This is a genomic window from Streptomyces sp. NRRL S-920 (genome assembly GCF_000717945.1).
Lineage (GTDB): Bacteria > Actinomycetota > Actinomycetes > Streptomycetales > Streptomycetaceae > Streptomyces > Streptomyces alboniger.
The window spans coordinates 1-56,362 of record NZ_JODF01000034.1; the positions used below are offsets into that span (position 1 = coordinate 1).

Below are 56,362 nucleotides of genomic sequence, written 5' to 3' on the forward strand. Positions count from 1 at the left end.
TCCCTGGGCCCCGCACCGCCCCCGGCACCCCCCGCCCACGCCGACGTCAGTGTCAGCGCCTCCCGGAAATGGGCTTCCGCCCTCGCGCGGTCGCCGCGGTCCAGTGCCGACTCCCCGGCGGCGCACGCCTGTTCGGCGCGGGTCAGGTCCGCGTCCGACGTCTCCGCGGTGCCCGCGGTCTGCGTAGTCACAGTCAGCCCCCGATCCACGGCGAACGCCCCGCCGTGCCCTCCGGCCGGCGTGTCAGCCGGCGGCCTCGTCAAGGACCGAGCGCCAGCGGCCCTGGGCGCGGTCGTAGTGCAGCGGCCCCACCGCGAACTCCGCCAGGTCGAGCCCGACCAGCGACTCGTACGCCTCGGCGGGCAGATCGGGCTCCAGCACGATGCTCAGCCCGCCCGCGGGATCCTGGAGGACCAGCGGCCTGGCCTCGGCGCCCGCGGGCGACCCCGGGCGCGCGATGTTCCGTACGACCCCCTTGAACGCGGCGTACGCGTCCTTGACCGCCTCCGCCCCGAGGCCGCTGAGGAACGCCTGCAACGGCAGGGAGGCCAGGACGATCCAGGGGATGTCGGCCGCCCCGCGGTGGACGAGGGTGCGGCGGACCCGGACCGGCGGGGCGCCGAGCCGGTCGAGCACGGCGGCCAGCTCCCGGCCGATGTCTTCGGGGACATCGCGGTCCAGAAGCAACTCCGCTCGCGGCGGCGCATCGGGCATGGAGGTGATTCCTTCCGGGGACGTGGACCGCAGCCTAGAGCCGTGAGCCCTGCGCACGCGGGCAAACCGATGATTCGGCAAAGGCGCATCAAGGCCGCCGCCCCATGCCTTCGTGCGCCCCTTATGCGCCCCGGCGCGCCTCCGATTCACGCGATGGTGCGATCATGCACGGCCGCCCGGATGGCGGGGGAGGGCCATGGGTAGGGCCGGGCCATGACGCAGCCGTTCGAACTGCCGCACTTCTATATGCCGTACCGCGCGCGGCTCAACCCCCACCTGGAGGAGGCGCGTGCGCACTCCGGCCAGTGGGCGCGCGACATGGGCATGTTGGAGGGCTCCGGCATCTGGGAGCAGAGCGACCTCGACGCGCACGACTACGGCCTGTTGTGCGCGTACACCCACCCCGACTGCGACAGCTCCGCGCTGTCGTTGATCACCGACTGGTACGTGTGGGTCTTCTTCTTCGACGACCACTTCCTGGACATATACAAACGCACCCAGGACCGCGCCGCGGGAAAGGCTCACCTGGACCGTCTCCCCCTCTTCATGCCGATGGACCTCTCGGCCTCCGTCCCCGAGCCGCGGAACCCGGTCGAGGCGGGCCTCGCCGACCTGTGGGCCCGCACGGTCCCCGCGATGTCCGCCGACTGGCGCCGCCGCTTCGCCGAGTCCACCGAGCACCTCCTGAACGAGTCGATGTGGGAGCTGTCCAACATCAACGAAGGGCGGATCGCCAATCCCGTCGAGTACATCGAGATGCGCCGCAAGGTGGGCGGCGCCCCCTGGTCGGCGGGCCTCATCGAGTACGCGACCGCAGAGGTGCCCGCGGCCGTCGCCGGGTCCAGGCCGCTGCGCGTGCTGATGGAGACGTTCTCGGACGGCGTCCATCTGCGCAACGACCTCTTCTCGTACCAGCGGGAGGTCCAGGACGAGGGCGAGCTGAGCAACGGCGTGCTCGTCCTGGAGACCTTCTTCGGCTGCACGACCCAGCAGGCCGCCGACATCGTCAACGACGTCCTGACCTCGCGCCTGCACCAGTTCGAGCACACGGCGGTCACCGAAGTGCCCGCCCTCGCCCTGGAGAAGGGCCTCACCGCACCCGAGGTCGCCGCGGTCGCCGCGTACACCCGGGGCCTCCAGGACTGGCAGTCGGGCGGCCACGAATGGCACCTGCGCTCCAGCAGGTATATGAACGAGGGCGCGACGGCCACCTCGCCGCTCGCCGGGCCCACCGGCCTCGGCACCTCCGCCGCCGACGTGGGCGCGCTGCTCGCGTCCGCCGGGGCGGAGCGGCTGCGCTCCTTCACGCACGTCCCGTTCCAGAAGGTGGGTCCCTCGATCCTGCCGGACTTCCACATGCCGTTCCCGCTGCGGCTCAATCCGCACCTGGACGCCGCCCGCCCGAGGCTCACCGCCTGGTCGCACGCGATGGGCATCCTGTCGGAGGGCGTGTGGGACGAGGACAAGCTCGACGCGTACGACCTTCCGCTGTGCGCCGCCGGAATCGGCCCCGACGGCACGGCGGAAGCCCTGGACCTCAGCTCGCAGTGGCTGGCCTGGGGCACCTACGGCGACGACTACTACCCCCTCGTCTTCGGCCACCGCCGTGACTTCGCCGCGGCGAGGCTCTGCACGGAGCGCCTCGCCGGGTGCATGCCCGTCGAGGGCGAGCCGACCACCGTGCCCGTGAACGGCATGGAGCGCGGCCTCGCCGACCTGTGGGCGCGCACGACCCGGGACATGTCCCCGGAGCAGCGCCGCACCACACGGCACACCGTGGTGGTCATGACGGAGAGCTGGCTGTGGGAGCTGGCCAACCAACTCCAGAACCGCATCCCCGACCCGGTCGACTACCTGGAGATGCGCCGTGCCACCTTCGGCTCCGAACTCACCATGAGCCTGTGCCGGATGGGCCACGGCCCCGCGGTGCCGCCGGAGGTCTACCGCAGCGGTCCCGTCCGCTCCCTGGAGAACGCCGCGATGGACTACGCGATGCTTCTCAACGACGTCTTCTCGTACCAGAAGGAGATCGAGTACGAGGGAGAGGTCCACAACGGCATCCTGGTCGTGCAGAACTTCTTCGGCTGCGACTACCCGACCGCGCTCGGCGTCATCCACGACCTGATGACCCAGCGCATGCAGCAGTTCGAGTACGTGGCCGCCCATGAGTTCCCCGTCCTGTACGAGGACTTCGGGCTGAATGCCGAGGCGCGCGCGGTCATGGACGGCTATGTCACCGATCTGGAGAACTGGCTGGCGGGCATCCTGAACTGGCACGCGGGCTGCCGGCGCTACGGCGCGGAGGATCTGGCGAGGCGGGCGCACGGCTTCGTGCCGGACCGTGCGCCCGGGGTCACCGCCGTCGCCGCCGGGCCCGTACTAGGCAGGTACTAGGCAGGTACGCGCGCGTGCCGCACGGCGGCCCGCGCCAGCGCCTGGACGACCGGGTGCGGGCGCGAGCCGTCGCCGAACAGCTCGGGCTGGAAGAGCGTGGCCAGGAAGAAGGGGTGGCCGGGGAGTTCGGCGATCCGGACCCGGCCCTCCTCGTCGTGACCCGTGAAGCGCAGGCCGTGCGCGCGCAGCGTGTCGAGGTGGGGGCCGGGTCCGTAGGAGCAGTGGTAGCGCTCGATGGACCGGTCGGCGCCGAGCACCGATTCGGCGAGCGAGCCGGGGGTGAGCGTCACCGTGCCCTCGTGGCCGACCAGCGAGCAGGCGAGCGGCTCGATGAGCAGGTCGTCGGCGTCGGGGTCGTTCTCGGCGTGCGCGACCGCGGTCAGGCCGCACACGTTGCGCGCGAACTCGAGCAGCGTGTGCTGGAAGCCGCCGCAGGTGCCGAGGAAGGGGATGCCCTCCTCGCGCGCGGTGCGGATCGCGGCCAGCGCTCCGGCCTCGCTGCGGTAGGGGCTGCCGGGCAGGACCCACACCGCGTCGAAGCCGCGTACGGCTTCCGGCTCCTCGGCGTCCTCGGTCGGGACCCAGTACGCGTCGAGGACGAGGCCGTCGTGGGCGGCGAGGGCGTCCAGGAGGAGCGGCAGCCGGTTGTGGGAGGTCACGTTCGGCGAGCGTTCGCCGATCAACGCGATACGCGCCGTGGAGGAGTTGTGCGCCGCCTCGGCGGCCAGGGCTGTGTCGACGGTCAGGGATGTGTCAGCGGTCAGGGCCGTGTCGGTCGTCATGCCGATCATCCTGGGCGCGGCCCGCCGTTCACGTCCAACGATGAAATCTGCACCCTCCATAAGCGTTCCTGATGGGGGTGCGTGATCCTTGACGCATGGATCCACACCTCCTGCGTACGTACGTGACGGTGGCCCGCCTCGCCTCCTTCTCCGCGGCCGCGCGCGAACTCGGCTACACCCAGTCCGCCGTCTCCCAGCACATCGCGGCCCTGGAACAGGACCTAGGCGCGGCCCTGCTGACCCGCCGTCCCGTGGCGCCCACCCCGGCGGGCGCACGCCTCATGGAACACGCGGGCCCTCTGCTGCTGCGTCTCGACGCCGCCCGCGCCGACGTCATGCGCATGGTGGCCGCCCCCGAGGAGGGCCTGACGCTGGCCGCCACCCCGACCGCGCTGACCCGGCGTACGGCCGAGGCACTGCCATCGGCCGGCGTCACCCTGTCCGTGCTGCCCCGCGACGAGATCCCCGCGGCCGTCGCGACCGGCGCCGTCGACCTCGGCCTCGTCGACGGCCTCGCCGCACCGAACGACCCGCTGCGCCTGCCCGACGTGGCGCCCCTCACCGCGCGGGGCGTCGGCCAGGAACCCGTCGCCGTGCTGCTCCCCGAAGGCCACCCGCTGGCCCGCCGCACCGGACTGCGCCTCGGCGACCTCGTGCACGCCCGCTGGATCGACGCGCCCGACACGGGCTTGCCGCTGGCCCAACTCCGCGCCGCGAACGGCACAGCAGGCTTCCGGCCCGCGCTGCGCTACGACGGCACGGACCTGCGCACCCTCGCCGCGCTGGCCGCCGCGGGCCACGGCCTGACCCTCCTGCCGCGTGCGGCCGCCGCCGAAGTGCCCGGCGCGGTCGCCGTGCCGCTGACCGCGCCCCGCGTCGTCCACCGCACGGAGCTGCTGTACGCGGGGACCCTGCGCGGGCCCGCCGCGGCGCTGGCGGCGCAACTGGACGGCAGAGCTGATCTCACCCGTTCGTGAGGCATCGCCGCCGGGTCGCGCCGGGTAGAGCTGTGGCCGGAGGCGAGCCATGGAACAGACCGCATTGCGTCCCAAGCCGATGCCGGGCCGAGGCCCCGGCCACAGCTCGGGCGACCATCCCGAGAAGGGCCGCGGGCCGTACGCCGTGCGGCGTCGCGGCAGGCGCCTGAGGGCCGTGCTCGGCGGCCTGCTCCTCGCGGTGCTCCTCATGCTGGCCGGGGTCGGCATCGGCACGGTGGGCGCCACAGCCCTCGGCATGGGCGGACTCGCCGAGGTCCCGAAGTCCGAGATGCCGAGGTCCGAGATCCCGAAGCCCGAACTGCCGAAGCCCCAGCTGTCGATGACCGAACGGTCGCCCGCGCCAAGGAACTCCGGAGTGCCCGACGGCCCCGCCCCCGCACCCGCCCGCGTACACCCCGCCAGGGCCTCCACCCTCGGCGTCGAGGCCGTGGACGCCCCCGACGGCCGGGGCGCGTTGCTCGTCGGCGTGCACCTCCCGGGCCCGGGCTACACCGCGGGCCTCGTACGCGGCGACACCCTGCTCGCGTTCGGCGGGGTGCGCGTCGGCTCGGCGGCCGCTCTCGCGTCGGCGGTCGCCGCCGCTCAGCCGGGCAAGGAGGTGCCCCTGACGGTCCGCCACAAGAGCGGCAACCGCCGGGTCCTCTCCGTCAGGCCGGGCGTCGTGACCTGAGCCCGCGCCCGCACCGCCCGCGACATGGCCATCGTCGACTGACCGCTGAGGGAGGCGCCGTCGAGGAGCGTCAGGCGAAGTCCGTCCGGGGCCCGCTGCGCGGCTCGCGGCCCGGGTAGTACGCCAGGACGTTGTACGGGTACGGCAGTGGCCGCGCGCTCGCCGACGTCAGCCGCTCCTGCTGCTCGGGCGTCAACTCCCAGCCCACGCAGCCGAGGTTGTCCGTCAGCTGCTCCACCGACCGCGCCCCCACGATCGGCGCGGTCACCCCCGGACGCTGGAGGAGCCACCGCAGCGCGACCTGGGCCGGTGTGCGGCCCGCTTCCTCCGCGACGTCCAGGAGCGCGTCGACGACCCGCCACGTCTCCTCGGTGTTCCGCTCCTGCCAGGCGCCCGAGCCGCGCGCGCCCTGCGGGGGTGCGGCCATGCCGCGGCGGAACTTGCCCGACAGCCAGCCGCCCTGCAAGGGGCTGTAGGGGATGACGCCCACGCCCTCCGCTTCGCTGAGCGGCAGCAGCTCCCACTCGGCCTCGCGCACCAGGAGGTTGTACGCCGGCTGGAGGCAGGAGTACGGCTCCCAGCCGCGCGCCCGCGCCACGTCGAGGGCCTTCTGCAACTGGGCCGGGGAGTGGTTGCTCGCCCCGAGGTAACGCACCTTGCCCGCCTTCACGAGGGTGTCCAGGATGGACAGGGTCTCCTCGATCGGCGTCGTCGCGTCCCATACGTGCGTCTGGTACAGGTCGATGTAGTCGGTGCCGAGGCGGCGCAGGCTCGCCTCCACCGCCGACAGGATGTGCTTGCGGCTCAGCCCGCCCGCGTTCGGGGCGTCGCTCATCGTGCTGAACACCTTGGTGGCGATGACCAGTTCGTCCCTGCGGCGGCCCTTGAGCCAGCGGCCCAGGATCTCTTCCGACACGCCGCGCCCGTACATGTCGGCCGTGTCGATGAACGTGCCGCCCGCCTCCACGAACGCGTCCAGCATGCGATGGGACGTCGCCTCGTCCGCGCCGCTGCCGAACATCATCGCGCCGAAGCACACCTCGCTGACGCGCAGCCCCGTCCGGCCGAGGAATCGCTGCTTCATGGCCTGCCTCCCCTGGGTAGGCCCTCAAGATAGGCGCTTCGGCGGGCCGCGCGGACCTGCTCTAGGCGACGCCTACGACGGCGCACGACTCGCCGGGCAGCCGCAGCACGCCGTCCGCGCCGGGCGGCTCGACCGGCTCCCAGGCGGCGAGCACGCGCGGGTGGTTGTTCCCGAGCGGGACGGCGGCGGGATCCTTGCCGAAGTTCACGGCGATCTTCAGGTCGCCGCGCCGGAACGCGAACCAGCGCGCCTGTTCGTCGTACGCGACCCGCACCGCCGCCAGGTCGGGGTCCATCAGGTCGGCGCGGGTACGCCGCAGGGCGATCAACTCGCGGTGCCAGGCGAGCACGCGCGCGTGGTGGCCCGTTTCCGGCTGCGACCAGTCGAGGCAGGACCGCTCGCGGGTGGCCGGGTCCTGCGGGTCGGGAATGTCCTCCTCCGCCCACCCGTGCGCCGCGAACTCCCGCCGCCTGCCCCGGCGCACGGCCTCGGCAAGCTCGGGATCGGTGTGGTCGGTGAAGAACTGCCAGGGCGTCGTGGCCCCCCACTCCTCGCCCATGAAGAGCATGGGTGTGAAGGGGCCCGTGAGCGTCAGCGTGGCCGCACAGGCGAGCAGGCCGGGGGAGAGGGAGGCGGAGAGCCGGTCGCCCTGCGCGCGGTTGCCGATCTGGTCGTGGGTCTGCGCGTACCCGAGGAAGCGGTGGGCGGGCGTCCGCGCGCGGTCCACGGGGCGGCCGTGGGCGCGCCCGCGGAACGTCGAGTACGTCCCGTCGTGGAAGAAGCCGCGCGTCATCGTCTTGGCGAGCGCGGCGAGCGGGGCCCGTGCGAAATCTTCGTAGTAGCCCTGCGACTCGCCGGTGAGCGCCGTGTGCAGCGCGTGGTGGAAGTCGTCGTTCCACTGCGCGTGCAGACCGAGGCCGCCACTCGCGCGCGGGGTGACGACGCGGGGGTCGCCCAGATCGGACTCGCCGATCAGGGCCAGCGGTCTGCCGAGGTCGCCCGCCAGGGAGGCGACGGCCGCGGACAGCTCCTCCAGGAAGTGGCACGCGCGCGTGTCCCGCAGCGCGTGCACCGCGTCGAGCCGCAGCCCGTCGAGCCGGTAGTCCCGCAGCCAGGCGAGCGCGCTGCCGATCAGATGGGCGCGCACCTCGTCCGAGCCCGGCGCGTCCAGATTGACCGCGGAGCCCCAGGGCGTGTGGTGCGTCTCGGTGAAGTACGGGCCGAAGGCGGGCAGGTAGTTGCCGGACGGACCGAGGTGGTTGTGGACGACGTCCAGGACCACGCCGAGGCCCTGCGCGTGCGCCGCGTCGACAAAGCGCTTCAGCGCCTCCGGGCCGCCGTAGGGCTCGTGCACGGCCCACAGGGAGACTCCCTCGTACCCCCAGCCGTGCCGGCCCGGGAAGGGGCACAGCGGCATCAGCTCCACATGGGTGACGCCGAGGTCCGCGAGGTGCCGGAGCCGCTCTGCCGCCGCGTCGAGCGTGCCCTCGCGCGTGTACGTCCCCACATGCAGCTCGTACAGGACCGCCTCCCGCACGCCGCGCCCCGCCCAGGGCGTCCGCCACGCGTACCGCTCATGGTCGACGACCGCGCTGAGGCCGTCGGGGCCGTCCGGCTGGCGGCGCGAGCGCGGGTCGGGCAGTACGGGGCCGCCGTCCAGCGAGAAGCCGTAGCGCGTCCCGTCCCCGGCCTCCGCGTCCGCCGTCCACCAGCCCGCGCGGTCCCCGTCGCGCTCCATCGCCCGCGCGCCGCCCGCGCACTCCAGAGTGACCTGCTCGGCCTGCGGCGCCCACACTTCGAACCTCACCGACGTGCCCCCTCGTCCGCTGTTCGTCTGTTCGTCACACCTGCGTCCCATGGTGCGTCAGAAGTCGCCTGCTCGTGGACGGAAGAGATCGATCGACCGCCGCCCGCGCCCATTCTGGACACCTGGGGCGAGGTTGCCCGACAATCCCTTGGTGACATCCTCTTTCGAGTTCTCCACGTACCCCGCGCGGGTGACGGACGCCGAGCGCGACCGGGCGCTGGACGCACTCAAGGAGGGCGCGGCCGTCGGCAGGCTCTCGCACGACACCTTCCTGCGGCGCATGGAACTCGTCCTCGCCGCCCGCAGGCCCGACGAACTGGCCGCCCTCACCGCCGATCTGCGGACCGAGGGCCGCTGGTCGCGGATGGTGCTCGGCAGCGTGGAAGCGGTCTCCGGGTTCACCATGAAGCTGCGCAGGGCCTGGCAGGCCGAGCGCCTGCCGAAGCTGCTGCTGCCCTCGCCCGACAGTCCCTACCCCCTGCGGATCGGCCGTGACCCGGCCAATGGCCTGCGGCTCAGTCACGACACGGTCTCGCGCGTGCACGCCGAGCTGCGCCGGCAGGGCGGCATGTGGGTGCTGCGCGACCTCGGCTCCACCAACGGCACGTCCGTGAACGGCCGCAGGGTGACCGGCGCCGCGCTCGTCCAGGACGGCGACCTGGTGAGCTTCGGCCGGATGGCCTTCCGCCTGGCCGTGAGCTGAGCACCGGCCCTGGTGGGCGGGGTCGGTCACTTCCGCGTCTGTACGCGCGCGTGGCGCGCGGCGGCCACCGCGGTCCGTGACTGGTGCTCCACCTGGTGCTCCAGCGGCACCCACCGCGCCTCGAACCGTTCGGCGAAGGCCTCGCTCCACCGTGTCACGAGCCGGTCGAGGCGGGGAGCCGCCCGGTCGCCCGCCTCCTCCAGGACCCGCAGCAGCATCGCGCCCGCCCGCAGCGGAAGGCGCCGCCCGAACGCGTCGACGCTCCCGACGTACGCCACGGTGGTGTCCGCGGGCGGCAGGCGGGCCCAGTCGTCGGCGAGGCCCGGCGCCAGCGCGAGTCCCCAGCGCGCGGCCCGCAGCAGCGGCCCGTCGTGGCCGGCCAGCCGGGGCAGCGCGTCGGCCAGGATCTCCTCGACGAGCCTGCCGTCCCTGCGCAGCCGCCGCGCGAGTGCCCGCAGGGCCGCTTTCGGCGCCGGGTGCGCCGCCGGGTCGTCGACGAGGTCGCTCGCCCACATCGGCACCTCGACGATCGCGGTACGGCCGCCGTACCGATGGGCGTGGTGCCAGGTGGTGAGCCGGGCGTCCTCGGGCAGACTCGGGTAGGCCGCCGCCGCGCCGGGCCCCGGAAGTACGTGGACGCCGGGCCCGGAGACCGGCCAGCCCGCGGCGTCCGACGCGCCCGTCTCCACCGGAATGTGCAGCTCCGCCGCCGACTTGGCGAAGGGCTCCGCGAGGCCGGGGATGTCCTCCGTCAGCTGCACCCAGCTGCCGCCCAGATCGGTGCCGTGCAGGGACACCTGCAAGTAGGGCCGCAGCTCGTCGATGACGGCGGTCAGGGCACGCGTCTCGGGCGGCAGCCGGTGAGGAGGCAGTACGGAGGGCGACCACTCGGGCTGCTCCGGACCCGCGGGGCGGAAGAAGTGCCGGTGGTAGTCGAGGAGCGAGCGCGGGGCGGGGGTGCGGTGCAGGCTCGCGCCGTCCGGGTCCGCGCAGAGCAGGAAGTGCCAGGAGGTGTCGGCGCGCAGCCGGGCGTCGCGCAGGGTCCGCTCGGCGAGGTGCAGGAGGGTCGAGCCGCCGGCGGGTTCGTTGGCGTGGGCCCCCGCGACGACGAGGACCGCGCGGGAGGCGTGCCCCACGGACAGCAGGTGCAGGGGCCTTCCCGCGCGCGAGGCGCCGATCTGGCGCAGGGCGGTCAGTTCGGGACGGTGGTCGGCCAATTGCCGGGCAGCGGCGATGAGTTCCGGAACAGTGGGATAGCGCTGCACCGCCAGTTGACTCACCCCCGTCCGGTCCGCCACCGACGCAATCCGCAGTACGCCACGCCCCCGAGCGGGTGTCAAGGACACGCGCGATAGGGGCATTTGTACGAAGCCGCCACCTCTGTCCCTGCCCCCCGCACACCCGTACGGGATCCCACGCGGGCCCCGTGACTCTCCGCGGGCGTGTGCCTTGCGGCTGGTTCGGTGCCGCTGCTCCTGTGGGCGTGGGGGCGACGCGGGTCGTGCGGCCCCCGGCGCGGTGGCCGGTCCCCGGCCCCTAGGTCGCTCTCCGTGCCACGGCTTTGGCAGCCGGGCGCCTGAGCCGCCACGGGCCGATCGTGGCGCGGCCCATGGCGCCCCCGGCGCAGTGCCCCGCCCCCAGCCCCTAGGGGTGCCACCCGGGCGGCCCGGCCGCCGCGGCCCCCTTCGGCCCTGCGGACGAGCCCGACCGCGCCGCGGGCCCCTTGCCTCCTACCGGCAGTCGCCGTCCCGATCCGCCGCTGCGGCGTTTAGGTGGCCGGCCCCCCTGAGTCGTTCGCCCGCTCCAGCAGCACCACAGGTGACTCCGCGAAAAGCTCCGCCGCGCGTGCGTGGCCCTCGAACTTCCGTCCGGGGGACAGTAGATCGGCCCACCGCCCGGCCGGGAGCGGAAGTTCCGTCTCCCGCCAGCCGCCCTCCTCCGCGAGCCGCAGCGACAGCCGCGTCACCGCGACCACCACCTCCCCCGAGCGCGTGAACGCCATACAGTGCGCGGCGCCGGGCCCCTCGGCCGTCAGGGGCTCGTACGTCGCCGCGTCCCCGAACAGCTCCGGGCGCCGTCGGCGCAGCCGCAGCGCCACCGCTGTGAGCGCCAGCTTCTCCTCCCCGAGGTCCGCTGGCTCCGGCCGTGTGTCGAGCCGCTCCAGGACGTGCGGCTGGAAGCGCGCGGGCCGCCGGTTGTCCGGGTCGACCAGCGCGCGGTACTCGCCCTCCGTGCCCTGGTAGAGGTCGGGCACCCCGGGCATGGTCAGATGCAGGAGCGCGGCACCCAAAACGTTCACCCGTACATGGGGCGCCAGTTCCCGCGCGAGGTCCGCGACGGCGTACAGCGGGGGCCCGCACGGCCCCGCCTCCACGAAGGCGCTCACGGCGTTCTCGTAGGCCTCGTCGGGCTCGGTCCAACTGGTGTGCAGCCCCGCCTCGCGCACATGCTTCAGGAGCGCGTTCTGCAACCGCGTGTCGTAGGGGAAGCCGAACCCGACCGCCGTCTGCCAGGCGGCCCACGCCAGCTGGGGATCGGGCGCGCGGACACCTCCCTCGCGGGCGGTCCGCTCCGTCACCTCGGCGAGGAGGTCGGCCCACCGGTCCGGGCACTGCGTCAGCAGGGAGATGCCCGCGCGCACGTCGGCGCTGCGCTTGGTGTCGTGGGTCGTCAGGACCGTGCCCGTCCAGGGCCAGTCGCGCTGCACGCGCGCGCAGTACGCGTGGAACTCCTCCACGGAGACCGCGGGCCGCTCGGGCGCGCCGCCCACCTCCGCCGCCGAGACGAGCGGCGCGTGCCGGTAGAACGCGGTGTCCTCGACGGCCTTGGCGCGCAGCGCGGACGCGGTCTGCGCGAACCGCGCGCGGAACGCCGGCACGGCGGCCCCACCGCTCCCGTCCGCCGCCCCGGCCCTGCCCAGCACCAGGTCCCGTACGACGTCGACCGTCTCGGCCTCCTCGGGCACGCTGAAGACGGCCCTGGCCTCCTCGGCGGCCCGCGCGGTGAGCACCGTCTCGGGGGCGGCGCCCCCGGACACGTACGGCCGGTAGACGGGAAGCCGCACCAGGAGTTCCCGCAGGGCCGTGCGCAACGCCCACGGCGCGTGGTCCCGCAGGGCGGGGTCGGCCGCGCAGATCGCGGCCGCCGCGCGCGTGAGGCGGTCCACCTCGGCGGCCAGCTCGCGCGTGACGACCCTGTACGCGGCGCGGCGCACCGTCGCGGCCCACTCGCCGCCCCGGTCGGCCGGCGGCGCGGCGAAGCGGCGGTACTGGCCGAGCAGTTCCCCCGCGCCCGCCGGGTCGGTGAGGACGCCGTCGAGATGGCGCAGCGCGTCGTAGCCGGTGGTGCCCGCCACCGGCCAGGCCGCGGGCAGGTGCTCGCCGTCGGCGAGGATCTTCTCGACGACCGTCCAGCGCCCGCCGGTCGCCTCGTGCAGCTTCTGGAGGTACGCCCCCGGGTCCGCGAGCCCGTCCGGGTGATCGATCCGCAGTCCTTCGACGACCCCCTCGCGGAGCAGCTGGAGGATCTTCCCGTGGGTCGCCTCGAAGACCTCCGGGTCCTCGACGCGGACTCCGACGAGGTCCGAGATGGTGAAGAAGCGCCGGTAGTTGAGTTCCGTACGGGCAAGTCTCCACCAGGACAGGCGGTACCACTGGGCATCCAGAAGCTCGGGCAGCGGCAGCTCTTCCGTGCCCTCGCGGATGGGGAACGCGTGTTCGTGATAGCGCAGGACGTCCCCGTCGACCCGCAGCGCCGTCAGCTCGTCCCCGAGCCGCGCCCCGAGGAAGGGCAGCAGGACGCGCCCGCCGCCCGCGTCCCAGTCGATGTCGAACCAGCGGGCGTACGGCGAACGGGTTCCCTCGCGCAGCACCTCCCAGAGCGCGCGATTGTGGCGCGGCACCGCCGCCATGTGGTTCGGCACGATGTCCACCACCAGGCCGAGACCGGCCTCGCGGGCGGTGCGTGCCAGGGACCGCAGCCCGTCCTCGCCGCCCAGTTCGTCCCTCACGCGCGCGTGGTCGACCACGTCGTAGCCGTGCGTCGACCCGGGGACGGCCTCCAGCACCGGCGACAGGTGCAGATGCGAGACACCCAGCGAGGCGAGATGGGGGACGGCGGCCTCGGCGGCCGCGAAGGGGAAGTCCGGCTGCAACTGGAGCCGGTACGTGGCGGTCGGCGAAGGAGGCACCGCGGGCCTTGAGCGCTCTGGCGTCATGCGAAGGTACGTACCCGCCCCGGCGGCTTTCGTGTCATCCGCTCATGCGCGTCCGCTCAACGGCGTCGTTAGCGTCGGACGATGGCTCGGGGCACGCGGGACGCGTATCGCACGGTGATCGGCATGACGGGGGCGCTGCTGCCCGTCGTCTCCTTCCTCGGCAGGCTGCCCGTGGCCGTGATCCAGTTCGGCAGCGTGCTCCTGGTGACGGAGACCAGCGGCTCGCTGGCCACCGGCGGCGTCGTCGCCTGCGCGCTCGCGCTCGGCCAAGTGGGCGCCGGGCCCCTCACCGGGCGCCTCGCGGACCGGCACGGCCAGCGGGCGGTGGTGCTCGTCCTCTCGCTCGTCAACGCCGCGGCGATCGCCGCGTACACCGCGGGTGCCGTCGCGGACCTGCCCACGCCCGCTCTGGTCGCCCTGGGCGTGCTCGCGGGCGCCACGGTCCCGGGGATCGGCCCGCTCGCCAGGGCGCGCGTCGTCCCGCTGGTCCGTGCGCGGGGCGGTGACGATCGGCTCGCGGGGACCGTGCTCTCGCTGGAGAGCACGATGGACGAGCTTTCCTTCGTGCTCGGCCCCGCCCTGGTGGGCCTGGCGTCCGTCGCGGGACACCCGGCGTACGCGTTCGGCGCGGCGGCGCTCCTGGTCGCCGTCTGCGGCACGGGCTTCGCACTGCACCCCACGGGGCGCACCGCCAGGAGGAGCCCGCGAGGGCCGGCACGCGCGCGTGGGGCACGCCCGCCACTGCCGCGCTCGGTGTACGTGGTGCGCGTCGGGCTCCTCTTCCTCGGGGTGCTGCTCGGCGCCTGCGGGGCGGGCATCACCGCGCTGACCGAGGAGCTGGGGCAGCCGGGGCAGGCCGGGCTCGTCTACGCGGCGATGGGCGTCATGAGCGCCGTGGCGGGGCTCTCCATGGCCGCGCTGCCCGACCGCTTCGGGCTGCTCGCGCGCTGGCGCGTGGCGACGGCGGCCGCCGCCCTCCTGTCGCTGCCCCTGGTCTGGGCCGACAGCCTGGCGGCCCTCTACGGAGTGGTCACCTTCTTCGGCGCGGTCTACGCCCCGAACCTCATCACGGGCTTCGCGCTGACCGAGCGTCGCATGCCGCCGCAGCGGCTCGCGGAGGGCATGACGTTCGCGGCGAGCGCGTTCGTCGGGGGTCAGGCGGTGACGCTGGCGGTGGCCGGACGGCTGGCCGAGGCCCACGGGGCGGGGGCGGCGTTCGCCCTCGGCAGCGCGGCCGCGGCGGCGGCGTTCGCGGTGGCACTGATCGCCCGCCACGAACCGCCCCGCCAAGACCTGCCGCCCCGCGCCTCCGTCACGCCGGACGCTGCAACACCGTAAGGCTGCGGTCGGTCAGCGTCAGCCGGTCGCCCGCCCGCACCTTCGGCCCCGACTCCGACGCCACCCCGTCCGGACGCGCCGTGTCCACCACCACCTGCCACTGGCGGCCGTGGTTGACCGGCACCACGAACTCCAGCGGTTCCGGCGACGCGTTGAACATCAGCAGGAACGAGTCGTCTGAGATCCGCTCCCCGCGCGCTCCCGGCTCCGAGATCGCGTTGCCGTTCAGGAACACGCTCAGCGCCCGCGCGTGCGAGGCCTCCCAGTCGCGCTGCTCCATCTCCGCGCCCTCCGGGGTGAACCAGGCGATGTCGGACAGCTCGTCGTGCGTGCCCTGGACCGGGCGGCCGTGGAAGAACCGGCGCCGGCGGAAGACCGGATGGTCCCGCCGCAGCATCGCCATCGCCCGCGTGAAGGCCAGTATCGGACTCTCGCCGTCGGGCCAGCGCACCCACGCCACGTCGTTGTCCTGGCAGTACGCGTTGTTGTTGCCGCCCTGCGTGCGCGCGAACTCGTCGCCGTGGCTGAGCATCGGCACGCCCTGGGAGAGCATCAGCGTGGCGATGAAGTTCCGCATCTGCCGCTCGCGCAGGGCGAGAACGCCCGGATCGTTGGTGTCGCCCTCGACGCCGCAGTTCCAGGAGCGGTTGTGGCTCTCCCCGTCGCGGTTGTTCTCGCCGTTCGCATGGTTGTGCTTCTCGTTGTACGACACGAGGTCGTGCAGCGTGAAACCGTCGTGGCAGGTGGTGAAGTTGATGGATGCCAGCGGGCGCCGCCCGTCGTCCTGGTAGAGATCGGACGAACCGGTCAGCCGGGAGGCGAATTCCGCGAGGGTGCGCTGCTCGCCCCGCCACAGATCACGCACCGTGTCGCGGTACATGCCGTTCCACTCGGTCCACAAGGGCGGGAAGTTGCCCACCTGATAGCCGCCCTCGCCGACGTCCCACGGCTCGGCGATCAGCTTCACCTGGCTGACCACCGGGTCCTGCTGTACGAGGTCGAAGAACGACGACAGGCGGTCCACCTCGTGGAACTGGCGCGCGAGCGTCGCCGCGAGATCGAAGCGGAAGCCGTCCACCCGCATCTCCGTGACCCAGTACCGCAGTGAATCCATGATCATCTGGAGTACGTGCGGCGAGCGCATCAGGAGCGAGTTGCCCGTCCCCGTGGTGTCCATGTAGTAGCGGGGATCGTCCGTCAGGCGGTAGTACGAGGCGTTGTCCAGGCCCTTGTAGGACAGGGTCGGGCCCAGGTGGTTGCCCTCGGCCGTGTGGTTGTAGACGACGTCCAGGATGACCTCGATGTTCGCCTCGTGCAGCGCCTTCACGGCCTGCTTGAACTCCAGGACCTGCTCACCGCGGTCGCCCCAGGAGGCGTACGCGTTGTGGGGGGCGAAGAAGCCGATGGTGTTGTAGCCCCAGTAGTTGTTCAGGCCCATGTCCACCAGGCGGTGGTCGTTCACGAACTGGTGGACCGGCATCAGCTCCAGGGCGGTCACACCAAGACCCGTGAGGTGCTCGATGATCGCGGGGTGGCCCAGCGCCGCGTACGACCCGCGCAGTTCGTCCGGAAGGTCCGGGTGCAGCATCGTCAGGCCCTTCACATGGGCCTCGTAGATCACCGTCTCGTGGTACGGGGTCCTGGGCGGCCGGTCGTCGCCCCAGTCGAAGTACGGATTGACCACCACCGACGTCATCATGTGCGGCGCCGAGTCCAGGTCGTTGCGCCGGCCGGGGTCCTCGAAGTGGTAGCCGTACACCTCCTCGCCCCAGTCGACGCGCCCGCTCACCGCGCGCGCGTACGGATCGAGCAGCAGCTTCGCGGAGTTGCAGCGGTGCCCCTGCTCGGGTGCGTAGGGGCCGTGCACGCGCAAGCCGTACCGCTGTCCCGGCATGATGCCGGGGAGGTAGGCATGCCGCACGAACGCGTCGGACTCACGCAGCTCGACGGCGGTCTCCGAGCCGTCGTCGTGCAGGAGACACAGCTCCATCCGCTCTGCGGCCTCGGAGAAGACCGCGAAATTCGTGCCGGCTCCGTCGTACGTGGCACCTAAGGGGTACGCCTGCCCAGGCCAGACCTGCATGCATATGACTCTTTCACTAACGCCCCCTCGGGCCGGGGCCACTTTGGCCAGAGTCTGCCCGAAAGTGGGGCAACCACCCTTGAGTTGAACCCGTCTAACCGTCCGACCACATACTCGGCATGCCCACGAATGGGGCGCCAGGGGAGTAGGGGGAGTAAGTGCGAGAGATAGTCAGACGCCACCTCGGAAAGGTGGTGGCGGGCGCGGCGGTCGCGGCGACCGCCACCGCGGTCGTGGTGGGCGTCAATCTGCCGGGTTCGGAGGCGGGCGCGTCGGGGGACCGCCAGGCCAACGCGGCAGCCGCGAAGCAGGACGCCATCGCCAAGGACGGCGTCGTCGAGGCGGCGCCCGAGGAGGGCGCCAAGGGCATCGGCAGCGATCCGCTGACCGACGAGGAGATCGAGCGCGCGCAGAAGGCGTCGGTCAGCGGCCAGATGCGCTCCAGCGGCCGGGACGTCGAGGGGGACCGCGGCCCGCAGCTGCTGTCCACGAACCTCAGCGAGCCGGACCCGACCGACGCGGGCGCCGCGGCCCCGCGCAGGGCCGAAGTCGTCTACTACGACTACAAGAAGGACGCCGTCATCACCAAGACGGTGAATCTGGAGTCCGGCAAGGTGGACGACACGACCACCGCGCAGAACGTCCAGCCGCCACCCAGCCAGGAAGAGCTGGCCGAGGGCGCCAGGCTGCTCATCGGCGACCCGCTCGGCAAGGGGCTGAAGCAGGACTTCAAGCACGCCACGGGCAAGGCGCTGACCGGCCCGCAGCAGCTTCAGCTGAGCGGCATGGTCTTCCGCAAGGAGACCGTCAAGCGGGTGCCGTCGGACCTGACCGAGTGCGGAAAGCACCGCTGCCTCCAGGTCGTCACGAAGGTCAAGAACGGCCCGTGGATCGACACCCGGTCCCTCGTCGTCGACCTGAGCACCCGCACGGTCGGCCGGCTCGGCTGATTCCGGCCGCTCGCGCAGGACACCACACATCAACTTCTCCTCGTACGAGGGAGTTCACTCCACCATGCACGTCAACAGATTTTCGCGCGCCCGCAAACGGGCCACTCTGGCCGTCGCGGTCTCCGCGCTCCTCGGCGGCGCACTGAGCGTCGCCGCTCCCGCCTCCGCCGCCCCCAAGGCGCCCAGCGCGCCCGCCGCGGCGGCCGACTGTAGCGACGCCTACAAGATCGAGCAGACCCTTGACGGCGGCACGACCTGGCGCATGTGCTGGCACTACAACACGCTCTCGGGCCTGATCCTCGACAAGATCAGCTACCAGCCCAAGGGCGAGGCGAAGCCGATACCCGTGCTGACCAGCGCCCGGCTCGCCCAGGTGCACGTCCCCTACGACGACGGTCAGGCCGAGTACGACGACGTCACCGGCACCGACTTCGGCCAGGCGCTCCAGAACCTCGCCCCCGGGGAGTGCCCCGGCGGCACCATCAAGACCGTCAAGGTCCCCAACCGGGGCGAAGTGAAGGGCCTGTGCACGACCACGCGCGCGCGTGGGCACGCGTACCGCCTCAACGACGACGCGAGCACCGGCGGTTCCGGCAAGGTCTTCACCGGTCAGGGCAAGGACCTGCTCGTCTACACCGTGAACAAGGCCTCCTGGTACGAATACATCACCGAGTGGCGCTTCTCCTCGGACGGCACGATCACCTCCAACGTGGGCGCGACCGGCAGTCTCTCGCCGTACGACTACGACGGCGGCGACGACCGCGGCTGGCCCATCGGCAAGGGCGACCAGGCCAAGGCCGAGAGCCACGCCCACAACGTCTTCTGGCGGCTCAACTTCGGCCTGGACGGTTCCCCCAAGGCCAAGGTCGAGCAGTACGACTCCAAGGTCACCCCGCCCACCGGGCAGGGCAGCCCCACCACGAAGACCACCCGCACCAAGGTCACCAAGGAACTCGCCGGTGACCGCGAGGACATGCGCTGGTGGCGCGTGGTCAGCGGGGCGGGCAAGAACACGGACGGCCACCCCAGGTCGTACGAGATCGTGCCGGGGGCCAGCAACAAGCACGCGGGGCGGCCCTTCACCAAGCACGACGTGTACTTCACGCAGTACAAGAAGTGCGAGCAGTACGCGAGCAACAACATCGGCTGCCCGGCGGGCAGCCCGGACAGCGTCGACAAGTGGGCGAACGGCGAGAGCCTCACGCACCCCATCACCTGGGTGCACATCGGCTTCCACCACATCGCCCGTGACGAGGACCAGCAGCCGATGCCGGTCCACTGGCAGGGCTTCTCGCTGGCCGCGCGCGACGTCACCGCTATGAGCCCGCTCACTCCGCAGGATCTCGCGAACCAGAACGGTCAGCCCCCGATGGGCGGTTGACGAAGACACCCGGCCCATCCGGCTGCACCGCCCGCCGCTCCCGGAGTACCCTTCCTTGATCGTTGACCGGGGGAGTGGCAGGGGGAACGGAAGGCGGTGCGCGGGTGAGCTCGGGTGGGCGGGAGCTGCCCTCTGGTGACGAGGGTCGCGAGGGGGGCTCCGCGGACGTACCCGCCGGAGCGGTGTCCCTGGCACGGCCGGTGGAGATGGGATCTCAGATCGGACCGGAACTGGACTGGGGTACCGACGCCTGGCGCGAGGTCCGTACGCGCGCCCAGCGTGCCGGGCGCGCCTACATCTGGCTGAATCTGGTGGAACAGCGGCTGCGCGCGGTCGTGGCCGCTGTTCTGCGCCCCGTCTACGAACCCGTCCACGCGGACGACTGGGTGGTCGCCGCGGCGGGCCCCGCGGGGCAGGAGTGGGTACAGCGGGCCGTCGCCGTGCGCGAAGTGAGCCGGCGCAAGGGCTACTTGCTCGACCCCGCCGACGACAACGTCCTGAGCTTCCTCACGCTGCCCCAGCTGCGCGAGCTGATGGTGCAGCACTGGCCGTGCTTCGAGCCGTACCTCGACGACCGGCGCGATGTGGAACTGGCCCTGGACGAGCTGGAGGTCACGCGCAACGTCGTCTCGCGCAACCGCGCGCTCTCCGCGGCGGTCCTGGCGCAGGCGGAGCGCGCCTCGGCCAAGCTCTTGGACATACTCGGCGCGGGTACCGACACGCCTTCCGCGCGCCGCCTTCCGGTGGACGCCGTCGAGGACCTGGTCGGCGACCGTTACGCGGACGTGGTGGCGGTGCACCCGGACCGGGTGCGCCTCCTGCGGCAGTTCCCCGCGGAGGACATCTTCGGCGGGGCCCGCCGCCTCGACGCGATCGGCATCGGCCTCAACCTGCTCGTGCAGAACTTCTCCGGGCGCCGGCTGGTCCGGCTCGCGGAGTCCGGCTGCCGGGTGCGGCTGCTCTTCCTCAACCCCGCGAGCAGCGCGGTCAAGCGCAGGGAGCGGGAACTGGGCATCAAGAAGGGTGAGTTGAGCCGCTCCGTCGAGATGAACATCCTGCACACGCGCCGGGTGCGGGCGCGCCTGCGGGATCCGGGGGCCTTCGAGATCCAGGTCTTCGACGAGACGCCGCGCTTCACCGCGTATCTGGTCGACGGGGACGGCGCGGACGGCATCGCCGTCGTCCAGTCGTACCTGCGCGGGACCCGCGGCATGGAGGCGCCGGTGCTCGTGCTGCGCGGCGGCGGTCGGGTGGTGAAATCGGGTGATACGGACGAGGGTGGTCTTTTCCCGACATATCGCGAGGAGTTCGAGCTGGCGTGGGCGGACTCGCGCCCGGTGTCCTGACCCCTCCCGCCCCGGCGCTTCGGCGCGCTCGGGCCGGGTAAGCGGAACGCGGACCTCGGATTGTCTGTGGCGCATGCGATCGTGGTGGCCACTGGGGGAAAGCACGACGAAGAAGGGGGCGGCCGTGGGCTGGCACCAGGAGCTGCTGATCGGTTTCGACCTGGAGACGACAGGGACGGATCCGGACGAAGCGCGCATCGTGACCGCCGCGGTGGTCGAGGTCAAGGCGGGCGAGACGCTGGGCCGTCGCACCTGGCTGGCGGATCCGGGAGTTCCGATCCCGGCCGACGCGGTGGCCGTGCACGGCGTCTCGAACGAACGGGCGGCGGCCGAGGGCCGCCCCGCCACCGAGGTGGCGGACGCGCTCGCCGACGTCCTCGTCTCGTACTGGCAGTCGGGCGTCCCGGTCGTCGCGTACAACGCGGTCTTCGACCTGAGCCTGCTCTCCGCCGAGCTGCGGCGGCACGGCCTCGCGTCCCTGAGCGAGCGGCTCGGCGGCGCGGAGCCCGGCCCGGTCATCGATCCGTACACGATCGACCGCTCCGTGGATCGCTACCGCAGGGGCAAGCGGAATCTGGAGGCGGTCTGCACGGAGTACGGCGTGGTCCTGGAATCCGCCCACGACGCGGCGGCCGACGCCCAGGCCGCGGCCCGCCTCGCCTGCGCGATAGCCGACCGCCACCCCAAGGTCGCCACCCTCGGCCCGGCGGACCTGCACCGCCGCCAGATCGAGTGGTACGCGGAATGGGCGGCGGACTTCCAGACCTTCCTCAGGAAGAAGGGGAACGAGGACGCGGTGGTGGACGGGGTGTGGCCCTTCAAGGAGCCCGCGCCCGCGGCGAGCTGAGTCAGAAGGGGTACCAGCGCACCTCGGTGTCCCCGTCCCGCAGGGAGGCCACCCTGCGGCGGAACTCCGTCAGCGCCTTCGGGTTGGCCGGTGAGTGCTGTGCGACCCATGCGCAGCTGGCCGTCTCCCTGGCGCCCCGCAGGATCGCGCACCCCTCCCACTCCCGCACATCCCACCCGTAGACCGAGACGAACCCGTCGTACGCCTCGGGCGAGAGTCCGTACCGGTCGCGGGAGAGCGCCATGACGACCAGATCGTGCTCCCGCAGGTCGCTGGAGAAGGTCTCCAGGTCCACGAGGACGGGGCCGTCGGGTCCCACCAGGACGTTGCGCGGCAGCGCGTCGCCGTGGATCGGTCCCGGCGGCAGGTGCGGGGTGAGCGCGGCGGCCGCCGAGGCGAATCCGTCCCTGCGCTCACGCAGATAGTCCGCGTCGGCCGGATCGATGGCGTCACCCGCGAGCCGCAGCCAGCGCTCGACGCCGCCGAGCAGTTCACGGCGCGGCAGTTCGAAGGAGGGGGAGGGCAGTTCGTGTACGAGACGGATCAGCGCGGCGAGGTCACGCGGCTCGGCGGGGCGCACGGCCTCCGGGAGCCGGTGCCAGAGCGTCACCGCGTGGCCGTCCACGACCCGGGGTTCGGCCTCCACGGCCCGTACGGCGGGGACGCCCGCCTGTTCGAGCCACCGGGCGACGCCCAGTTCGCGCCGCGCCCGGTCGAGGAGCCCGGGGGCGTTCCGGCCGATCTTGACGACCAGGTCGCCGACGCCGAACACCGCGTTCTCGCCGAGGGCGAGCAGATGGGCCCCGCTCACCGGAACCGAAAGTTCCGCCGCGTCCAGTACGTCCCGCGCCCGTGCCTCGTCCACTCGTGCCTCCCGCACCCGTTGCCCCGTTCGCCCGACAGTCTCGCATTCGCACAGGCCAACAGGCGTGCGCGGGCTGCGCAGCTGCTTGACGTATCAAGATCACATCAGCACGATGACGGGGGCCGCCAGGGCGGCCAGACCCGTATGAGCCGCCCGAAGGAGCCGATTCCGTGACATTAGGGACCGCGACGAAGCGGTCAGCGAGAGGCGCGCCGAACCGCGGAGGCGCGGACCACGGCGCGTGGTTCCTCGTGCTGCCCGCCCTGACCCCGATCCTCGTCCTCAGCGTCGGCCCCCTCCTCTACGGCATCGCGCTGGCCTTCACCGACTCCCAGTCGGGCCGCACCGAGCCCACGCAGTGGATCGGCACCCTCAACTTCCAGGACCTGCTGCACGACACGCTCTTCTGGGACTCGTTCCGGATCGGCCTCCTCTGGGCGTTCGGCGTCACCGTGCCGCAGTTCCTGCTCGCGCTCGGCCTCGCGCTGCTGCTCAACCAGAACCTGCGCTTCCGCTGGCTGGCGCGGGCGCTCGCGATCATTCCCTGGGCGATGCCCGAGGTGGTCGTCGGCATCATGTGGCGCCTCGTCTACCACCCGGACGCGGGCGTGCTCAACGAAACGCTCTCCACCTTCGGGCTCGGCGCGGGCAAGGACTGGCTGACCGGCACGGCCACCGCGCTCTTCGCCGTGATCGTCGTCGGCGTCTGGGCGGGCATGCCGCAGACCACCGTCGCCCTGCTCGCCGGGTTGCAGAACACCCCGCGCGAGCTGCACGAAGCGGCCGCGATGGACGGCGCGGGCGCCTGGCGGCGCTTTCGGACCGTCACCTGGCCCGCCATCAAGCCGATCGCCCTCGCCATCACGGCGCTCAACTTCATCTGGAACTTCAACTCCTTCGCCCTCGTCTATGTCCTGACCCAGGGCGGCCCCGGCGGCCGCACCCGCCTGCCCATGCTCTTCGCCTACGAACAGGCGTTCCGCTACGGCCAGTTCGGCTACGCCGCGGCCATGGGCTGTGTGATGGTCGCCGTGATCTCCGTGCTCCTCGCCGTCTACCTCGTGGGCCGCCTGAAGGGAGGCGACGAGGCATGATGCGTACGAAGAAGTCCACGCGCGCCGCGCAGTACGTGGCGCTCGCCGCCTACCTCGTCTTCCTCGCCTTCCCGTTCCTCTGGCTGATCTCCACGGCCTTCAAGCCCGCGCGGGAGCTGGGCAGCCTCAACCCCACCTGGATCCCGAAGGACCCGACCCTGGAGAACTTCCGGCAGGCCTTCGACGAACAGCCGCTCCTCCAGGCCGCCGGCAACTCCCTGGTCGCCGCGGTCAGCGCGGCCCTGATCGCGGTCGTCATCGCGACACCGATGGCGTACGTCATGGCCAGGCACCGCACGCGTCTGGCGAAGGCGGCCACGGGCTGGGTGGTGGTCAGTCAGGCGTTCCCGTTCGTCCTCATCATCATCCCGCTCTTCCTGATCCTGAAGAACCTCCACCTGATCAACTCGCTGCTCGGACTGATCATGGTGTACGTGGTGTGGTCGCTGCCCTTCGCGCTGTGGATGCTCGTCGGGTACGTCCGCGCGGTGCCGACCGAGCTGGAGGAGGCGGCCGCGGTGGACGGCGCGAGCAGGGTGCGGACGTTCGTCTCGGTCGTCGCGCCGCTGCTCGCACCCGGCATCGTGGCCACGGCGATGTTCGCCTTCATCACCGCGTGGAACGAGTTCTTCTTCGCGCTCGTCCTGCTCAAGACCCCGGAGAAGCAGACGTTGCCGGTCATCCTCAACCGTTTCATCGGCGCGGAGGGCGTCGCGGACCTCGGCCCCCTCGCGGCAGCGGCGTTCCTCGCGACCATCCCCTCGCTCGTCATCTTCGCGATCATCCAGAAGCGGATCACGGGCGGCATGCTGGCGGGGGCGGTGAAGGCCTGATGCGTACTGCACCACGGCTGCTGACCGCCGCGGCCACCGCGCTCGCCCTGCTGCTCACCGGATGCAGCGGCGACTCCGGCGACGACGACGGGAAGATCACGCTCCAGTTCCAGTCCCTGGCCTGGCAGAAGGAGTCCGTCGACGCCAACAAGGTCCTCGTCGAGGAGTGGAACGCCACCCACCCCGACGTCAAGGTCGAGTACGTCCAGGGAAGCTGGGACAGCGTCCACGACCAGCTGCTCACCTCCTTCGAGGGCGGCGAGGCGCCCGACATCATCCACGACGCCTCGGACGACCTCGCCGACTTCGCCTACGGCGGGTACCTCGCGGACCTCGGCGAGCTGCTCCCCGAGCGGCTGAAGGCCGATATCCCGAAGCGCAGCTGGCAGACGACGACCTTCGGGGGCAAGGTCTACGGCGTGCCGTTCCTCCAGGAGCCGCGCGTCCTGATCGCCAACGCGAAGTGGCTGAAGAGGTCGGGCGTCCGCGTCCCCACCCCCGAGAAGCCGTGGAGCTGGGAGGAGTTCAGGGACGTCACCAAGGAACTCGGCGACGGCGAGGACGGTAAGTACGGCGTCGCCTGGCCCTTGAAGGAGCCGGTCTCCGCGACGCTCAACCTCTCCCTGTCTGCGGGCGGCCGGATGTTCCACCGCGGTGCGGACGGCAAGGTCGACGTCCGCTTCGACAAGGCCGACGAGATCATGCCTCGCACGGTCCACGACCAGGTCAACAACGACAAGAGCGCTTCCGGCACGACCCTCGGCATGGGCGGGTCCGACACGCTGCCCGGCTTCTTCGGCGGGAAGTACGCGATGGTCCCGCTCGGCTTCTCCTACCGCCAGCAGATCGTCCAGCAGGCCCCGAAGGGCTTCGACTGGCAGGTGCTTCCCGCGCCCGCCGGATCCGAGGGGCTCGCACAGGGCGTCAGCCCGCAGACCCTGTCCGTCGCCGAGGACAGCCCGCACAAGAAGGAAGCGGCTCAGTTCATCGACTTCTTCCTCCAGCCGGACAACATGGTGAAGCTGGCGCGCGGCGACTGGATGCTGCCGACCGGCAAGGAGGCGCTGAAGGACCCCGCGCTGCGCACCGGCAAGCACGACTGGGCGGCGGGCACGGCCCTTGCCGAGGATCTGCGCTCGGCGCCCGCCCAGTCGGTGCGGGGCTATCCGGAGTGGAAGGACAAGGTCGCCACCCCGGCCTTCCAGGAGTACTACAGCGGGGCGATCGACCTGGACGAGCTGCGCGAACGCCTGGTGGAGGACGGCAATCTGGTCCTGGCGAGATATCAGCGCTAGGTCTGCGCTGTACGAGCCCGGGGCGCGGTCTCAGTCGGCGTCCGGCTTCTCCGCCGAGAAGAGCCAGTTGTCGAACAGCTCAGTGAGGTCCTGCCCCGACTTCTTCTCGCACAGCGCGATGAACTGCTCGGTGTCGGCGTTCCCGTGCCGGTGCTCACGCGTCCAGGTGCGCAGGATGCCGAAGAAGGTGCGGTCGCCCACGGTCTCGCGCAGCTGGTGCAGCGTCATGGCGCCCCTGCCGTACACCGGCCTGTCGGAGACCCGGGCGGCGCTCGGCGGGTCGGCGGCCGGGAAGTCCCAGATGCCGTCGCTCTCCGAATGCGTGCCGTCGTAGAAGGAGTCGAAGGTCTCCTGCGCGCTGCGGTGGCCGTGCTCCTCGTCCCACAGCCACTCGGCGTAGGTGGCGAAGCCCTCGTTCAGCCACATGTCCTGCCAGGCGCGGGGCGTGACGGAGTTGCCGAACCACTGGTGGGCCAGTTCGTGGACGACCAGGCGGGTGTCGGGTGCCTCCTGGAAGTACGGCTTGGTCTGCGTCTCCAGGGCGTAGCCGAGGTCGGGGAGGTGGTCGACGACGGCGCCGGTCGAGGAGAAGGGGTAGGGGCCGAAGCGGTCACTGGCCCAGTCGACGACCTCGGGCACCAGGTCGTGGACGTCGACGGGCCCGTCCGCCTCGTCGGGGTCGACGGCGGTGTAGACGGGCAGGCCGTCGTCCGTCGTCGTGGTGGAGACGTCGAAGACGCCGGTGACGACGCTCGCGACGTAGCTCGCCGTGGGCTCGGGGTTGTGCCAGCGGAAGGTGGTGCGCTTGCCGCGCTGCCGCGTCTCGCGCAGTGTTCCGTTGCTGACCGCGGTGTAGTCGGACGGGACGGTGACGTCGATGTCGTACGTCGCCTTGTCCGACGGGTGGTGGTTGCCGGGGAACCAGGTCATGGAACCGGTGGGTTCGCCCAGCGCCGCCACGCCGTCGTCCGTCTCGATCCAGCCCTCGTCGCCGCCGTCGCTCGCCGTGAGCATCCGGGGCGTCCCGTCGTACCGGACGGTGGTCCTGAAGGTCTCGCCCTTGCCGATGGGCCGGGCGGGGGAGAGCGTCAGCTTGTTCTTCTTCCTGCTGAAGCGGGCGTCGGAGCCGTCGACGGCGGCGTGGCGCACGCGCAGGCCCGCGAGGTCCAGGCTGAAGCGGGACAGGTCCTGTGTCGCCCGCGCGGTGATCACGGCGGTGCCTTCGAGGGCGTTGTCGTCGGGGACGTAATCCAGTTCCAGGGCGTAGTGGGCGACGTCGTAACCGCCGTTGCCGAGGGCCGGGAACAGATGGTCGTCGACGCCGGTGGCACCGGCGCGCGGCGCCCCGTCGGCGCGGTCCGACGTCGACGAGGTCGTGCAGGCGGTCGTCACCGTGAGGAATAGGGCGGCCAGGAGGAGGGTGGAGCGGCGGGGGCGGATGGTGAACTCCTGACGGGGGCGGGGCGTGGGCGGACGGGCGCGGTCACAGGCGGTTGTGGGCGAGGCGGTTCCCACGTACGTCGAGCAGTACGAGATCTCTGGCGGTGCCGTCGCCGTCGTCGCCGTCCCACCAGGTACGGAAGAGGCCCCCGAGTTCCTTGGCGGTGGCCGGCCGCGCGGAGAGGTCGGTCTTCACTTCGACGTCGTAGTCGTCCGCCTCGTCGGTGCCGGTGAGTTCGACCGTCGTCAGGGCCCGCGCGTGGCGGGCGGTGCGGGACTCACCGGAGTCGCGGGCCCAGGAGCGGAACTGCTCCAGGAGGCGGTGATCGGACTTCCGTACGGAGTCGTCCGGGGCCTGCGCGCCGCCGCCCGTGCTCTTCGCGCCGCACGCCGACAGGGCGAGGCAGAGGACGGCCGCGCACGCGAGCGCTGCGGGGCGTCCCGCGTGCACGTGGTTCATGAGGTGGTCTTCCGGCCGCTCGGAGGGAGGTCTGCTCGTTCGCCAGGTAAGAGGGCCAGAGACTCCGTCAGGTTGCCGCCGCGCGTCGGGCTCCTTGATTCATCGGCCCAGCGGGGCGGCGGGGTCGGACTTCCCGGCGCTCATGGTGCTGGGCCTGCGGGGGCGTCCCGCAGGCCCAGCAGGGCGCGGCTTTCGAGGTGACGTCCACCGCGCTGCGGATCGGCAGCGGCTCGGCCCCGCGGTCCTCGCGGGGTGGCGTCCGTGGCCGGGGGCGCCGGCGTCCACGCGCTCAGCCACGACGCGGTGCTGACGGGGCAGCACCTCGCCTTCGCGGTCGCGGTCGCGGTCGCGGTGACGGTGACGGTCGTGAGTGGGCTTGCCCTCGCCGTACGGAGGCGTTCCCGCGACCGCTCCACGGAGGCCACCGCGACCGCGCTGTGCGGCGGGGGCGTCGCGCCCGCGCCGCACGGCGAGGACACCGCCACCGCGCCACAGGGCGAAGGCGCCACCGCGCCCCGGCAAAGACACCGCCACCGCACCTCACGGGCGGAATCACACCGCGACCGACTCCTCCATCTCCTCTTCCTCCGCTTCCCGCTCCTGAGCCTCCCGCCCCCGGGCGGGAACCGCCGCCGTCCGCCCGCGTCGCTCCCACAGGCCCGCGATGGCGACGATCGCCAGGCCGAGCAGCAGCCAGCCGGCCAGCGTCCACACGTGCCCGCCCAGGCCGTGGCCGCCGAAGTAGAGGTGGCTGCGGATGCCCTCGACGAAGCCCGCGCCGTTCCAGAAGGCGTGCAGCGAGCCGAAGAAGCCGTTCTGGAGTTCGGGCCGGAAGAGACCGCCGGACGTCGTGAAGTTGAGCATCACGAAGAGCACCATCATCGCCAGCGTCGTCCAGCGCTTGAGGAACGTGTGCAGTCCTACGCCGATGAGGAGGACCCCCGCCGAGTAGAGCCAGGCCATCGCCCATACGCCCCACAGGCCGTGGTGCACGAGGTGGAAGATGGGCCCGGCGAGCGCGGCGCCGATCAGGCTGACGGCGAGGGCGACCCCCACCGCGAGGCCCGCGCGGGCCCGCATCCGCAGCCCCGCGCCCGCCGCGCCGAGGACCGCCACCGACGCGTACGAGCCGATGCTGACCGCGACGAGCAGGAAGAACAGGCCCTGGCCCGTGGGGTCGTCGGCGACCGGCGCCGCGACATCGGTGACCTTGAGCGGTACGCCCTGCTCCGCCGCGACCGGCGTGAAGATCTTCTGCGCCGCCAGTGAACTCATGTCGGACCCGGCGGAGGCCACGATCAGCTCGGGCGCCTTGGCGTCGGGGACGTAGGCCCCGGCTATGTCCAGGGACTTGAGCGCGTCGACGGCCTGCGCGCGGTCGGCGAGGGTGCGAACGTCGAGGGCGTCGCCCGCCTTGTCCTTGACGGTCTGCGCGAGGACCCGCGCCTGCGGGCCCGAGCCGACGACGGCGATCGGCATGTCGTTCGGCTCGGGCGTGACGAACGCGCCCATGTAGGCGAGGCCCATGCCGAGGCACATCAGCAGGGGCGTCACCAGATGGAGGAGGACGTGGCGCAGCGCGTCGCGCAGGCGGGGCGCGGGTTCCGCGGTGACGGACATGGGGGTTTCTCCGGAGACTCGACAGGTGGATGGAGTAGGTGGAGTAGGTGGCGTAGATCGCGTGGTGGGCGTGGAGGGGGCGGCATAGTTGCTATATGCAACCCTTCCGATGTTGTACTGTACAACCATCCTGGGAGAGGGAGAAATCGTGACCGGTCGCGACGAGGCCATCGAGATCATTCAGCGGGAGATGACCGCCTTCGCCCGCCGCGCGCGGGCCACCGCCGCGCGGATGCACCCTGAGCTGTCGCTCGTGTCCTTCACGCTGCTCAGCCACCTCGAACACCAGGGCGGCTGCCGGGCCACGGATCTGGCCGTGCACTACACCCTCGACAAGTCGACGATCAGCAGGCAGGTCGGCGCCCTGGAGAAGGCGGGACTCGTCGAGCGGCGACTCGATCCGACCGATCACCGGGTGCACGTGCTGCACCTCACCGACCGGGGCAATGAAGTCCTCGCGCAGGTGGGCGAGGCTCGCCGGGTCGCGTTCCAGGGGCGGCTCGCGGGGTGGAGCGGGGCGGACCTGGAGCGGTTCGCCGGTTATCTGCTCCGCTACAACGAGGCCGCCGACGACGACGGAGGATCCGTATAGCTTGCACGAGACGTATCGTCTCGCTTAGGGTCCCGGGTATGACCTCACCCGGGCCCGCCCACATCGCCATGTTCTCGATCGCCGCCCACGGGCACGTCAACCCGAGCCTCGAAGTGGTCCGGGAACTCGTCGCCCGCGGCCACCGCGTGACCTATGCCATCCCGCACGCCTTCGCGGGGAAGGTCGCGGAGACCGGCGCCGAGCCCCGCCCCTACACCACGACGCTGCCGGGCCCCGACGACGACCCGGAGGCCTGGGGCACCGAGCTGATCGACAACATCGAGCCGTTCCTGCACGACGCGATCACGGTCCTCCCGGAGCTGGCCCGCGCCTACGAGGGCGACGAACCCGACCTTGTCCTGTACGACATCACCTCCTACCCGGCGCGCGTCCTCGCCCGCCGCTGGGGCGTCCCCGAGATCTCGCTCTCGCCGAACCTCGTCGCCTGGGACGGCTACGAGGAGGAGGTGGCCGAACCGATGTACGCGCAGTTGAAGGGGACCGAGCGCGGCCAGGCGTACTACGCGCGCTTCCATGCCTGGCTCACGGAGAACGGCATCACCCAGCACTGCGACCCCTTCGTCGGGCGTCCGCCGCGCTCGCTCGTACTGATCCCCAAGGCGCTCCAGCCGCACGCCGACCGGGTCGACGAGAGCGTGCACACCTTCGTCGGCGCCTGTCAGGGCGACCGGGCGGAGCAGGGTGACTGGGAGCGGCCCGCCGGCGCCGAGAAGGTGCTGCTGGTCTCGCTCGGCTCGGCCTTCACCAAGCAGCCCGAGTTCTACCGCGAGTGCGTCAAGGCATTCGGAGGGCTGCCGGGCTGGCATGTGGTGCTCCAGGTCGGTAAGTACGTCGACGCGAGCGAACTCGGCGAGGTGCCCGGGAACGTGGAAGTGCGTGACTGGGTGCCGCAGCTGGCGATCCTGAAGAAGGCGGACGCGTTCATCACGCACGCCGGTGCGGGCGGCAGTCAGGAGGGGCTCGCCACGGCGACGCCGATGGTGGCCGTGCCGCTCGCCACCGACCAGTTCGGCAACGCCGACATGCTCCAGGGACTTGGCGTCGCCCGGCACCTGCCGATGGCGGAGGCGACCGCCGAAGCCCTGCGCGAGGCGGTTCTCGCGCTGGTCGACGACCCCGAAGTCGCCCGCAGGCTGGGGGAGATCCAGAGGTCGATGGCGGGGGAGGGGGGCACGAGTAGGGCGGCCGACCTCATCGAGGAGGAGCTGGAGAAGGGGCGGGCCCGAAGGCTCTGACGTAACGCTGCGTGACGCGGTTCCCTGAGCGGCCCAGTTGTTCGGTAACGCTCTGATAACGCGCCACCGTGCTGGAAGGCCCATTGACTCGTCCTGAAAGGTTGACCGTTACCCCCGGGTAAAGGTTGCACAGCGTAGATCTTGTTCCTTGTGCGAACCACTCCCTAGCGTGAGATGAACTTTCGTCGAACGCCAGGAAGTTGACCCCCATGCGTCGAGACATACCGCCCCTCGCCGAGGTGCGCCGCATCACTCAGAAGAAGCGCGACGCGTGGTGGACCGTGTTGCTTGTCGACCCGGTCGCCACGCCGCTCGTGCGCATCACCGCGATGCGTACGAGGATCACGCCCAACCAGATCACATGGGGCGCGTTCCTTCTCGGTCTCGGCTCCGCCGCGTGCTTCGCGCTCGGTGACTGGAAGTGGCTCGCTCTCGGCGCCGTCATCTACCACCTGAGCTTCATCCTCGACTGCATGGACGGCAAGGTCGCCCGACTCACCGGGCAGGGCTCGGTCTTCGGCGCCTGGCTCGACTTCGTCTTCGACCGGATCCGCGTCATGGTGTGCGGCGTCGCCCTGATGGGCGGCCAGTACGAGCGCACCGGGGACACCCTCTACATCTGGCTCGCCCTCGTCGTCGTGGCGCTCGACACCCTGCGGTACATCAACTCGCTGGAGATCTTCAAGATCCGCCACTCCATGCGCAAGCAGATCAAGTCGCGCATGCGGGCCGCGCGGCGCGCGCAGAACGAGGCGGAGCTGGCCTTCATGGAGGACCTGCTGCGCGACAACCCCTCGGCGGACATCGAGCAGGACCTCCAGCGGGCGGCGGGCGAGGCCGCGTACGACCCTCAGACGGCCGAGGGGACCGGTGTCGACGGGGAGGCGGCACCGGTCGCCCCCAAGCCTCAGGTGATCGACCTGCACCAGGAGTTCCGGCGGAAGTTCCCCGCCTATCTGCGGGCCCGCTCCTTCCTGCTGCGCCACCGCATACGCGCGCACCTGGTGAGCGGCATCGAGTTCCAGATGGGCGTCTTCATGATCGGCCCGCTCTTCGACGTGGTGGTGCCCGCGACGATCGTCTCCGGCGCGCTTCTCCTCGTCTTCGAACTCGCCATCATTTACAAGCTGTTGCTCTCGACGAGGGACTTCACGCGGACCATCGACTCCTTCGAGGAGCAGAAGGAGCCCGCGGTGGCATAGCCGCGCGCAGTGCACGCGACGCCGGGCGGGCTGGGATCTCCAGCCCGCCCGGCGTCGCGTGGGGGGCGCAAAAGGTCTGCTGTTACCTGGAGTTGGGGCGTTTGCGCGGCGAGATGTCCGTTCCGATGCGTCAGGTCCCGTTTGTTATTACGAAAGCTTGTTGAACAAGTCACAGCTGTATGTAGGTATTGATCTGCGCGCGTCAATCGGTCAGGGTTTCGTCCCAACACCCGGAGATCTTCCGGGCGTCAGGGCGTGCCGCGACGAACTTGTCGCCACGGCACACCCCTGGCAAGACAACCGAATACCCCCCACATCCCCCCACACAGCACTGAGGAGACCCCTCTTCATGGCAACTCACAAGCGTGCCCGCACGATGAAGCTCACCGCCGCGATAGCCACCGCCGCCACCGCGGCCGGCGTGACGGTCTTCGCCACCTCCTTCGCCGGTGCGGCCACTCCCGCCGAGGGCAAGATCTACGGCGCGGACGCCAAGGGCGCCGTCGCCGGCAGCTACATCGTGATGATGGACGAGAAGGCCGACAAGGGCACCAAGTCCGACCTCGCCGAGGAGTACGGCGGCGAGCTGAAGCGGAACTACTCCTCCGCCATCAACGGCTTCTCCGCCAAGGGCCTGAGCGAGACCGAGGCCAAGCGCCTGGCCGCCGACCCGGCCGTCGGCAAGGTCGTCCAGTCGAAGAAGTTCACCATCGACGCCACCCAGGACAACCCGCCGTCGTGGGGCCTGGACCGCATCGACCAGGCGGACACCGCGGCCGACAGCAAGTACACCTACCCGGACGCCGCCGGCGAGGGCGTCACCGCGTACGTCATCGACACCGGTGTCCGCGTCAGCCACAAGGACTTCGGCGGCCGCGCCACCTCCGGCTTCGACGCCATCGACAACGACGACAACGCCGACGACGGCAACGGCCACGGCACGCACGTCGCCGGGACCATCGCCGGTGAGTCGCACGGCGTCGCCAAGAAGGCGAAGATCGTCGCGGTCCGGGTCCTGGACGACCAGGGCTCGGGCACCACCGAGCAGGTCGTCGCGGGTATCGACTGGGTCACCAAGAACCACCAGGGCCCCTCCGTCGCCAACATGAGCCTCGGCGGCGGCGCGGACGAGGCGCTCGACGCGGCCGTCCAGAAGGCGATCGCCTCGGGCGTCACCTTCGCGGTGGCCGCCGGCAACGAGTCGGCCGACGCCTCCCAGGGCTCCCCCTCCCGCGTGAAGGAGGCCATCACGGTCGCCTCCTCCACCAAGGACGACCAGCAGTCGGACTTCTCCAACTTCGGCTCCGTCGTGGACATCTACGCCCCGGGCTCGGACATCACGTCCTCCTGGAACACCGGTGACGACGCCACCAAGACCATCTCCGGTACGTCGATGGCCACCCCGCACGTCGTGGGCGCCGCCGCCGTCTACGTCGCCGCCCACCCGGACGCCAAGCCCGCGGACGTCGCCAAGGCCCTGACCGACGGCGCCACCCCGGACAAGATCTCCAACCCGAGCGAGGGCACGCCCAACAAGCTCCTGAAGATCGTCGAGTAACCCTCCCCGTCCGCCGAGCCGCGGCCGCCGTGCCCACCCCCACGGGGCACGGCGGCCGCTCTATGGTGTGCGCATGGTGACCAAGAGATACGCGGCACTCCTGCGCGGCATCAACGTGAGCGGCCACAAGAAGGTACCGATGGCGCAGCTGCGCGCGCTCCTGGAGGGGCTCGGGCACGGCGGCGTACAGACGTACCTCCAGAGCGGCAACGCGGTCTTCACCGCGGAGCGGGGCGACGAGGAGTCACTCGCCGCCCAGCTGCGGACGGCGATCGAGGAGCACTTCGGCTTCGCCGTCGAGGTGCTGGTGCGCGACGGCGCGTATCTGCGGGCGGTGGCCGACGCCTGCCCGTTCCCGGCGGCCGAGCTGGAGGCCAAGCAGCTCCACGTCACCTACTTCTCCGCGCCCGTCGACGCGGAACGCTTCGCCACCATCGACCGAACCGCCTTCCTCCCGGAGGAGTTCGGGCTCGGCGACCGCGCCCTCTACCTGTACGCACCCGAAGGACTCGGCCGCTCCAGACTCGGCGAGCAGCTGTCGAGACCCGCCCTGAACAAGGGCCTCATCGCCACCAGCCGCAACTGGAACACCGTCACCCGGCTCGTGGAGATGACCCATGACTGAACGCACCCCCGCCGTCGAAGCCGCCATCGAGGGCGAACTGCGCCTCCTGGACCCCGAGGTGCGCACCTCACCCGAACTCTTCGGAGCCTTGCTGCACCCGGAGTTCACCGAGTTCGGAGCGTCCGGCACGCGCTGGGACCGGGAGTCGATCGTACGGCTCCTCACGGATCGCCCCGACCCCGCGAGCCGCCCCACCACGACCTCGCACATGCGCGGCGTCCAGCTCGCCGACGACGTGGTCCACCTGACCTTCGACACGGACAGCAACGGCCGCCGTGCGCACCGCAGTTCGCTGTGGCGGCGTACGGAGGACGGATGGCGGCTCTTTTTCCACCAGGGGACGCCCTTCAGTGACGCCAGTGACATCAGAGAGGCGGGGCCTGAAGTCGGGAGGTGAGCAGCAGGGTGGTCCTGCCGTTCTCCTCGGGGACCTCGCGGCCCTGGGTGTAGCCGAGGCGCTTGAGGACGGCGAGGGAGGCGGTGTTCTCCGAGTCCACGGTGGCGTGCACCTCGGCCAGACCGAGGGTCTCGTGCCCGTACGAGGTCAGCAGCCGCGCCAGCTCGGTCCCGAGCCCGAGGCCCCAGGTCTCCCTGGTCAGGCCGTAGACGATCTCGTGCCCGTCGAGCCAGGTCTCGGGCGAGGGCTTCAGCTCCGCGTGCCCGACGTAGCGCCCCTCGTACCGGACCGCCCACACGGGGAAACGTTCCTCCGCGTAGATGAGGCTGAATATCCGCCCGAACAGCGCCCGGTCCTCCGCCGCGCTCTGCATGCCGTCCCCGAACCAGCGGCCGACGGCCTCGTCCTGGAAGAGCGCGACGAAGTGCGCCTCGTCGGCGGAGGCATAGGCGCAGAGCGAGAGGCGTTCGGACCGCAGTTCGGGTGTCATCCGCGAGACAGTAGGGGGCCGGCCCGGGTGGGGCAAGCGGTTTGCGCCGGTCACGGCCCTGCGGAGGAGTCCCCCGGGGGTCCGTCACCCCGCCGTACGCGGCAGTCCGATCGGGTTCGGGTAGGGCAGGATGCCCGAACTCTGGATGGCCCGGGACGCCGGGTGGAGGGCGGCCAGGAGTGCGTCCACGGTGGGGGAGGGCAAGGGGTGCAGCAGGCGGTCGGTGAGGCGGTCCGTGTCGTCCTCGATCAACTCGCGTTCCGTCAGGCCCTGTTCGGTCACCCGGCCCGTCGGATCGATCAGTCCGCGGCCGCGCAGGCGGTCCACGGCTACCTCCCACTCCTCCTCGCTCCAGCCGCGGTCCTGGCGGATGCGGGACGCGTCCACCCTGCCCGTGGCGGCGGCCAGGACGAGGGCCTCGCGCGCGTCCAGCCCGTGATCGGCGAGCACCGCGACATGCGCGTCGCCCCGGAATTCCCGTACGCACGTGACCAGTTGCCATAGACGCTCCACCGGGTCCGCCCGGTCCGTCAGGTCGCGGTTGGCGGCGAACAGGGGGCGGGCCAGCGGCGGGGCGTCCTCGACCAGGGCCTTCAGTGGCGGGTTGGCCGAAGTCGTCAAGATGGCGATGTCCGGGACCAGTTGGCGCAGGGCGCGGGCCGCGAGGCGGGCCCGCTCCTCGACGACCCGGTCCGGCGAGGCGTACTCCCAGGCCGAGGGGAGGGCGCGCGCCACCATGCCCGGCGCGAAGACACCGAGGGCCGCCGACGCGACGCCGGGCCCCACGCGGCCCATCGGGGCGGCGCGGGCGGCGAAGTACCCCATCCAGAAGCCCTTGAGGCCCACCGCCCGGCCGAGGCCGCGGCAGCGCTCCTCGAAATAGATCACCGCGTGCAGGGGTTCGGTCCGCAGCCACAGCGTGCGGGAACGGCTCGGGGTCATGAACCCACAAGCTAGGCCAGTGCGGGAATCCGCGCCAGAGGAGCAACAGAGCAGGTGTCCGGCGCGTACGTCTCTTCGTAGCGCCGCACCAGCAGCCGCGCCACCGCCGGCGCCGGGCCGAGGACGTCGGCCAGTACGTCGGCCCCGGCGGCGCCCCGCGCGATGCGGTCCGGTAGGAAGCCGGGCGCGAGGACGTAGGGGGCGACCGCCACCTGACGTACCCCGGGCACGGCACGCAGTGCGCGCACGGCGTCCTCCGTGCGCGGCAGAGATGCGGAGGCGAACGCAGGCCGCACGGCACACCAACCGGTGAGCCGCCACTCCCGCGCGATTTCAGCGATCACTGCGATCGCCTCCGGGTCCGATGACCCCGCCGAGGCCAGCACGACCCCGGTCGAGGACCTGTCGGCGGGGTCGAGCCCCGCCTCGTACAACCGCTGCTCCAGGGCGTGCAGGAGGAGAGGCGACGGGCCGAGGACCGGCGCCCGGCGGACGCGCAGGGCCGCGGGGGCCTCGCGCAGCACCGCCGGGATGTCCGCCTTGGCGTGGAACGCGCGCGTCAGCAGCAGGGGCAGCGCCACGACGTCCCGTACGCCTTCGGCCGCGAGCCTCTCCAGCACGGCCGGCACGGAAGGCGCGTCGAAGTCCAGGAAGCCGACCTCCACCCGCAGTCCCGGGCGCAGCGACCGCACCCGGCGCACCAGCGCGCGCACGGTCGCGGCGTGCCGCGGGTCGCGGCTGCCGTGGGCGATGACGAGGAGCACGGGTCGGTACACGGCGCCTCAGCTCTTCACGAGGAGACCGCGGCCGCGCAGCACGCGCCGCTCCAACGGGCTGAAGATGAGCAGGTCGATGGCGATGCCGACGATGAGGATGAGGAAGATGGCCAGGAAGATCATGGGCATGGAGCTGGCGTTGCGGCCGTTCTCCAGGAGCTGGCCGAGGCCCACCCCCAGCTCCGGCGAGGACGCGATGATCTCCGCGGCCATGAGGGACCGCCAGGAGAACGCCCAGCCCTGCTTGAGCCCCGCGAGGTAGCCGGGCAGCGCGGCTGGGAGCACGATGTGCCAGGTGTGCCGCAGGCCCGACGCGCCGAGCGTGCGGCCCGCGCGCAGGAACAGCGGCGGCACCTGGTCGACGCCCGACACCAGGCCGTTGGCGATGGAGGGCACGGCGCCGAGCAGGATCACCGCGTACATCATCTTGTTCTCCAGGCCCAGCCAGAGCACGGCCGGCGGCACCCACGCCACCGAGGGCAGCGACTGGAGCCCGGAGAGGATGGGGCCGATCGCGGCCCTGATGAACCGCACCCGGGCGACGATCAGGCCGAGCGGCGTGCCGATCGCCAGGGCGAACAGGAAGCCGAGCAGCCCGCGCGAGACGGACGTCCAGATGTAGTCGAGGAGCGTGCCCTGGAGCCAGGCCTCGCGCACCTCGTTCCAGACCGCGGACGGCGAGGGCAGCTTGCTCGGGTCGTCGACGACCTTGAAGGAGACCAGCGCCTGCCAGACCACGAGGACGAGCAGCACCGCGGTGAGCGGCGGCAGCACCTTCTGCACCAGGACCTGGCGCACGGGCGTGCGCACGGGACCCGCGGTCGTCTCCAGCGCGTCGAGCCCCGCCTCGAGACCGGCGAGATCCTGACTGTCCCCGGCCTCCTTCGTCTCAGTGCTGGCCATGGCGGCGGATCTCCCCACGCAGTTGTTCGGTGATCTCGACGGACAGTTCCGCAACTGCGGAGTCCTCGATGCGGCGCGGGTGCGGGATGTCGACCCGCCACTCGTGCGCCACCCGGCCGGGACGCGACGAGAGGAGCACGACGCGCTGGGCGAGGCGCACGGCCTCGCGGACGTTGTGCGTGACGAAGAGGACGGAGACGTTCGTCTCGCGCCAGATGCGGGTCAGCTCGTCGTGCAGCACATCGCGCGTGATCGCGTCCAGCGCGGCGAACGGCTCGTCCATCAGCAGGAGCCTGCTGTCCTGCGCGAGCGCGCGGGCCAGCGCCACGCGCTGGCGCATGCCGCCGGACAGCTCGTGCACGCGCTTGCCGTACGCGCCGTGCAGCCGGACGAGTTCCAGCAGCTCCTCGGCCTTCGGGCGGCGCTCCGCCTTCGGTACGCCGCGCAGCTTCAGGGCGAGTTCGATGTTCTTGCCCGCGGTCAGCCACGGGAAGAGCGCATGCTCCTGGAACATCAGGGCCGGGCGGCCGTCCGTCGCGATGGTGCCCGCCGACGGCTTGTCGAGCCCGGCCACCAGGTTGAGCAGCGTCGACTTCCCGCAGCCCGACGCGCCCAGGAGGGTGACGAACTCACCCGGAGCGACATCGAGCGTGATGTCGTCGAGGACGAGCTGGGACCCGGCGGGGCCGGTGAAGGACTTCGATACGTGCTCGATCCGGGCGGCGTGCGTTGTCTCGGCGCGGATCTCCTCCGCGGCCTTGGCGAGGGTGGTCGCCATGGTCGTCACCTCCTGGGAACTGGTCGTCTGCCGGGCTTACTTGACGCCGAGACCGGCGTCGTCGACCGGGGAGCCGCCCTCGGCCCGAAGGACCTTGTTCAGCGGACCGAGGTCGTAGATGCCCTTGAGGTCGGGCTCTTCCAGGAGGCCGGCCTTGACCGCGTGGTCCGCCTCCGCTTCGAGGGTGGCGGCCAGCGGGTCGTTGGTCGTCCGGATCGACTTCCACGCCGGGTCGAGCACCTCGGCGGGGAGCGCCTTGCCGGAGTCCGCCTTGAGCTGGGCATTCGCGGCGGCCTTCGCCTTGTCCGGGTTCTTCTCGATCCAGGCGTTGGTCCGTACGGCGCCGCGCAGCACGGCCTCGACGACCTTGGGGTGCTCCTTCAGGAAGCTCTGCTTCACGATGATGTTCGTGATTACGAACTTCTTGTCCGGCCAGAGGTCGGCCTCGTCGAGGAGCACCTTGCCGCCCTCGGCCACCAGCTTGGACGCGGTCGGCTCGGGCACCCAGGCACCGTCGATGGAACCGGACTTGTAGGCGTCCGGGGTGATCTTGTTGTCGGTGCGGACCACCGACACGTCGCCCTTGCCGCTCTGCGCGTCGACGTCCCAGCCCTGCTCCGCGATCCAGTTGAGGAAGGCCACGTCCTGGGTGTTGCCGAGCTGCGGCGTCGCGATCTTCTTGCCCTTGACGTCGTCCAGGGACTTGATCTTCTTGGGGTTCACCACGAGCTTCACGCCACCGGAGGCCGAGCCGCCGATGATCCGCAGGTTCTTGCCCTGGGACTTGGTGTAGCCGTTGATGGCGGGCGAGGGGCCGATCCAGCCGATGTCGATCGAGCCCGCGTTCAGCGCCTCGATCTCCGAGGGCCCCGCGTTGAACTGCGAGTACTTCGCCTCCGTACCGCCCAGTTCCTTCTGGAACAGCCCCTCGCGGTTGCCGACGAGGGCGGTGGCGTGGGTCAGGTTCGGGAAGTAGCCGATCCGCACGCTGTCCAGGCCGTCGATCTTCTTCGCGCCCGCGGCGACCTTGGACTTGCCGTCCTGGTCCGTCTTATGGGAGCCGTATCCGCAGGCGCCGAGCGCCAGGGCCAGCAGGGGCAGGGCCGCCAGGGCGGTGAGTCGGGTACGTGGTGCAGGCACGGGAGGTGGCCTCTCGTCGGCCCGGGCGCACGCCGTCAGGTCGTGGCCGGGAGGTCGGCAGGTCTTCGTCTTCGCGTACGTCGTAGGGGTGCGCCCCGCAGGACGGGGCGGCGGTGGGCGCGCAGGCGGTGCGCGTACGTCATCGCACACATCGCGCGACGCCGCCCTGCCCGCTGCCGAGGGCGCCGCTGCCGATGCGGCCGCCCTCCTTCGCGAAGGTCGAGAACACGTCGAGTCGGGGCATGTCAGAAGTCCCAGCCCTCGTCGTCCGGGGCCAAAGCGGCCTCTTCGGCGGCGGTGGCGAACGCCTCGCCCGCCATGCCGGCCGCCAGCGTCGTGCCGTCGGCCGGGTCGATCAGCAGGAACGACCCGGTGCGCCGCGAGTCCGCGTACGAGTCGAGCGCGAGGGGCTCGGCGGTACGGACCTTCACGCGCCCGATGTCGTTGGCGACGAGCCGCCCGGGCTCCGGGTGCTGGGACAGGTCGTCGAGGGTCAGCCGCGAGGGGATCTCCTTGACGATCGCCTTGACCGTGCGAGTGGTGTGCTTGAGCAGCACCCGCTGGCCGACGTCCAGAGGAGTGTCCGCGACATGGCAGACCGTCGCCTCGATGTCCTGGGTGGCCCGTGGCACGTCACCGCTCGGCACGATGAGGTCGCCGCGCGCGATGTCGATGTCGTCCTCCAGGAGGAGGGTGATGGACTGCGGTGTCCAGGCCACGTCCACCGCCTTGCCCAGCAGGTCGATCCCGGAGATCGTCGAGGTGCGGCCCGAGGGCAGGACCGTCACGGACTCGCCGACGCGGAAGGTGCCGGCCGCGATCTGGCCCGCGTAGCCGCGGTAGTCGGGGTGCTCGGCGGTCTGCGGGCGGATCACGTACTGCACCGGAAGGCGCGCGTGGCAGGAGGTCAGGTCGTGGCTGACCGGGACCGTCTCCAGGTGTTCCAGGACGGTGGGACCGCCGTACCAGTCCATGTTCGACGACGGCTCGACGACATTGTCACCGGCCAGCGCGGAGATGGGGATGGCGGTGATCTCCGGGACGCCCAACTCACGGGCGTAGGCGGTGAATTCCTCGGCGATCTCGGCGAAGACCCGCTCCTCGTAGGAGACGAGGTCCATCTTGTTGACGGCCAGGACGACGTGCGGGACGCGCAGCAGGGCGGCGACGGCGGCGTGGCGGCGGGTCTGCTCGATGACGCCGTTGCGGGCGTCGACCAGGACCACGGCCAGATCGGCCGTGGACGCGCCGGTGACCATGTTCCGCGTGTACTGCACGTGGCCGGGCGTGTCGGCGAGGATGAACCGGCGCCGGGCGGTGGCGAAGTAGCGGTAGGCCACGTCGATGGTGATGCCCTGCTCGCGCTCGGCGCGCAGGCCGTCGGTGAGCAGTGCCAGGTCGGGGGTGTCGGCGCCGCGGCTGGCCGATACGCGCTCCACGGCCTCCAGCTGGTCGGTCAGGACCGACTTGGAGTCGTGCAGGAGGCGGCCCACCAGGGTGGACTTGCCGTCGTCGACGGATCCGGCGGTGGCGAACCGCAGCAGGGTGGTGGCCGACAGGTCGGCCAACTGCTCGGTGGTGGCGGTGGTGTTGCTCATGGTTAGAAGTACCCCTCGCGCTTGCGGTCTTCCATCGCGGCCTCGGAGAGCTTGTCGTCCGCCCGGGTCGCCCCGCGCTCGGTCAGCCGGGACGCGGCGATCTCGGCGATGACGGCGTCCAGCGTCGTGGCGTCCGAGTCGACGGCGCCGGTGCAGGACATGTCGCCGACCGTGCGGTAGCGGACGAGTCGGGTCTCGACCCGCTCGTCGCCCTTGGGGCCGCCCCACTCGCCCGCGGTCAGCCACATCCCCGAGCGCTTGAACACCTCCCGCTCGTGCGCGAAGTAGATCTGCGGCAGCTCGATGTCCTCGCGGGCGATGTACTGCCACACGTCCAGCTCGGTCCAGTTGGACAGCGGGAAGACCCGGACGTGCTCGCCCGGCGCGTGGCGGCCGTTGTAGAGCTGCCACAGTTCGGGCCGCTGACGGCGCGGATCCCACTGCGAGAACTCGTCGCGAAGGCTGAACACCCGCTCCTTGGCGCGGGCCTTCTCCTCGTCGCGCCGCCCGCCGCCGAAGACCGCGTCGAACCGCTCGCTCTGGATCTTCTCGGTGAGCGGCACGGTCTGGAGCGGGTTGCGCGTCCCGTCGGGGCGCTCGCGCAGCTTCCCGGCGTCGATGTACTCCTGCACCGAGGCCACGTGCAGCCGCAGCCCGTGCTCGGCCACCGCCCGGTCGCGGTACTCGATGACCTCGGGGAAGTTGTGCCCCGTGTCGACGTGCAGCAGGGAGAAGGGCACCGCGGCGGGGGCGAACGCCTTCAGCGCCAGATGCAGCATGACGATCGAGTCCTTGCCACCGGAGAAGAGGATCACCGGCCGCTCGAACTCGCCCGCCACCTCGCGGAAGATGTGCACCGCCTCGGACTCCAGGGCGTCCAGATGGCTGAGCGCGTACGGGCTGTCGGTGCCCTCGCCGGTCACAGCGGCAACGGTGGTCATGCCAGGCCCCTTTCGGTGAGCAGCGCGTGCAGGGCCGCGGCGGACTCCCGCACCGTCTGGTCCTGCGACTCGATGCGCAGATCGGGAGACTCGGGCTCCTCGTACGGGTCGTCGACCCCGGTGAGCCCGGATATCTCGCCGGCCGCCTGCTTGGCGTACAGGCCCTTCACATCGCGTACGGAGCAGACCTCGACCGGCGTGGCGACGTGCACCTCCACATACCCGGTGCCGGCCGCCTGGTGGCGCTTGCGCACCGCCTCACGGCTGTCCGCGTACGGCGCGATCACCGGCACGAGGACCAACACGCCGTTACGGGCGAGGAGTTCGGACACGAAGCCGATGCGCTGCACATTAGTGTGCCGGTCCGCACGGCTGAAGCCGAGGCCCGCGGAGAGGAATTCGCGGATCTCGTCCCCGTCGAGCACCTCGACCCGGCGGCCCTGCGCACGCAGGCGGCCCGCCAGTTCGTACGCGATGGTCGTCTTGCCGGCGCTCGGCAGGCCGGTGAGCCAGACGGTGGCTCCGCTCACGTGGTTCTCCTGAGTCTCTCGCTGTGCACGCTCTTGCCGTGCGCTCTCTCGCTGTGCCGCGGTCATCCGTGGATCCCGCACTCGGTCTTGGTGTTCCCGGCCCAGCGGCCGGCCCGCGCGTCCTCGCCCTCCACCAGGCGGCGGGTGCAGGGAGCGCAGCCGACCGAGCCGTAACCGTCCATCAGCAGAGGGTTGGTGAGGACGCCGTGCTCGGCGACGTACGCGTCGACGTCGTCCTGCGTCCAGCGGGCGATCGGCGAGATCTTGACCTTCCGCCGCTTCTCGTCCCAGCCGACGACCGGGGTGTTCGCCCGGGTCGGCGACTCGTCACGGCGCAGGCCGGTGGCCCAGGCCGCGTACGACGTCAGGCCTTCCTCAAGAGGCTTGACCTTGCGCAGCTTGCAGCACAGGTCCGGGTCGCGGTCGTGCAGCCGGGGCCCGTACGCGGCGTCCTGCTCGGCCACCGACTGACGCGGCGTCAGGGTGATGACGTTGACGTCCATCACGGCCTCGACGGCGTCGCGGGTGCCGATGGTCTCCGGGAAGTGGTAGCCCGTGTCGAGGAAGACGACATCCACGCCGGGCGCGGCCCGCGAGGCGAGGTGGGCGACGACCGCGTCCTCCATCGAGGAGGTCACGCAGAACTCCCCGCCGAAGGTGGCGGCCGCCCACTGGAGGATCTCCAGCGCGGACGCGTCCTCCAGGTCGCGCCCGGCCTGCTCGGCGAGCGCCTTCAACTCCGCGTCGGTACGCGCCGTGTGAGTGGTCGTCATATACGCTCGCCTCCGCCGTCGGTGTGCTGAACTCCCCGGGCGAGCAACCCGAGGAACTTCAACTGGAAGGCCCGGTTGCACGCCGCGCATTCCCACGCGCCGTGACCGGTCTCGTTCGGACGCAGATCCTCGTCGCCGCAGTAGGGGCAGTGGAAGGGGGCGGCTCGCTCGCTCACTTCAGGGCCTCCTCGCCGGCTCGGGCGGCCCACGTGGCGAACCGCTCGCCGTCCGTGCGCTCCTCCTGGAACCGCTTGAGGACCCGCTCGACGTAGTCGGGCAGCTCGTCCGCGGTGACCTTCAGGCCGCGGACCTTGCGGCCGAACCCGGCGTCGAGGCCGAGCGCGCCGCCCAGGTGTACCTGGTAGCCCTCGACCTGGTTGCCGTCGTCGTCGAGGACCAGCTGGCCCTTGAGTCCGATGTCGGCCACCTGGATGCGGGCGCAGGCGTTCGGGCAGCCGTTGATGTTGATGGTGATCGGCTCGTCGAACTCCGGGATGCGGCGCTCCAGTTCGTCGATGAGCGAGGCGCCGCGCGCCTTGGTCTCGACGATGGCGAGCTTGCAGAACTCGATGCCGGTGCAGGCCATGGTGCCGCGCCGGAACGGCGAGGCGTTGACCTTCAGGTCGAGGGACTCCAGGGCGGAGACGAGCGAGTCGACCTGCTCCTGCTCGATGTCGAGCACGATCATCTTCTGCTCGGCGGTGGTGCGCAGCCGTCCCGAGCCGTGTGCCTCGGCGACCTCGGCGATCTTCGTGAGGGTGGCGCCGTCCACCCGGCCGACCCGGGGGGCGAAGCCGACGTAGAAGCGGCCGTCCTTTTGCCGGTGCACGCCGAGGTGGTCGCGCCAGGTGCCGGCGGGCTGCTCGGGCGCGGGGCCGTCGGCCAGCTTCCGCCCCAGGTACTCCTCCTCCAGGATCCGGCGGAACTTCTCCGGGCCCCAGTCGGCGACGAGGAACTTCAGACGGGCGCGGTTGCGCAGCCGCCGGTAGCCGTAGTCGCGGAAGATGCCGATGACGCCGCCGTACACGTCCGGCACGTCGTCGAGGGGCACCCAGGCGCCGAGGCGCACACCCAGCTTGGGGTTGGTGGACAGGCCGCCGCCGACCCAGAGGTCGAAGCCGGGGCCGTGCTCGGGGTGGTGGACGCCGACGAACGCGACGTCGTTGATCTCGTGCGCGACGTCCAGCTGCGGTGAGCCGGAAATGGCGGACTTGAACTTGCGCGGCAGGTTCGAGAAGTCGGGGTTGCCGATGAAGCGGCGCTGGATCTCGTCGATGGCGGGGGAGCCGTCGATGATCTCGTTCTCCGCGATGCCGGCGACGGGCGAGCCGAGGATGACGCGGGGCGTGTCGCCGCAGGCCTCGGTGGTGGAGAGCCCCACGGCCTCCAGCCGCCGCCAGATCTCGGGGACGTCCTCGACGCGGATCCAGTGGTACTGGACGTTCTGCCGGTCGGTGAGGTCGGCGGTCCCGCGCGCGAACTCCTCGGAGATCTCACCGATGACGCGCAGCTGCTCGGTGGTCAGCCGGCCGCCGTCGATGCGGACGCGCAGCATGAAGTACTCGTCGTCCAGCTCCTCCGGCTCCAGGATCGCCGTCTTGCCGCCGTCGATCCCGGGCTTGCGCTGGGTGTAGAGGCCCCACCAGCGCATCCGGCCGCGCAGGTCGTTGGGGTCGATGGAGTCGAAGCCCCGCTTCGAGTAGATCGTCTCAATACGTGTCCGCACATTGAGACCGTCGTCGTCCTTCTTGAACTGCTCGTTCCCATTGAGCGGCGTGAAGTGACCCACGGCCCACTGGCCCTCGCCGCGGTGACGGCTCGCCTTGCGGCGGGGCGTGGCTGGGGCGGGCTTCTCTGGCGTGGCGGGCATGGGGTTACGTCCTTCGGGGCAGCGGGAAAGCGGCTCTCTGACCTGCGGGTATGGGCACATGCGGAAATGTGCGCGCGGCGCTGCGCAGGGAGGGGAAGCTGGGGGGATCGGTGATCAGTTGTGCGGCAGTGCTGACTCGCTCAGCAAGGCGGACACATGGCGCTGGACATGCGGCCGAGGTCGACGTGACGCCGACTCACCAAGGCAGTTCCAGTGCGATCCATGACGGAAGCGTGTCACGGGACTTTCGACCCAGTCCAGCATTATCCAGAATGTGGACACCCCTGTCCCGCATCGTGGACAGGGGTGTTGTCGATCACACGGATCACACAGGAAAAGGGGGGCGGGCGAGGCGGTGTCAGTCGCGCCGCGCGCCCGGCCACGGGCCCGGGGTGGCGACCTCCGGTTCCTGCTCCACCTTGGTGTCGAAGAGCTTGAAGCCACGCCGCAGGTAGTTGTCCATGGCGTGCTCGCCGTCCTTGGTGCAGGTGTGCAGCCACACCCGCTCGGTCGGCGCGAGCCCCGGCCACCGTTCGGCCAGGTCCCACGCGCGCGCCGTCCCGTACGAGAGGAGGTGCCCGCCGATCCGACGGCCCCGGAAAGCGGGGAGCAGCCCGAAGTAGACGATCTCCACGACGCCCGGTGCCTCGTCCCCCTTCTCGCCCCGCGCCGCCAGCTCCATGTACCCGGCGGGCGTCCCCCTGTCGTACGCGACCCACGTCTCCACGCCCGGCCGGTCCAGCAGCTTGTGCCACTCGGCGTAGGTAAGGGACAGCCGGTCGGTCCAGCGGAGGTCCCCGCCGACCGACGCGTACAGGAACCGGCTGAACTCGGGCGACGGTACGTCGGCGCGCATGATCCGCACATCGCCGTCGGGCGCGGGGGCGGGAAGCAGCTCGCCGGGCGACGTCTGCTCCAGCGACCACGTGGTGACAGTGAGACTCATGGGGCTCAGCGAATCACGGGTCCGCCGGGATCCGGAAGCCCGCCCGACGGCCGGTGCCGCGCCGCGAACGCGCCGCCCGCAGGCTCAGGGCTCGGCCACGCTCCGCGCGTCCCGTATCGCCGGTGCGACCGAGTGCGGCAGGAGGCGGGCCGGGCTGTCCGGTGTCACCACCTCCACCTCGACGTCCTCGTGGAAGCGGTACGGGCGGTGGGCGAGCACGCCGCCGCCCAGGTATCTGCGCACCCGGGACAGCTCGGCGCGTACCGTCACCGTGCGGGCCGGGTCGCCGAACATGTCCTGCGCGAGGCCCGACGCGCTGCGTCCCTTGCGGTGCGTGGCGAGCAGATAGAGCAACTCCGCGTGGCGCGGGCTCAGTTCGTGCGTCCAGTCGCGGGCCCCGCCGAACACGGACAGGGTCCATCGGCGCGGCTCGCTCACGTCCAGGACCAGCCGGGTCGCGGGCAGCGGCTCGGGCGGGCCGCCCGGCGCCTCCGGGCGCAGCAGCCAGCCGCCGGGCAGCGGCTCCACCCGGCACGACCCCAGCGAGGGCAGCCAAGTACGGCCCGCCGCGAGGGACGTGGGCAGGGCGAGGCGGTCCGCGGGGGGCATGCCCGTCACCGCGGCGGTCCAGCCGTGCGTGTCCACGGCGATCGCCCGCCCCTCCAGGCGCGCGAGGACCGGCGCCGCCACCGCGCGCAGCCGCTCCAGCGCCGTCACATGCCGCTCGCGCAGCCGGGCCTCGGCGAGCTTGGCCACCGAGCCGACCAGGGCCAGCGTCGCCGGGTGCATGGTCCGCAGCGGCCCGCTGACGTCGACGACGCCGAGCAGCCTGCCGTCGCGCGGATCGGTCACCGGGGCGCCCGCGCACGTCCAGGAGTGCTGGGTGCGCACGAAGTGCTCGGCGGAGAAGACCTGCACCGGGCGGCGCACGACCAGCGGCGTGCCCAGACCGTTCGTACCGACGACGCTCTCGGCCCAGTCCGCGCCCGGTTCGAAGCCCAGCGAGTCCGCCTTGCGCAGCACCGCGGCGCTGCCCTCGCGCCACAGCACCCGCCCCTGCGCATCGCAGACGACCATGATGTGCTGCGCGGCGTCCGCCACCGAGACCAGGGCGTCGCCCAGGACCGGCAGGACCTCCCGGAGCGGTGAGGCGCGGCGGCGCTCCTCCAGTTCCTCCTCGCCGAGCAGCGGGGACCTGGAGCCGTGATCGGGGTCGACCCCGTCGGCGAGCATCCGCTCCCAGGACTCGCGGATGACCGGGCGCGGCACGAGGCGCGGCCGCTGCCCGGAGAGCGTCGCGTCGTGCACCCCCTTCAGCAGCCGCGCGGCGTGCGCGAGGTCCATGGCGGAGATCCGCGCGAGATCGATCGTCGAAGGGGCGTTCATCACCACGGGGTCCTTTCCGGCCAGACCGGTGCGTAGCGGCATCCCTTCATCCTGCCGTGGGATCTCGGGCCCGGGTGATGGTTCGACAATGAACAATTGGGCGCGGGAGGGCGTTGCAACCTCATGCAACCCTCGCGAACGCCTGTGCGGTGGCCGAATCTGGACGCATCACCGCCCGTGCGGTGTTCATGCTCCTCAAGGGGCCTGAAGGGCGGGGGTGGTGCCGTGTCGGCGCAGCACCACCCCCGTGTCGTACCCGTCGGCGGCTACGGCCGCGGCGCGGCCCGCTCCACCACCGAGGCCAGATCGAGACTGTGCGGCAGCGTGCCGAACGCCGCGCCCCAGTCCCCGCCTAGCCGTGAGGCACAGAACGCGTCGGAGACCTCCGGAGGCGCGTAGCGCACGAGCAGGGAGCCCTGGAGCACCAGGGCCATGCGCTCCACGAGGCGCCGCGCCCGCGCCTCGATGCCCTCCAGATCGGCGAGTTCGGTCAGCAGGCCCTTGATCGCCCCGTCCAGCCGGTGATCGGCGCCACGGGCCCTGCCGACCTCCTGGAGGAAGGCGTTCAGAGCCAGCGGCTCGCGCTGCAACGCCCGCAGCACGTCCAGCGCCTGGACGTTGCCCGACCCCTCCCAGATGGAGTTGAGCGGCGCCTCGCGCAGCAGCCGCGGCATGCCCGACTCCTCGACGTAGCCGTTGCCGCCGAGACACTCCAGGGCCTCGCCGACCATCGGCGTGCACCGCTTGGTCACCCAGTACTTGGCGGCCGGCACCGCGAGCCGCAGGAACGCCTGCTCCTGCTCGCTCCCGTCGTCGTACGCCGCCGCGAGCCGCAGCGCCAGCGTCGTGGCCGCCTCCGATTCGAGGGCCAGGTCCGCCAGGACGTTGCGCATGAGCGGCTTGTCGACCAGCTTGCCGCCGAAGGCCTCCCGGTACGTGGCGTGGTGCACCGCCTGAGCGACGGCCTGCCGCATCAGCGCGGCCGAACCGATCACGCAGTCCAGCCGGGTCGCGGCGACCATCTCGATGATGGTGCGCACCCCTCGCCCCTCGTCCCCGACCCGGCGCGCCCACGTACCGTCGAACTCGACCTCGATGGAGGCGTTGGAGCGGTTGCCCAGTTTGTCCTTGAGCCGCTGGATGGCGAACGGGTTGCGCGTGCCGTCCTGAAGGACGCGCGGTACGAGGAAGCAGGTCAGCCCCTGCTCCGCCTGCGCGAGCACCAGGAACCCGTCGGACATGGGCGCGGAGCAGAACCACTTGTGGCCCGTCAGCTCGTACGCGCCCTCCTCCGAGAGGGCCGCCGCCCGCGTCGTGTTGGCCCGCACATCACTGCCGCCCTGCTTCTCCGTCATGCCCATCCCGAAGAGGACGCCCGCCTTCTGCGACGCCGGGCGCAGCCCCTGGTCGTAGACGGTCGAGGTGAGGCGCGGCTCCCACTCGGCGGCGAGCGCGGGGTCGGCGCGCAGCGCGGGCACCGCGGCGTGCGTCATCGACACCGGGCAGCCGTGCCCGCCCTCCGTCTGCGTCCACACCAGGAACCCCGCGGCCCGCCGCACATGTCCGCCGGGCCGCGACCAGGCCGCGGTCAGCCCCGCCCCGACCGCCTTGCCGAGCAGCCGGTGCCAGGACGGATGGAAGTCGACCTCGTCGACGCGGTTGCCGTACCGGTCGTGGGTGCGCAGCACGGGAGGGTTGGCGTTGGCCAGTGCTCCCCACTCCTGTGCCTGGGCGGAACCGGCGCTGCGGCCGAGCAGCGAGAGGTCCTCGCGGGCGGAATCGAGGAGCGCCGGGTCCAGATGCCGCTCGACGCCCTCCACGAGAGCCCGGTCGGAAGCGAATACGTCATATCCCACCAGGGGCGGAGCCTGGTTGGTCACTGTGTGGGTGGTGGCTGCCATGCCGCTACGGTAAGGAGGTGCACCAGGCAAATGAAACACCCGGGCGGCCCTCGGGACGCTGGAAACGGGCCCGCGCTCTGTACCGCAACGTCTCCAAGCGCAGGACCGCCTGGCTGCTGCTCAAGGACACCGTCAACTCGTGCATCGAGTACCGCATCCTGGGGCTCGCGGCCGAGGCGGCGTTCTTCACGCTGCTCTCCGTGCCGCCGCTGCTGCTGAGCCTCATCGGGCTGCTCGCCTACGTCGACCGGTGGACCGGCGCGAACACCATCGCCAGCGTCGAGAACAACATCCTGGAGGCGTCCCGCACGATCCTGTCCGACCGGGGAGTCAGCCAGATCGCGCAGCCGATACTGGAAGACGTCATGAAGGTCAGCCGGCCCGACATCATCTCCATCGGCTTCCTCTTCGCCCTGTGGTCCGGCTCGCGCGCCGTGAACGTCTTCATCGACACGATCACCGTGATGTACGGCCTCGACGGCGTGCGCGGCATCGTCAAGACGCGCCTGCTCGCCTTCGGCCTCTTCATCGTGGCGCTGCTCATCGGCTCGGTCGCGCTGCCGCTGATGGTGGCGGGGCCGGACGCGGTGGTGAAGCTCCTGCCCGGCTCGACGACGGTCGTCCAGATCCTCTACTGGCCGGTCGTCGTCATCCTCTCCGTGGTCTTCCTGACGACGCTCTACCACGTGTCGGTGCCGGTGCGTTCGCCGTGGGTCGAGGACATGCCGGGCGCGCTGATCGCCCTGGCCATGTGGGTGCTCGGCAGCTTCCTCCTGCGTATCTACCTCACCTCCACGGTCGAGGGCCCCACGATCTACGGCTCCCTCGCCGCGCCGGTCGCCGTGCTCCTGTGGATCGGTGTGTCCGCCTTCGCGGTCCTGGTCGGCGCCGCGGTGAACGCGGCGATCGACCGCGTCTGGCCGTCCGTCGCCACGGCCGCCGCGCGCGCCGCCAACGACCGCATAAGGGAGGCGCAGGCCGCCGAGGTCGTCGCCCGAGCGGCCGCCGCCCGCGAGGGCCTCATCGACCCGGACGACCCCGAGATGCCCTCGGAGTTCCCCGAGCGGTGGTCCCGCTTCCTGCCCCCGGACGATGTGACGTCACGTCTGCGGACGCATGTGCGACGCAACGGCACGGACGACCACACGCCCGGGAAGGACAGCCCCTCCGGCGATTGAGGAACGGGGTCCGGGGCGGAGCCCCGTGGCGTCACGCCGACCAGACGTCCGCCTGCGCGCACTCCTTGGCGAAGTCCGAGAAGTCCCTGGGCTCCCGGCCCAGGACTTCCCGCACCCCCGCGGAGAGCACCGCGTTGCGTCCGTCGAGGTTCGTCTCGAACAGCTCCACCAGGAACTCCGCCTCCTCCGGCGGCACCCCGAACTCCGTGAGGGCGGCCCCGTACTCGCGCGCCGACACCGGTACGTACGTCATCTCCCGCCCCGCGGCCGCCGCGATCTCCGCCACCGCCTGCCGGAACGACAGCAGACGGGGCCCGGTGAGGTCGAGGGTCTGCTCCGCGAACCGGTCGCCGCCGGTCAGCGCGGCCACCACGACGTCCCCGATGTCCCGCGTATCGATGAACGGTTCGAGCACCTCCCCGGCGGGGAAGACCAGCTGCCCGCCCCGCATCTCCTCCAGGAGCGGCCCCTCACTGAGGTTCTGCGCGAACCAGCTGGCCCGTACGACCGTCCACCGCGCGCCCGACTCCCGTACGGCCTGCTCGGTGGCGTGCGCCTGGTGCTCGCCCCGCGCCGAGAGCAGCGTGAGCCGCCCTACGCCCAGTTCGACCGCGAGCCGGGCGAACGCGCCGACCGCCTCCGCCGCCCCGGGCGCGCCGACGTCCGGCAGATACGCGAGATGCGCCGCGTCGGCACCCCGCAGGGCGTCCGCCCAGGTCGACCGGTCCGCCCAGTCGAAGCGCACCGCTCCGCCCCGCGAGGCGGCCCGTACCGTGAGCCCCGCCGCCTCGGCGGACTCCACCACTCTGCGCCCCACCCGCCCGGTCGCGCCGGTCACCAGGACCGTCATGCCCGTCGTGTCCATCGTGTTCGCCTCGTACGCCTTGTTCGTTGTCATGGCTTCAGTGAACCGTCCCGGCAGCAGCGGGAACCATCGCCGAGGCGCTCACGGCCATACGCCTGCGTCTACGCTGCCGCCCATGGACGTACTCGCAGGCTTGCTGGAGGGTCCCCGCGCCCGGGGGGCCTTCATGATCCGCGCGCTGTTCGACCCGCCCTGGTCCGTGCGCATCGCCGACGAGGCACCCCTGTCCGTCATGGTCATGGTGCGCGGCACCGCGTGGATCGTCCCCGAGGACGGGACGCCCCCGCAGCGCATCCGCCCCGGCGACCTCGCCATCGCCCGCGGACCCGACCACTACACCTGCGCCGGCGACCCCGCCACGAAGGCGCTCGCCGAGATCCAGCCCGGTGAGCGCTGCGTGCCGCTGGGCGACGCCCCGCCCGGGAAGTACGGTCCCCTCGGACTGCGCGCCTGGGGAGAGTCGCACGACAGCTCCGTGGAGATGCTGATCGGCACCTACCAGATGCGGGGCGAGATCACCGGACGGCTCCTCGACGCGCTGCCGCCGCTCCTCGTCCTGCCCACCGAGGTGTGGGACTGCCCCCTCACCCCCCTGCTCGCCGACGAGATCAGCAAGGACGAACCGGGCCAGGACGTGGTCCTCGACCGGCTCCTCGACCTCCTCCTGATCGCCGCCCTGCGCGCCTGGTTCTCCCGCCCCGAGGCGGCGGCCCCCGCCTGGTACCGGGCGATGGGCGACTCCGTCGTGGGCCGCGCCCTGCGCCTGCTCCAGGACGATCCCGCGCACCCCTGGACGATCGCGGACCTCGCGGCGAAGGCGGGCGTCTCGCGGGCCGCGCTGGCGCGGCGGTTCGCCGAGCTGGTGGGGGAGCCCCCGATGACGTATCTGACGAACTGGCGGCTCGCGCTCGCCGCGGACCTGCTGCGCGACAGTGAGCTGACGATCGCCTCGATCGCCCGCAAGGTCGGCTACGGCAGCGCGTTCGCACTGTCCGGCGCCTTCAAACGGGTCTACGGAATCAGCCCGCAGGAGCACCGCACCCGGGCGGCGTAACCGTCGGCCGCGCGATGAGGTCGAGGGCGTACGCGCCTACGGATGACCGGTCTTGAAGGAATCGGACACAGCCTGCACGACTGTCCGGGGCCCCGAATCCCCGCTACGGTGGAAGGCATGGACTATCCCGGCGAGAACCGGCTCGCGGCGGCCGTCGTGGCCCATCGCGGCCGTGTCCTGCTCGTACGCCGCAGTGAGACCGAGCGGTTCCTGCCCCGGGTCTGGGGCGTGCCGTGCGGAAAGCTCGAACCGGGCGAGAGTCCGCGCGACGGCGTCCTGAGGGAGCTGAAGGAAGAGACCGGTCTGCTCGGCCAAGTGCTGCGCAAGGTCGGCGAATCCTCCTTCCTCAGTACGTACCACGGCCACGAGGTGAAGAACTGGCAGGACAACTTCCTGGTCAGGCCGCTCACCTTCGACGTGGCGCTCCCCCTGCCCGACCAGGAGCACCGCTGGCTGGCCCCCGCCGACCTCGGCTCGGTCGAGATCGACGACTACAACCGCGACATCGTCCGCCAGGCCTTCAGCACTCGTCCCGGCCGATGAGCCGCGCGAGGTTTTCCAGCCCCGCCAAGTAATCCCCCACCTCCAGCGACTTCTTCGCCACCGCCCGCGTCGGCACGTCCGCCGCGCCGGGGTCGGTGAACACGTCCGTGTAGCGCCGCCGCCCCGCCCCGGTCTCCAGGAACAGCGTCACCGTCGGCCCGGCCGTCGCGCACCACGCCCGGTGCAGGGCGAACGACGGCAGCGCGTACCCGCTCCCCGCCGTGTACAGCGCGCTCTGCGTCAGCCGCAGCCGCGCCCGCCCGGCCGGCTCCAGAAGCCAGTCGCCGTCATCGCCCGCGAGGGACTCCCGGTACCGCGCGGCCTCCAGACCGCCCGCGCCCTCCTCGCCGCCGGGTACGGGTTCGTACAGCTCCATGCCGAGCGCACCCCGCACCACGTGGGAGGCCAGCGGTGAACGGTGGTTGTGGATGTCCTCGCGGGCACTCGCCCCGGGGTGCCACACATGCGCGCGCAGCATGTGCCGGGGACCGCCGTCGACCAGGAGCAGCTTGTCGAAGCCGAGGACGTGGCGGTACGAGAGCAGGGCGCACCCCGACGGGTCGCCCGCCCCCGCCGCCAACTCCGTCACCAGCGGCAACAGACGCGCGGGCGAGCCCAGTTCGGCGACGACCGTGCGGGCCGCCCGCACCAGGTCGTCCTCCGTCGGCCCGGCCGGCGCCCCTTCGAGCAGCCGCCTGGCCCCGTGCACGTGCCGAGCACCCACAGCACTCTCCCCCTCGTCCGCGCGCGGACGCGCCGGTCCCGGGGTTCAGGCACCCGGCTGATACATCCATACGGCATGTGCCCGCAGCGCCGAAAGGCCCTGATAGGTCATCCACAGAGGGCGGCCGAGATCATGCCCGTCCCAGTTCCATATCCCGTCGTCCTGCTGGCGCCACACCGAGCCGACGGCTGTCGTGAGCAGCGCGTGCCACTGCTCCTCGCGGCCCTCGTCGACGGCGACCCGCCAGGCGCCCGGCGTGAGCAGCGCACGCACCATCCAGGCGGCCGTGAAGTGCCGTACGAACAGGACCTCTTGGCGCCAGGAATCCACGGGGTGCGGGCGGCGCACCTCCTCCTGCGTGTTGGTCAGGTCCACGCAGGCGTCGTGCAGCGGCTGCGGGCAGGACAGCAGCCAGCGCACGCCGTCCTCGCGGGCGGCGCGGGTGTTCGTGTCCTCGTCCAGCAGGCGGGCCGCCCGGTCGAGGGCGACCACGGCCTGCGCGGTGTGCACGGGGGACGGGCGGGCGGCCGGGGTGCGCAGCGTGGGGCCCCAGCAGCGGCGGTGCTCCCTGGCGGGGTCCGTGATCGTGCGGTCGACCAGCTCGTCCCGCAGCCGCGCCACGTCGGGTGAGTGCGGCGCCGCGCGCAGCAGGCCGCGCAGCATCGTGGTCACCACGTGGGTCCTGCCGAAGCCGGACGGCTCCAGCTGCGCGGTGAAGCCGGCGGCGCAGCGGGCCGCCTCGGCGGCGACCCGCTCGGGGTCCGCGCCCGCCCGGGCCAGGGCGCCGAGCGCGAGCGCGGTCACCTCGGGCCGCGGCATGACGCCCTGGGAGCGCGCCGCCCAGCCGCCGTCCCGCAGCCGCAGCCGCCACAGCGTGTCCGTGAGGTCGCTGACGCTCAACCGGCCGTCGGGGGCGGAGAGTTCGAGGACGATGTGCAGGCCGTAGGCGGTGCCGGTCGGGGTGGGCCGCACCGGCCTCGTCGGCTCGTCCAGCGAGTGCGGCCAGCCGGTGAGCCTGCCCCGGTCGGGGTCGTCGAGGACGGCCAGCTCCGCGGCGAGCGTGGCGTGCGAGGCGGCCAGGAGCGCCGGGAGGGGGCGGGGCGGCGCGGCGGGACCGTCCGGGGCGGGACCGGGGCGCGTCCCGCGTGGAAGGGGGACCCCCGCCAGGCCCGGTCGGCCCGCGAGACCCCACTGGCCCGCGTGGCCGGGGCGGACGCCGCCGGACCCGTCCGCTCCCGTGCCGCCGCTGTCGCCGTCCTCGCCATCGGCCCGCGCTTTGATCAGCGCGGCCGAGAGCCAGGCGGCGAGGCCCACGCCGAGGCCGCTCACCGCCGCGATGCCGTAGCGCGCGGCGTCCGCCGAGATCGCGTCCGGCAACACGCCCACCAGCGACTGGAACACCGCGTATCCGGCCGCGGCGCAGCCGAAGCCGCCGAGCCAGCCCACGAAGCGTCCCGGGGGCGCGTCGGGCCGCGGGTCCGGGGTGGGTTCCGGCCTCGACGGGCCCCGGCCGAGCCGCTGCTGTGACATGCGGTGCTCCCTCCCTCCAGGGCGGCGCGTGGGGTCGGTGTTCAACACACCAGTCTAGTGCCGGGCGGTTCCGTTTCCCCGGGTCACGGCGGTGCGGAAGGTGGCGTCCAACCTCGCGGGCCGGGCGTGCAGTTGGTACTGCGGCAGGGCGCCGGGGCCGCAGGACTGCGAGCCGATGCCCTGCTGGCCGATGTCCAGGTTGACCCACACGGTGTCGCCCGGGACGAGGTCGGTGCGGTGCCGGGCGGCATCGAGCTGTTCGGTGGTCCAGCGGCGCGCGGTGAACCACGGCCCGTCGCCGGTGTCGACGCGCAGCCCGCCGATCTCCGCCCAGCGCAGCCCGGGACGCGCGCCGTTCTCCTGCGGGCGCACGTATGGGGTCTGCATCGCGTCGACGTCCGACTCCCAGAGGCCAGTCATCGAGGCCGCACAGGTGTCGGGGTAGGCCTCGCCGGGCCCGCCGCCGAACCAGCGCACCCGCCCGGACGCGCCGGGCAGCCCGAAGCGGATGCCGACGCGGGGCAGCGGCACCGTCCACTCGCCCTCGGGCGCCACCTCCAGCGTCAGCAGCAGGCGGGGCCCGTCGGACCGCCAGCGGTACTCCACGCGCAGCCCCAGATCGCTCGCCGCGGGCGCCACCCGTGTACGTACGGTCAGGGCGTCGTCGCTCAACTCGACCGCGTCCACGCGGTGTTGCATCCGGTCGAGGCCGAGCCGCCGCCACCGTGTGCTCAGGGAGGGCTCGGGGCGCCAGGGCATGCCGTTGTCGTTGTCGGTAGGCGCCCGCCACACGTCCAGGCGCAGGTCCTTGATCTCCAGGTCGCCGAGGGAGAGGAGCGTGCCGTGGGCGTCGAAGGCGGCGTCGCCGAGCAGGATGCGGCGGCCGTCGCGTACCGGAGCCGTCGCGCCCAGCTGCACGCCGGGTTCCGTGCCGCCGGGCGCCG

52 protein-coding genes and 1 pseudogene (1 of these 53 cut by a window edge) are annotated in these 56,362 nt (G+C 71.8%); 21 read left to right on the forward strand and 32 right to left on the reverse strand.

All coding sequences use genetic code 11. The features are described from left to right. Together IG54_RS38195 and IG54_RS0123495 are read right to left on the reverse strand one after the other, a co-directional pair. A pseudogene (locus IG54_RS38195) lies at window positions 1-191 on the reverse strand (hypothetical protein); the annotation flags it as partial. Window positions 192-243: 52 nt separating this feature from the next. Beyond that, the gene (locus IG54_RS0123495) at window positions 244-714 is read right to left on the reverse strand and encodes a hypothetical protein (RefSeq protein WP_030787830.1); all 471 of its coding nucleotides are present in this window, start codon (window positions 712-714) and stop codon (window positions 244-246) included. A gap of 213 nt (window positions 715-927) precedes the next feature. Between IG54_RS0123495 and cyc2 the strand changes: the two genes are divergently transcribed. Continuing rightward, entirely contained in the window at window positions 928-3,108 is a 2,181-nt protein-coding gene (gene cyc2 / locus IG54_RS0123500; protein WP_037897596.1) for a germacradienol/geosmin synthase Cyc2, read from the forward strand. On the opposite strand, the gene IG54_RS0123505 is transcribed toward cyc2, so the two are convergent. After that, a complete protein-coding gene (locus tag IG54_RS0123505; protein ID WP_078594409.1) occupies window positions 3,105-3,890 on the reverse strand; it encodes a glutamine amidotransferase-related protein in 786 nt (261 codons plus the stop codon). The genes cyc2 and IG54_RS0123505 overlap by 4 nt on opposite strands. 95 nt (window positions 3,891-3,985) lie before the next feature. Here IG54_RS0123505 and IG54_RS0123510 point away from each other — a divergent pair, with 95 nt between their 5' ends. Next, window positions 3,986-4,867, forward strand: a complete 882-nt coding sequence (locus IG54_RS0123510; protein ID WP_030787836.1) for a LysR family transcriptional regulator — start codon at window positions 3,986-3,988, stop codon at window positions 4,865-4,867. 49 nt (window positions 4,868-4,916) lie between these two features. Continuing rightward, window positions 4,917-5,558, forward strand: a complete 642-nt coding sequence (locus IG54_RS0123515; RefSeq protein ID WP_030787838.1) for a PDZ domain-containing protein — start codon at window positions 4,917-4,919, stop codon at window positions 5,556-5,558. A 70-nt stretch (window positions 5,559-5,628) separates the two neighbouring features. On the opposite strand, the gene IG54_RS0123520 is transcribed toward IG54_RS0123515, so the two are convergent. Then, window positions 5,629-6,642, reverse strand: coding sequence for an aldo/keto reductase (locus IG54_RS0123520; RefSeq protein WP_030787840.1), 1,014 nt, complete (start codon window positions 6,640-6,642; stop codon window positions 5,629-5,631). Between the two features lie 61 nt (window positions 6,643-6,703). Then, window positions 6,704-8,449, reverse strand: a complete 1,746-nt coding sequence (treZ, locus tag IG54_RS0123525; protein WP_030787842.1) for a malto-oligosyltrehalose trehalohydrolase — start codon at window positions 8,447-8,449, stop codon at window positions 6,704-6,706. Window positions 8,450-8,600: 151 nt separating this feature from the next. On the opposite strand from treZ, the gene IG54_RS0123530 reads away from it, so the two are divergent. Beyond that, window positions 8,601-9,152: a DUF1707 and FHA domain-containing protein gene (locus IG54_RS0123530; protein WP_030787844.1), complete on the forward strand. Its 552-nt coding sequence runs from the start codon at window positions 8,601-8,603 to the stop codon at window positions 9,150-9,152. 26 nt (window positions 9,153-9,178) lie between these two features. Here the strand turns inward: IG54_RS0123530 and IG54_RS0123535 are convergent, their stop codons facing one another. Together IG54_RS0123535 and treY are read right to left on the reverse strand one after the other, a co-directional pair. Continuing rightward, window positions 9,179-10,459 (reverse strand): M14 family zinc carboxypeptidase, encoded by a 1,281-nt coding sequence (locus tag IG54_RS0123535; RefSeq protein ID WP_234336317.1) that lies wholly within the window; start codon window positions 10,457-10,459, stop codon window positions 9,179-9,181. A 461-nt stretch (window positions 10,460-10,920) separates the two neighbouring features. Beyond that, complete coding sequence (gene treY, locus IG54_RS0123540) at window positions 10,921-13,368, reverse strand: malto-oligosyltrehalose synthase (protein ID WP_030787848.1); 2,448 nt, start codon at window positions 13,366-13,368, stop codon at window positions 10,921-10,923. Between the two features lie 81 nt (window positions 13,369-13,449). Between treY and IG54_RS0123545 the strand changes: the two genes are divergently transcribed. Continuing rightward, the gene (locus IG54_RS0123545) at window positions 13,450-14,706 is read left to right on the forward strand and encodes an MFS transporter (protein ID WP_037897598.1); all 1,257 of its coding nucleotides are present in this window, start codon (window positions 13,450-13,452) and stop codon (window positions 14,704-14,706) included. Here the strand turns inward: IG54_RS0123545 and glgX are convergent. Beyond that, on the reverse strand, window positions 14,681-16,789 hold the full coding sequence (gene glgX / locus IG54_RS0123550; protein ID WP_030787853.1) for a glycogen debranching protein GlgX: 2,109 nt from the start codon (window positions 16,787-16,789) through the stop codon (window positions 14,681-14,683). The genes IG54_RS0123545 and glgX overlap by 26 nt on opposite strands. Before the next feature lie 158 nt (window positions 16,790-16,947). On the opposite strand from glgX, the gene IG54_RS0123555 reads away from it, so the two are divergent. The 4 genes from IG54_RS0123555 to IG54_RS0123570 all read left to right on the forward strand — a co-directional run bounded on the left by IG54_RS0123555 (window position 16,948) and on the right by IG54_RS0123570 (window position 21,313). After that, window positions 16,948-17,739 (forward strand): hypothetical protein, encoded by a 792-nt coding sequence (locus IG54_RS0123555; RefSeq protein WP_030787856.1) that lies wholly within the window; start codon window positions 16,948-16,950, stop codon window positions 17,737-17,739. A gap of 64 nt (window positions 17,740-17,803) precedes the next feature. Continuing rightward, on the forward strand, window positions 17,804-19,120 hold the full coding sequence (locus IG54_RS0123560) for a copper amine oxidase (RefSeq protein ID WP_030787859.1): 1,317 nt from the start codon (window positions 17,804-17,806) through the stop codon (window positions 19,118-19,120). A 104-nt stretch (window positions 19,121-19,224) separates the two neighbouring features. Beyond that, entirely contained in the window at window positions 19,225-20,466 is a 1,242-nt protein-coding gene (locus tag IG54_RS0123565) for an SAV2148 family HEPN domain-containing protein (protein WP_078594403.1), read from the forward strand. A 124-nt stretch (window positions 20,467-20,590) separates the two neighbouring features. Next, window positions 20,591-21,313 (forward strand): 3'-5' exonuclease, encoded by a 723-nt coding sequence (locus IG54_RS0123570; protein WP_030787865.1) that lies wholly within the window; start codon window positions 20,591-20,593, stop codon window positions 21,311-21,313. Between the two features lies 1 nt (window position 21,314). On the opposite strand, the gene IG54_RS0123575 is transcribed toward IG54_RS0123570, so the two are convergent. Beyond that, window positions 21,315-22,178 carry a phosphotransferase enzyme family protein gene (locus tag IG54_RS0123575; protein ID WP_030787868.1) on the reverse strand — a complete coding sequence of 288 codons (864 nt, stop codon included), beginning with the start codon at window positions 22,176-22,178 and terminating at the stop codon, window positions 21,315-21,317. Window positions 22,179-22,348: 170 nt separating this feature from the next. On the opposite strand from IG54_RS0123575, the gene IG54_RS0123580 reads away from it, so the two are divergent. From IG54_RS0123580 to IG54_RS0123590, 3 genes are read left to right on the forward strand one after another with little or no spacing between them, the layout of a single operon-like run. After that, window positions 22,349-23,272, forward strand: a complete 924-nt coding sequence (locus tag IG54_RS0123580) for a carbohydrate ABC transporter permease (protein ID WP_030787871.1) — start codon at window positions 22,349-22,351, stop codon at window positions 23,270-23,272. Next, entirely contained in the window at window positions 23,269-24,105 is an 837-nt protein-coding gene (locus tag IG54_RS0123585; RefSeq protein ID WP_030787874.1) for an ABC transporter permease subunit, read from the forward strand. Before IG54_RS0123580 ends, IG54_RS0123585 begins: the two co-directional genes overlap by 4 nt. Further along, window positions 24,105-25,400 carry an ABC transporter substrate-binding protein gene (locus IG54_RS0123590; protein ID WP_030787877.1) on the forward strand — a complete coding sequence of 432 codons (1,296 nt, stop codon included), beginning with the start codon at window positions 24,105-24,107 and terminating at the stop codon, window positions 25,398-25,400. The genes IG54_RS0123585 and IG54_RS0123590 overlap by 1 nt, the downstream gene beginning before the upstream one ends. 30 nt (window positions 25,401-25,430) lie before the next feature. On the opposite strand, the gene IG54_RS0123595 is transcribed toward IG54_RS0123590, so the two are convergent. The 3 genes from IG54_RS0123595 to IG54_RS0123605 all read right to left on the reverse strand — a co-directional run bounded on the left by IG54_RS0123595 (window position 25,431) and on the right by IG54_RS0123605 (window position 28,920). Beyond that, window positions 25,431-26,792 carry a M1 family metallopeptidase gene (locus tag IG54_RS0123595; protein WP_234336314.1) on the reverse strand — a complete coding sequence of 454 codons (1,362 nt, stop codon included), beginning with the start codon at window positions 26,790-26,792 and terminating at the stop codon, window positions 25,431-25,433. 91 nt (window positions 26,793-26,883) lie between these two features. After that, a complete protein-coding gene (locus IG54_RS38200) occupies window positions 26,884-27,300 on the reverse strand; it encodes a hypothetical protein (RefSeq protein ID WP_030787884.1) in 417 nt (138 codons plus the stop codon). 552 nt (window positions 27,301-27,852) lie between these two features. Continuing rightward, window positions 27,853-28,920, reverse strand: a complete 1,068-nt coding sequence (locus IG54_RS0123605; protein WP_030787887.1) for a membrane protein — start codon at window positions 28,918-28,920, stop codon at window positions 27,853-27,855. A gap of 190 nt (window positions 28,921-29,110) precedes the next feature. Between IG54_RS0123605 and IG54_RS0123610 the strand changes: the two genes are divergently transcribed. The 6 genes from IG54_RS0123610 (at window position 29,111) to IG54_RS0123635 (ending at window position 34,550) form a co-directional block, all read left to right on the forward strand. Beyond that, the gene (locus IG54_RS0123610) at window positions 29,111-29,512 is read left to right on the forward strand and encodes a MarR family transcriptional regulator (protein ID WP_234336318.1); all 402 of its coding nucleotides are present in this window, start codon (window positions 29,111-29,113) and stop codon (window positions 29,510-29,512) included. A gap of 38 nt (window positions 29,513-29,550) precedes the next feature. Next, the gene (mgt, locus tag IG54_RS0123615) at window positions 29,551-30,768 is read left to right on the forward strand and encodes a macrolide-inactivating glycosyltransferase (RefSeq protein ID WP_030787893.1); all 1,218 of its coding nucleotides are present in this window, start codon (window positions 29,551-29,553) and stop codon (window positions 30,766-30,768) included. A gap of 209 nt (window positions 30,769-30,977) precedes the next feature. Beyond that, on the forward strand, window positions 30,978-31,970 hold the full coding sequence (locus IG54_RS0123620) for a CDP-alcohol phosphatidyltransferase family protein (RefSeq protein WP_030787896.1): 993 nt from the start codon (window positions 30,978-30,980) through the stop codon (window positions 31,968-31,970). A gap of 349 nt (window positions 31,971-32,319) precedes the next feature. Continuing rightward, window positions 32,320-33,528, forward strand: a complete 1,209-nt coding sequence (locus IG54_RS0123625; protein WP_030787900.1) for a S8 family peptidase — start codon at window positions 32,320-32,322, stop codon at window positions 33,526-33,528. Window positions 33,529-33,604: 76 nt separating this feature from the next. Further along, a complete protein-coding gene (locus IG54_RS0123630; RefSeq protein ID WP_420712276.1) occupies window positions 33,605-34,153 on the forward strand; it encodes a DUF1697 domain-containing protein in 549 nt (182 codons plus the stop codon). Further along, window positions 34,146-34,550: a DUF4440 domain-containing protein gene (locus tag IG54_RS0123635; protein ID WP_030787905.1), complete on the forward strand. Its 405-nt coding sequence runs from the start codon at window positions 34,146-34,148 to the stop codon at window positions 34,548-34,550. Before IG54_RS0123630 ends, IG54_RS0123635 begins: the two co-directional genes overlap by 8 nt. Here IG54_RS0123635 and IG54_RS0123640 read toward each other — a convergent pair. The 16 genes from IG54_RS0123640 to IG54_RS0123715 form a co-directional block, all read right to left on the reverse strand. Next, a complete protein-coding gene (locus tag IG54_RS0123640) occupies window positions 34,519-35,040 on the reverse strand; it encodes a GNAT family N-acetyltransferase (RefSeq protein WP_030787908.1) in 522 nt (173 codons plus the stop codon). The two genes, IG54_RS0123635 and IG54_RS0123640, sit on opposite strands and share 32 nt — an antisense overlap. Window positions 35,041-35,124: 84 nt before the next feature. Beyond that, on the reverse strand, window positions 35,125-35,982 hold the full coding sequence (locus IG54_RS0123645) for an SCO6745 family protein (protein ID WP_030787911.1): 858 nt from the start codon (window positions 35,980-35,982) through the stop codon (window positions 35,125-35,127). 11 nt (window positions 35,983-35,993) lie between these two features. Then, the gene (locus IG54_RS0123650; protein WP_030787914.1) at window positions 35,994-36,758 is read right to left on the reverse strand and encodes a sirohydrochlorin chelatase; all 765 of its coding nucleotides are present in this window, start codon (window positions 36,756-36,758) and stop codon (window positions 35,994-35,996) included. A 6-nt stretch (window positions 36,759-36,764) separates the two neighbouring features. Beyond that, complete coding sequence (locus IG54_RS0123655) at window positions 36,765-37,661, reverse strand: ABC transporter permease (RefSeq protein ID WP_030787916.1); 897 nt, start codon at window positions 37,659-37,661, stop codon at window positions 36,765-36,767. Continuing rightward, window positions 37,648-38,439, reverse strand: a complete 792-nt coding sequence (locus IG54_RS0123660) for an ABC transporter ATP-binding protein (protein WP_030787918.1) — start codon at window positions 38,437-38,439, stop codon at window positions 37,648-37,650. Before IG54_RS0123660 ends, IG54_RS0123655 begins: the two co-directional genes overlap by 14 nt. 36 nt (window positions 38,440-38,475) lie before the next feature. Continuing rightward, window positions 38,476-39,579 (reverse strand): aliphatic sulfonate ABC transporter substrate-binding protein, encoded by a 1,104-nt coding sequence (locus IG54_RS0123665; RefSeq protein WP_030787920.1) that lies wholly within the window; start codon window positions 39,577-39,579, stop codon window positions 38,476-38,478. Between the two features lie 245 nt (window positions 39,580-39,824). Further along, complete coding sequence (locus tag IG54_RS0123675; protein ID WP_030787925.1) at window positions 39,825-41,177, reverse strand: sulfate adenylyltransferase subunit 1; 1,353 nt, start codon at window positions 41,175-41,177, stop codon at window positions 39,825-39,827. 2 nt (window positions 41,178-41,179) lie between these two features. Next, window positions 41,180-42,118: a sulfate adenylyltransferase subunit CysD gene (cysD, locus tag IG54_RS0123680; RefSeq protein WP_030787928.1), complete on the reverse strand. Its 939-nt coding sequence runs from the start codon at window positions 42,116-42,118 to the stop codon at window positions 41,180-41,182. Further along, a complete protein-coding gene (cysC, locus tag IG54_RS0123685; RefSeq protein WP_051819828.1) occupies window positions 42,115-42,714 on the reverse strand; it encodes an adenylyl-sulfate kinase in 600 nt (199 codons plus the stop codon). The genes cysD and cysC overlap by 4 nt, the downstream gene beginning before the upstream one ends. Continuing rightward, entirely contained in the window at window positions 42,711-43,421 is a 711-nt protein-coding gene (locus IG54_RS0123690) for a phosphoadenylyl-sulfate reductase (protein ID WP_030787934.1), read from the reverse strand. Before IG54_RS0123690 ends, cysC begins: the two co-directional genes overlap by 4 nt. After that, window positions 43,418-43,597 (reverse strand): hypothetical protein, encoded by a 180-nt coding sequence (locus tag IG54_RS0123695; RefSeq protein ID WP_030787937.1) that lies wholly within the window; start codon window positions 43,595-43,597, stop codon window positions 43,418-43,420. The genes IG54_RS0123690 and IG54_RS0123695 overlap by 4 nt, the downstream gene beginning before the upstream one ends. After that, window positions 43,594-45,291, reverse strand: coding sequence for a nitrite/sulfite reductase (locus IG54_RS0123700; protein WP_030787939.1), 1,698 nt, complete (start codon window positions 45,289-45,291; stop codon window positions 43,594-43,596). The genes IG54_RS0123695 and IG54_RS0123700 overlap by 4 nt, the downstream gene beginning before the upstream one ends. A gap of 140 nt (window positions 45,292-45,431) precedes the next feature. After that, window positions 45,432-45,515, reverse strand: a complete 84-nt coding sequence (locus IG54_RS43615) for a putative leader peptide (protein ID WP_324615426.1) — start codon at window positions 45,513-45,515, stop codon at window positions 45,432-45,434. Window positions 45,516-45,649: 134 nt separating this feature from the next. Continuing rightward, a complete protein-coding gene (locus IG54_RS0123705; protein ID WP_030787942.1) occupies window positions 45,650-46,237 on the reverse strand; it encodes a GNAT family N-acetyltransferase in 588 nt (195 codons plus the stop codon). 84 nt (window positions 46,238-46,321) lie between these two features. Beyond that, entirely contained in the window at window positions 46,322-47,665 is a 1,344-nt protein-coding gene (locus tag IG54_RS0123710) for a GAF domain-containing protein (protein ID WP_420712274.1), read from the reverse strand. 224 nt (window positions 47,666-47,889) lie between these two features. Beyond that, entirely contained in the window at window positions 47,890-49,524 is a 1,635-nt protein-coding gene (locus IG54_RS0123715) for an acyl-CoA dehydrogenase family protein (RefSeq protein ID WP_030787949.1), read from the reverse strand. 17 nt (window positions 49,525-49,541) lie between these two features. On the opposite strand from IG54_RS0123715, the gene IG54_RS0123720 reads away from it, so the two are divergent. Next, on the forward strand, window positions 49,542-50,702 hold the full coding sequence (locus IG54_RS0123720) for a YihY/virulence factor BrkB family protein (RefSeq protein ID WP_030787951.1): 1,161 nt from the start codon (window positions 49,542-49,544) through the stop codon (window positions 50,700-50,702). 31 nt (window positions 50,703-50,733) lie between these two features. Here IG54_RS0123720 and IG54_RS0123725 read toward each other — a convergent pair whose 3' ends face one another. Further along, window positions 50,734-51,600, reverse strand: coding sequence for an NAD(P)H-binding protein (locus tag IG54_RS0123725; RefSeq protein ID WP_051819830.1), 867 nt, complete (start codon window positions 51,598-51,600; stop codon window positions 50,734-50,736). An 82-nt stretch (window positions 51,601-51,682) separates the two neighbouring features. Here IG54_RS0123725 and IG54_RS0123730 point away from each other — a divergent pair, with 82 nt between their 5' ends. Beyond that, complete coding sequence (locus tag IG54_RS0123730) at window positions 51,683-52,621, forward strand: AraC family transcriptional regulator (protein WP_030787955.1); 939 nt, start codon at window positions 51,683-51,685, stop codon at window positions 52,619-52,621. A gap of 117 nt (window positions 52,622-52,738) precedes the next feature. After that, window positions 52,739-53,164 (forward strand): NUDIX hydrolase, encoded by a 426-nt coding sequence (locus IG54_RS0123735; RefSeq protein ID WP_030787957.1) that lies wholly within the window; start codon window positions 52,739-52,741, stop codon window positions 53,162-53,164. Here the strand turns inward: IG54_RS0123735 and IG54_RS0123740 are convergent. The 3 genes in view from IG54_RS0123740 to IG54_RS0123750 are tightly spaced (at most 54 nt apart) and all read right to left on the reverse strand, a layout consistent with a single transcriptional unit that may run on beyond the window. Then, the gene (locus IG54_RS0123740; protein WP_030787958.1) at window positions 53,142-53,888 is read right to left on the reverse strand and encodes a hypothetical protein; all 747 of its coding nucleotides are present in this window, start codon (window positions 53,886-53,888) and stop codon (window positions 53,142-53,144) included. The two genes, IG54_RS0123735 and IG54_RS0123740, sit on opposite strands and share 23 nt — an antisense overlap. 45 nt (window positions 53,889-53,933) lie before the next feature. Next, entirely contained in the window at window positions 53,934-55,418 is a 1,485-nt protein-coding gene (locus IG54_RS43015) for a hypothetical protein (protein WP_030787960.1), read from the reverse strand. 54 nt (window positions 55,419-55,472) lie between these two features. Continuing rightward, a protein-coding gene (locus IG54_RS0123750) for a glycoside hydrolase family 2 TIM barrel-domain containing protein (protein WP_051819832.1) crosses the window boundary here: on the reverse strand, window positions 55,473-56,362 show its 3' end. Its footprint extends 2,056 nt past the window's final position; the window shows 890 of its 2,946 coding nt (coding positions 2,057-2,946); the start codon falls outside the window, past its right edge — the gene reads right to left on this strand; its stop codon occupies window positions 55,473-55,475.

Excerpts from the sequence above, each read along its gene's own strand:
- IG54_RS0123495 (WP_030787830.1), bottom strand. The coding sequence starts at position 714 with ATGCCCGATGCGCCGCCGCGAGCGGAGTTGCTTCTGGACCGCGATGTC.
- cyc2 (WP_037897596.1), top strand. The coding sequence starts at position 928 with ATGACGCAGCCGTTCGAACTGCCGCACTTCTATATGCCGTACCGCGCG.
- IG54_RS0123505 (WP_078594409.1), bottom strand. The coding sequence starts at position 3,890 with ATGACGACCGACACGGCCCTGACCGCTGACACATCCCTGACCGTCGAC.
- IG54_RS0123510 (WP_030787836.1), top strand. The coding sequence starts at position 3,986 with ATGGATCCACACCTCCTGCGTACGTACGTGACGGTGGCCCGCCTCGCC.
- IG54_RS0123515 (WP_030787838.1), top strand. The coding sequence starts at position 4,917 with ATGGAACAGACCGCATTGCGTCCCAAGCCGATGCCGGGCCGAGGCCCC.
- IG54_RS0123520 (WP_030787840.1), bottom strand. The coding sequence starts at position 6,642 with ATGAAGCAGCGATTCCTCGGCCGGACGGGGCTGCGCGTCAGCGAGGTG.
- treY (WP_030787848.1), bottom strand. The coding sequence starts at position 13,368 with ATGACGCCAGAGCGCTCAAGGCCCGCGGTGCCTCCTTCGCCGACCGCC.
- IG54_RS0123545 (WP_037897598.1), top strand. The coding sequence starts at position 13,450 with ATGGCTCGGGGCACGCGGGACGCGTATCGCACGGTGATCGGCATGACG.
- glgX (WP_030787853.1), bottom strand. The coding sequence starts at position 16,789 with ATGCAGGTCTGGCCTGGGCAGGCGTACCCCTTAGGTGCCACGTACGAC.
- IG54_RS0123560 (WP_030787859.1), top strand. The coding sequence starts at position 17,804 with ATGCACGTCAACAGATTTTCGCGCGCCCGCAAACGGGCCACTCTGGCC.
- IG54_RS0123585 (WP_030787874.1), top strand. The coding sequence starts at position 23,269 with ATGATGCGTACGAAGAAGTCCACGCGCGCCGCGCAGTACGTGGCGCTC.
- IG54_RS0123590 (WP_030787877.1), top strand. The coding sequence starts at position 24,105 with ATGCGTACTGCACCACGGCTGCTGACCGCCGCGGCCACCGCGCTCGCC.
- IG54_RS38200 (WP_030787884.1), bottom strand. The coding sequence starts at position 27,300 with ATGAACCACGTGCACGCGGGACGCCCCGCAGCGCTCGCGTGCGCGGCC.
- IG54_RS0123605 (WP_030787887.1), bottom strand. The coding sequence starts at position 28,920 with ATGTCCGTCACCGCGGAACCCGCGCCCCGCCTGCGCGACGCGCTGCGC.
- IG54_RS0123610 (WP_234336318.1), top strand. The coding sequence starts at position 29,111 with ATGACCGCCTTCGCCCGCCGCGCGCGGGCCACCGCCGCGCGGATGCAC.
- mgt (WP_030787893.1), top strand. The coding sequence starts at position 29,551 with ATGACCTCACCCGGGCCCGCCCACATCGCCATGTTCTCGATCGCCGCC.
- IG54_RS0123620 (WP_030787896.1), top strand. The coding sequence starts at position 30,978 with ATGCGTCGAGACATACCGCCCCTCGCCGAGGTGCGCCGCATCACTCAG.
- IG54_RS0123625 (WP_030787900.1), top strand. The coding sequence starts at position 32,320 with ATGGCAACTCACAAGCGTGCCCGCACGATGAAGCTCACCGCCGCGATA.
- IG54_RS0123635 (WP_030787905.1), top strand. The coding sequence starts at position 34,146 with ATGACTGAACGCACCCCCGCCGTCGAAGCCGCCATCGAGGGCGAACTG.
- IG54_RS0123640 (WP_030787908.1), bottom strand. The coding sequence starts at position 35,040 with ATGACACCCGAACTGCGGTCCGAACGCCTCTCGCTCTGCGCCTATGCC.
- IG54_RS0123645 (WP_030787911.1), bottom strand. The coding sequence starts at position 35,982 with ATGACCCCGAGCCGTTCCCGCACGCTGTGGCTGCGGACCGAACCCCTG.
- IG54_RS0123655 (WP_030787916.1), bottom strand. The coding sequence starts at position 37,661 with ATGGCCAGCACTGAGACGAAGGAGGCCGGGGACAGTCAGGATCTCGCC.
- IG54_RS0123660 (WP_030787918.1), bottom strand. The coding sequence starts at position 38,439 with ATGGCGACCACCCTCGCCAAGGCCGCGGAGGAGATCCGCGCCGAGACA.
- IG54_RS0123675 (WP_030787925.1), bottom strand. The coding sequence starts at position 41,177 with ATGAGCAACACCACCGCCACCACCGAGCAGTTGGCCGACCTGTCGGCC.
- cysD (WP_030787928.1), bottom strand. The coding sequence starts at position 42,118 with ATGACCACCGTTGCCGCTGTGACCGGCGAGGGCACCGACAGCCCGTAC.
- cysC (WP_051819828.1), bottom strand. The coding sequence starts at position 42,714 with ATGACCGCGGCACAGCGAGAGAGCGCACGGCAAGAGCGTGCACAGCGA.
- IG54_RS0123690 (WP_030787934.1), bottom strand. The coding sequence starts at position 43,421 with ATGACGACCACTCACACGGCGCGTACCGACGCGGAGTTGAAGGCGCTC.
- IG54_RS0123700 (WP_030787939.1), bottom strand. The coding sequence starts at position 45,291 with ATGCCCGCCACGCCAGAGAAGCCCGCCCCAGCCACGCCCCGCCGCAAG.
- IG54_RS43615 (WP_324615426.1), bottom strand. The coding sequence starts at position 45,515 with ATGGATCGCACTGGAACTGCCTTGGTGAGTCGGCGTCACGTCGACCTC.
- IG54_RS0123705 (WP_030787942.1), bottom strand. The coding sequence starts at position 46,237 with ATGAGTCTCACTGTCACCACGTGGTCGCTGGAGCAGACGTCGCCCGGC.
- IG54_RS0123710 (WP_420712274.1), bottom strand. The coding sequence starts at position 47,665 with ATGCCGCTACGCACCGGTCTGGCCGGAAAGGACCCCGTGGTGATGAAC.
- IG54_RS0123715 (WP_030787949.1), bottom strand. The coding sequence starts at position 49,524 with ATGGCAGCCACCACCCACACAGTGACCAACCAGGCTCCGCCCCTGGTG.
- IG54_RS0123725 (WP_051819830.1), bottom strand. The coding sequence starts at position 51,600 with ATGACAACGAACAAGGCGTACGAGGCGAACACGATGGACACGACGGGC.
- IG54_RS0123730 (WP_030787955.1), top strand. The coding sequence starts at position 51,683 with ATGGACGTACTCGCAGGCTTGCTGGAGGGTCCCCGCGCCCGGGGGGCC.
- IG54_RS0123735 (WP_030787957.1), top strand. The coding sequence starts at position 52,739 with ATGGACTATCCCGGCGAGAACCGGCTCGCGGCGGCCGTCGTGGCCCAT.
- IG54_RS43015 (WP_030787960.1), bottom strand. The coding sequence starts at position 55,418 with ATGTCACAGCAGCGGCTCGGCCGGGGCCCGTCGAGGCCGGAACCCACC.